45 protein-coding genes and 3 riboswitches (1 of these 48 cut by a window edge) are annotated in these 48,583 nt (G+C 36.7%); of the genes, 11 read left to right on the top strand and 34 right to left on the bottom strand.

Annotated features, from left to right (window positions below; all coding sequences use genetic code 11):
• Nucleotides 1-439: 439 nt before the first annotated feature.
• Nucleotides 440-1,771: an NCS2 family permease gene (locus AN959_RS10690; RefSeq protein WP_053591887.1), complete on the bottom strand. Its 1,332-nt coding sequence runs from the start codon at nucleotides 1,769-1,771 to the stop codon at nucleotides 440-442.
• 90 nt (nucleotides 1,772-1,861) lie between these two features.
• A riboswitch (purine riboswitch) is annotated at nucleotides 1,862-1,963 on the bottom strand.
• 190 nt (nucleotides 1,964-2,153) lie between these two features.
• On the opposite strand from AN959_RS10690, the gene AN959_RS10685 reads away from it, so the two are divergent.
• Nucleotides 2,154-3,077 (top strand): YafY family protein, encoded by a 924-nt coding sequence (locus AN959_RS10685; RefSeq protein WP_056830662.1) that lies wholly within the window; start codon nucleotides 2,154-2,156, stop codon nucleotides 3,075-3,077.
• 31 nt (nucleotides 3,078-3,108) lie between these two features.
• A complete protein-coding gene (locus AN959_RS10680) occupies nucleotides 3,109-3,504 on the top strand; it encodes a GyrI-like domain-containing protein (protein WP_056830660.1) in 396 nt (131 codons plus the stop codon).
• 401 nt (nucleotides 3,505-3,905) lie between these two features.
• Here AN959_RS10680 and AN959_RS21330 read toward each other — a convergent pair whose 3' ends face one another.
• From AN959_RS21330 to AN959_RS10605, 15 genes are all read right to left on the bottom strand, one after another.
• Nucleotides 3,906-4,055 (bottom strand): hypothetical protein, encoded by a 150-nt coding sequence (locus AN959_RS21330; protein WP_056830658.1) that lies wholly within the window; start codon nucleotides 4,053-4,055, stop codon nucleotides 3,906-3,908.
• Between the two features lie 399 nt (nucleotides 4,056-4,454).
• A complete protein-coding gene (gene guaA / locus AN959_RS10670; protein ID WP_056830656.1) occupies nucleotides 4,455-6,008 on the bottom strand; it encodes a glutamine-hydrolyzing GMP synthase in 1,554 nt (517 codons plus the stop codon).
• Nucleotides 6,009-6,163: 155 nt separating this feature from the next.
• A riboswitch (purine riboswitch) is annotated at nucleotides 6,164-6,265 on the bottom strand.
• 34 nt (nucleotides 6,266-6,299) lie between these two features.
• A complete protein-coding gene (locus AN959_RS10665) occupies nucleotides 6,300-8,504 on the bottom strand; it encodes a DUF4129 domain-containing transglutaminase family protein (RefSeq protein WP_056830654.1) in 2,205 nt (734 codons plus the stop codon).
• A complete protein-coding gene (locus AN959_RS10660; protein WP_371256536.1) occupies nucleotides 8,501-9,706 on the bottom strand; it encodes a DUF58 domain-containing protein in 1,206 nt (401 codons plus the stop codon). Before AN959_RS10660 ends, AN959_RS10665 begins: the two co-directional genes overlap by 4 nt.
• Entirely contained in the window at nucleotides 9,703-10,653 is a 951-nt protein-coding gene (locus tag AN959_RS10655; protein ID WP_056830652.1) for a MoxR family ATPase, read from the bottom strand. Before AN959_RS10655 ends, AN959_RS10660 begins: the two co-directional genes overlap by 4 nt.
• A 478-nt stretch (nucleotides 10,654-11,131) precedes the next feature.
• Nucleotides 11,132-11,959: an ammonia-dependent NAD(+) synthetase gene (gene nadE / locus AN959_RS10650; protein ID WP_056830651.1), complete on the bottom strand. Its 828-nt coding sequence runs from the start codon at nucleotides 11,957-11,959 to the stop codon at nucleotides 11,132-11,134.
• Between the two features lie 6 nt (nucleotides 11,960-11,965).
• Nucleotides 11,966-13,444: a nicotinate phosphoribosyltransferase gene (locus AN959_RS10645; protein WP_053591879.1), complete on the bottom strand. Its 1,479-nt coding sequence runs from the start codon at nucleotides 13,442-13,444 to the stop codon at nucleotides 11,966-11,968.
• 555 nt (nucleotides 13,445-13,999) lie between these two features.
• Nucleotides 14,000-16,204: a PQQ-binding-like beta-propeller repeat protein gene (locus AN959_RS10640; RefSeq protein ID WP_056830648.1), complete on the bottom strand. Its 2,205-nt coding sequence runs from the start codon at nucleotides 16,202-16,204 to the stop codon at nucleotides 14,000-14,002.
• A gap of 141 nt (nucleotides 16,205-16,345) precedes the next feature.
• The gene (locus AN959_RS10635; RefSeq protein ID WP_056830646.1) at nucleotides 16,346-17,626 is read right to left on the bottom strand and encodes an aminotransferase class I/II-fold pyridoxal phosphate-dependent enzyme; all 1,281 of its coding nucleotides are present in this window, start codon (nucleotides 17,624-17,626) and stop codon (nucleotides 16,346-16,348) included.
• Between the two features lie 100 nt (nucleotides 17,627-17,726).
• Nucleotides 17,727-18,479, bottom strand: a complete 753-nt coding sequence (locus tag AN959_RS10630) for an exodeoxyribonuclease III (RefSeq protein WP_056830644.1) — start codon at nucleotides 18,477-18,479, stop codon at nucleotides 17,727-17,729.
• 113 nt (nucleotides 18,480-18,592) lie between these two features.
• Complete coding sequence (locus AN959_RS10625; RefSeq protein WP_056830642.1) at nucleotides 18,593-19,117, bottom strand: hypothetical protein; 525 nt, start codon at nucleotides 19,115-19,117, stop codon at nucleotides 18,593-18,595.
• Between the two features lie 227 nt (nucleotides 19,118-19,344).
• On the bottom strand, nucleotides 19,345-20,706 hold the full coding sequence (locus AN959_RS10620) for an FAD-containing oxidoreductase (protein ID WP_056830640.1): 1,362 nt from the start codon (nucleotides 20,704-20,706) through the stop codon (nucleotides 19,345-19,347).
• A 439-nt stretch (nucleotides 20,707-21,145) separates the two neighbouring features.
• The gene (locus AN959_RS10615; protein WP_056830638.1) at nucleotides 21,146-22,084 is read right to left on the bottom strand and encodes a RimK family alpha-L-glutamate ligase; all 939 of its coding nucleotides are present in this window, start codon (nucleotides 22,082-22,084) and stop codon (nucleotides 21,146-21,148) included.
• Nucleotides 22,085-22,249: 165 nt separating this feature from the next.
• Nucleotides 22,250-23,845, bottom strand: a complete 1,596-nt coding sequence (locus tag AN959_RS10610) for a catalase (RefSeq protein WP_056830636.1) — start codon at nucleotides 23,843-23,845, stop codon at nucleotides 22,250-22,252.
• Between the two features lie 81 nt (nucleotides 23,846-23,926).
• Entirely contained in the window at nucleotides 23,927-24,517 is a 591-nt protein-coding gene (locus tag AN959_RS10605) for a hypothetical protein (RefSeq protein WP_056830688.1), read from the bottom strand.
• Between the two features lie 364 nt (nucleotides 24,518-24,881).
• Between AN959_RS10605 and AN959_RS10600 the strand changes: the two genes are divergently transcribed.
• From AN959_RS10600 to AN959_RS10585, 4 genes are all read left to right on the top strand, one after another.
• Nucleotides 24,882-25,139, top strand: a complete 258-nt coding sequence (locus AN959_RS10600) for a hypothetical protein (RefSeq protein WP_056830634.1) — start codon at nucleotides 24,882-24,884, stop codon at nucleotides 25,137-25,139.
• Nucleotides 25,140-25,170: 31 nt separating this feature from the next.
• A complete protein-coding gene (locus AN959_RS10595) occupies nucleotides 25,171-25,920 on the top strand; it encodes a gluconate 2-dehydrogenase subunit 3 family protein (protein WP_056830631.1) in 750 nt (249 codons plus the stop codon).
• Nucleotides 25,921-25,949: 29 nt separating this feature from the next.
• Nucleotides 25,950-27,674: a GMC family oxidoreductase gene (locus AN959_RS10590; RefSeq protein ID WP_056830629.1), complete on the top strand. Its 1,725-nt coding sequence runs from the start codon at nucleotides 25,950-25,952 to the stop codon at nucleotides 27,672-27,674.
• 162 nt (nucleotides 27,675-27,836) lie between these two features.
• A complete protein-coding gene (locus AN959_RS10585) occupies nucleotides 27,837-28,040 on the top strand; it encodes a twin-arginine translocase TatA/TatE family subunit (protein ID WP_053591869.1) in 204 nt (67 codons plus the stop codon).
• Nucleotides 28,041-28,109: 69 nt separating this feature from the next.
• On the opposite strand, the gene AN959_RS10580 is transcribed toward AN959_RS10585, so the two are convergent.
• From AN959_RS10580 to AN959_RS20690, 10 genes are all read right to left on the bottom strand, one after another.
• Complete coding sequence (locus AN959_RS10580; RefSeq protein WP_056830627.1) at nucleotides 28,110-28,628, bottom strand: GNAT family N-acetyltransferase; 519 nt, start codon at nucleotides 28,626-28,628, stop codon at nucleotides 28,110-28,112.
• A 115-nt stretch (nucleotides 28,629-28,743) separates the two neighbouring features.
• Nucleotides 28,744-29,340: a TetR/AcrR family transcriptional regulator gene (locus tag AN959_RS10575; RefSeq protein WP_056830625.1), complete on the bottom strand. Its 597-nt coding sequence runs from the start codon at nucleotides 29,338-29,340 to the stop codon at nucleotides 28,744-28,746.
• Between the two features lie 128 nt (nucleotides 29,341-29,468).
• A complete protein-coding gene (locus AN959_RS10570; RefSeq protein WP_056830623.1) occupies nucleotides 29,469-30,707 on the bottom strand; it encodes a M20 family metallo-hydrolase in 1,239 nt (412 codons plus the stop codon).
• 97 nt (nucleotides 30,708-30,804) lie between these two features.
• The gene (locus AN959_RS10565; protein ID WP_056830621.1) at nucleotides 30,805-31,194 is read right to left on the bottom strand and encodes a nucleoside 2-deoxyribosyltransferase; all 390 of its coding nucleotides are present in this window, start codon (nucleotides 31,192-31,194) and stop codon (nucleotides 30,805-30,807) included.
• Between the two features lie 23 nt (nucleotides 31,195-31,217).
• Nucleotides 31,218-31,415, bottom strand: coding sequence for a hypothetical protein (locus tag AN959_RS10560; RefSeq protein ID WP_056830619.1), 198 nt, complete (start codon nucleotides 31,413-31,415; stop codon nucleotides 31,218-31,220).
• A 49-nt stretch (nucleotides 31,416-31,464) separates the two neighbouring features.
• A complete protein-coding gene (locus AN959_RS10555; RefSeq protein ID WP_056830685.1) occupies nucleotides 31,465-32,190 on the bottom strand; it encodes a class I SAM-dependent methyltransferase in 726 nt (241 codons plus the stop codon).
• A gap of 45 nt (nucleotides 32,191-32,235) precedes the next feature.
• The gene (locus AN959_RS10550; protein WP_056830618.1) at nucleotides 32,236-32,664 is read right to left on the bottom strand and encodes a GNAT family N-acetyltransferase; all 429 of its coding nucleotides are present in this window, start codon (nucleotides 32,662-32,664) and stop codon (nucleotides 32,236-32,238) included.
• 24 nt (nucleotides 32,665-32,688) lie between these two features.
• Nucleotides 32,689-33,138, bottom strand: a complete 450-nt coding sequence (locus tag AN959_RS10545; RefSeq protein WP_056830616.1) for an NUDIX hydrolase — start codon at nucleotides 33,136-33,138, stop codon at nucleotides 32,689-32,691.
• Between the two features lie 16 nt (nucleotides 33,139-33,154).
• Nucleotides 33,155-33,928, bottom strand: a complete 774-nt coding sequence (locus AN959_RS10540) for a class I SAM-dependent methyltransferase (protein WP_056830614.1) — start codon at nucleotides 33,926-33,928, stop codon at nucleotides 33,155-33,157.
• Between the two features lie 335 nt (nucleotides 33,929-34,263).
• Nucleotides 34,264-34,488, bottom strand: coding sequence for a hypothetical protein (locus AN959_RS20690; protein ID WP_216598638.1), 225 nt, complete (start codon nucleotides 34,486-34,488; stop codon nucleotides 34,264-34,266).
• Between the two features lie 174 nt (nucleotides 34,489-34,662).
• On the opposite strand from AN959_RS20690, the gene AN959_RS10530 reads away from it, so the two are divergent.
• Nucleotides 34,663-35,427 carry a DUF817 domain-containing protein gene (locus AN959_RS10530; protein ID WP_056830610.1) on the top strand — a complete coding sequence of 255 codons (765 nt, stop codon included), beginning with the start codon at nucleotides 34,663-34,665 and terminating at the stop codon, nucleotides 35,425-35,427.
• A 380-nt stretch (nucleotides 35,428-35,807) separates the two neighbouring features.
• Complete coding sequence (locus tag AN959_RS10525; RefSeq protein WP_056830608.1) at nucleotides 35,808-36,203, top strand: hypothetical protein; 396 nt, start codon at nucleotides 35,808-35,810, stop codon at nucleotides 36,201-36,203.
• Between the two features lie 363 nt (nucleotides 36,204-36,566).
• Here the strand turns inward: AN959_RS10525 and metH are convergent, their stop codons facing one another.
• The 4 genes from metH to AN959_RS10505 form a co-directional block, all read right to left on the bottom strand.
• Nucleotides 36,567-40,004: a methionine synthase gene (gene metH, locus AN959_RS10520; RefSeq protein WP_056830607.1), complete on the bottom strand. Its 3,438-nt coding sequence runs from the start codon at nucleotides 40,002-40,004 to the stop codon at nucleotides 36,567-36,569.
• Nucleotides 39,985-41,844 carry a bifunctional homocysteine S-methyltransferase/methylenetetrahydrofolate reductase gene (locus AN959_RS10515; RefSeq protein WP_056830605.1) on the bottom strand — a complete coding sequence of 620 codons (1,860 nt, stop codon included), beginning with the start codon at nucleotides 41,842-41,844 and terminating at the stop codon, nucleotides 39,985-39,987. The genes metH and AN959_RS10515 overlap by 20 nt, the downstream gene beginning before the upstream one ends.
• Before the next feature lie 75 nt (nucleotides 41,845-41,919).
• A riboswitch (SAM riboswitch) is annotated at nucleotides 41,920-42,024 on the bottom strand.
• A 239-nt stretch (nucleotides 42,025-42,263) separates the two neighbouring features.
• Nucleotides 42,264-43,217, bottom strand: a complete 954-nt coding sequence (locus AN959_RS10510; RefSeq protein WP_056830603.1) for a nuclease-related domain-containing protein — start codon at nucleotides 43,215-43,217, stop codon at nucleotides 42,264-42,266.
• A 133-nt stretch (nucleotides 43,218-43,350) separates the two neighbouring features.
• A complete protein-coding gene (locus tag AN959_RS10505) occupies nucleotides 43,351-44,736 on the bottom strand; it encodes a protoporphyrinogen oxidase (protein WP_056830601.1) in 1,386 nt (461 codons plus the stop codon).
• A gap of 192 nt (nucleotides 44,737-44,928) precedes the next feature.
• Here AN959_RS10505 and fabZ point away from each other — a divergent pair, with 192 nt between their 5' ends.
• Complete coding sequence (fabZ, locus tag AN959_RS10500) at nucleotides 44,929-45,354, top strand: 3-hydroxyacyl-ACP dehydratase FabZ (RefSeq protein WP_056830598.1); 426 nt, start codon at nucleotides 44,929-44,931, stop codon at nucleotides 45,352-45,354.
• A gap of 22 nt (nucleotides 45,355-45,376) precedes the next feature.
• Nucleotides 45,377-46,114 (top strand): bifunctional 2-polyprenyl-6-hydroxyphenol methylase/3-demethylubiquinol 3-O-methyltransferase UbiG, encoded by a 738-nt coding sequence (locus AN959_RS10495; RefSeq protein ID WP_056830596.1) that lies wholly within the window; start codon nucleotides 45,377-45,379, stop codon nucleotides 46,112-46,114.
• A gap of 14 nt (nucleotides 46,115-46,128) precedes the next feature.
• Here the strand turns inward: AN959_RS10495 and AN959_RS10490 are convergent, their stop codons facing one another.
• A complete protein-coding gene (locus AN959_RS10490) occupies nucleotides 46,129-46,407 on the bottom strand; it encodes a hypothetical protein (RefSeq protein ID WP_056830595.1) in 279 nt (92 codons plus the stop codon).
• 108 nt (nucleotides 46,408-46,515) lie between these two features.
• Between AN959_RS10490 and AN959_RS21045 the strand changes: the two genes are divergently transcribed.
• The gene (locus AN959_RS21045; RefSeq protein WP_156350774.1) at nucleotides 46,516-46,776 is read left to right on the top strand and encodes a hypothetical protein; all 261 of its coding nucleotides are present in this window, start codon (nucleotides 46,516-46,518) and stop codon (nucleotides 46,774-46,776) included.
• Between the two features lie 37 nt (nucleotides 46,777-46,813).
• Here AN959_RS21045 and kynB read toward each other — a convergent pair whose 3' ends face one another.
• The 3 genes in view from kynB to kynU are tightly spaced (at most 14 nt apart) and all read right to left on the bottom strand, a layout consistent with a single transcriptional unit that may run on beyond the window.
• Nucleotides 46,814-47,440, bottom strand: a complete 627-nt coding sequence (kynB, locus tag AN959_RS10480) for an arylformamidase (RefSeq protein WP_056830591.1) — start codon at nucleotides 47,438-47,440, stop codon at nucleotides 46,814-46,816.
• 12 nt (nucleotides 47,441-47,452) lie between these two features.
• Entirely contained in the window at nucleotides 47,453-48,307 is an 855-nt protein-coding gene (gene kynA, locus AN959_RS10475) for a tryptophan 2,3-dioxygenase (protein ID WP_056830589.1), read from the bottom strand.
• A gap of 14 nt (nucleotides 48,308-48,321) precedes the next feature.
• Nucleotides 48,322-48,583 carry the 3' end of a kynureninase gene (gene kynU / locus AN959_RS10470; protein ID WP_056830586.1) on the bottom strand. The gene runs 1,010 nt beyond the window's last position, so only the last 262 of its 1,272 coding nucleotides appear in the window; its start codon lies beyond the right edge, outside the window — the gene reads right to left on this strand; its stop codon occupies nucleotides 48,322-48,324.

Below are 48,583 nucleotides of genomic sequence, written 5' to 3'. Positions count from 1 at the left end.
AGAGAACTTAAAAAGCTCATTTTGTTTTGCTGGCATCATCATTAAATGATGTCAAAATTGTTTGCTATCCGACTAACTGAAGTTAGTCTATCAAGCTATATGTCTTAACGTTTTGCATGTTCAGTTTTCAATGTTCATGTTGTTTATGTTGCCGTTTTGTTTTGGCGACCTTTGTATCTTAACACCCTTTTATATGCCTCGTCAACAGTAAAAAACATAAAAAGATGTAAAAACATAATAACATTTTATTCAGAAATATTCAACTATAATTATAAAAAAGTGTCATATCGCGAAAATCCCTTTATTCACAAAGGTCGAGAGCATTATATTCAACATATTTATTCATTTCCTTCTATTTCTTTTATACTTTTTTACAAGAAAATACTTAATAAAAAAACAAAAAAGAGAGACGCAAGGTCTCTCTCATTTCGATGATTGATTATAAGAATATAAAATAACCGAGGAATACTACCCATAGTCCATACATAATTGGGTGCACTTCTTTTATTCGTCCTGCAATGATCATTGTGATTGGATAAAACAAGAATCCAATTGCTATACCAGTTGCAATAGAGTATGTTAACGGCATTGCAATAATAACGAAGAATGCCGGAACTGCAACTTCAAATTTAGTCCATTCGATATTCCCTAGGGAAGATACCATTAATACCCCTACTACTATTAACGCTGGTGCAGTTACATAAGAAGTAACAACACTTAATAATGGAAAGAAGAATAAAGATAATAATAGAAGAACTCCCGTTACTACTGCTGCAAAACCTGAGCGTGCACCTGCCGCAACACCTGCAGTAGATTCTACATAAGATGTAGTTGTTGAAGTACCAGCTACTGCACCCGCTGTTGTTGCAATTGCATCTGCAAGAAGTGCTTTACCTGCACGTGGTAGCTTTCCTTCTTTCATTAAACCCGCTTGGTTTGCTACAGAAATTAATGTTCCTGCTGTATCAAAAAAGTTAACAAATAAAAATGTTAGAACTACGATTAAAAATTGAGCTGTTAATAGAGACGATGGATCATTGAATATTGGATCAAGCGCTGCTCCAAAAGTTGGGGCCATACTTGGTACATGTCCTATAATTGCTTTTGGAATCGGTACTAAGCTAAAGATCATCCCGACTATAGCAGTGATCAACATACCATAGAAAATTCCGCCTTTAATACCTTTAACCATCATGATAACTGTAATGATTAAACCGAATATTGTTAGAAGGACGTTTGGATCTGTTAAATCTCCTAAACCAACAATTACGTTTGGATTACTTACGATAATTTTTGAGTTTTGTAAACCAACAAATGTAATAAATAAACCAATTCCCGCGCCTACTGCAAATTTCAATTCAGCTGGGATTGCATTAATAATTGTTTCACGAATACCGGATAATGATAAAAGAATAAAAATAACACCTGCTACAAAAACTCCGGTTAACGCTACTTGCCAAGGAATTCCGAATTCTAATACAACTGTATATGCGAAGAATGCATTTAGTCCCATTCCTGGTGCTAGGGCAATTGGATATTTTGCTAATACACCCATCAGGATTGATCCGATTGCAGCCGCAATAGCTGTTGCTGTAAATACCGAACCTTTATCCATATACATAAAATCTGGTAAACCTTCTACAGTCTCAAGTGATAGAGTCATCGGGTTTACTACTAGGATATACGCCATTGCTAGAAATGTTGTTAAACCACCAATAATCTCGTTGCGATAGTTTGTCCCTAGTTCTTCAAATCGAAAATACTTTTTCATGAGATCCTCCATTTTTTTGTCTTGATAACGAAAAAAAGCATATGACCTATTAACGGTCGTATGCTTTAAAGTCCTTAATCAGTGAAAGTTTTACACTTTCAAACTAATCGTAGTCGAATCATTTACGGTGATTCGGTAGAGACTTTTGGGCCTTATTCCCAACGTTATACGACGACATATTCAAATTATGATAGTAATATAACACTATTAAATGTAAAAATCAATACCAAATCCGAACGTTTTTTAAATATCTTCACTTATAGTTCGTTATTCTGAAAATTTTACTTAATACAATAAGTTATCAACTTCCCAGAATCTCATAGTAATATTAAGTTAGATAAAATCCTGATTAGAAGTGAAATAGTATATGGGGGAAATCATCATGAAGACAGAAAGATTATTTTCGATTTTAGTACTTTTATTAAATACAGATAAAATCTCTGCGGAAGAACTGGCCAAAAAATTTGAAGTCAGTAAGCGAACAATTTATCGAGATTTGGAGTCATTATCAATGTCTGGTCTACCCATTATCTCCATTCATGGTAGAAACGGAGGGGTTGGTTTGATGCCTTCCTATAAAATGGACAAACACTTATTCACTGATGTTGAAAAACAAAAACTAATTGATGCATTAAATATTCATCAAAATATGTTGCAAGAAGATAACCAAATTCTCATAGAAAAGTTGGAAAATTTACAGGGCATTGCTGATACGTTTGAAAACTTTTCTTACTACTCACCTACTCTTCACAGAAAAGAAATAGAAGAAGAAATAAAAGATAAAATAAAAGCCATTCGTAAAGCAATCACGCATAAGAAAAAATTGAAAATAAAATATACGTCTATGAGCGGAGAGAATACTAATAGAATCGTTTCCCCGTCTAATTTACAACTAAAAGACGGAAGTTGGTTTATGGAGGCTTATTGTGATAAGAGACAGGATAAAAGATTATTTAAGCTTACTCGAATTAGAGAGTACAAAGAATTAGAAGAAGAATGTATTAAAACAATAGAAAGTGAAACTATCTCAACAAAGTGTTACGAGGAAGTTGAACTGATTTTTTCAAAAAACCAATTAGGCAAGCTCTACGATTTGTTCTTAGAAGATGAAATAAAAGTAAACCACAATGATATTACTGTCACTTTTACATATGATAATAATCAAAATCTATTACCTTTTCTATTGATGTTCAGCTCCTCTGTTGATGTTGTAAAACCCGAGGCTTTAAAAATTTCCTATTACCGCGAACTAAATAAAATTTATAAAAAGATAAATGATGACAATCAGTTGTCATACATTCCATGATACATTTTCAAATGAAAGGTGGAGATGTAAAATGAGAGAAAATATTTCTTCTATAGTGATTCAAGGTAACAAAGTGAGAACGAACAATAATAATAGTGATGTTTTTGCTAATCAATGGGGAGAATTTTTGAAACAACATACAGTGGAAGAGGACATTTTTGCAGTTTATACTAATTACGACAGTGATTACACTGGGAATTTTGATTTTATTATTGGAACGGAAAATTCAACCGAAAAATCAAGTGTCACTATTCCACAAGGAAAATATTTTGTTTGGAAAGTAGAAAAAAACGATCCACATAGCGTTGGCATGGCATGGAAAGAAATTTGGCATAGTGATGTCCCAAGAACATACCAGACTGATTTTGAATGGTATAAGACAGACGGAACAATTAGCATCTATTTATCGGTTTCTTCTCAAGACTAAAAAAAGCCTAAAATCCACTCATTGGATTTTAGGCTTTTCTTTACTATTCCCACTCAATCGTTGCTGGTGGCTTAGAAGTAATATCATACAGTACGCTCGCCAACCACTGATATATAAGGATTTTACGCTTTTTATCAAAACAGAAAAATCTGTTCAAATGATGTAATTCTTGTCCTCAATTGTAGCTGGTGAACCCCCTGTTTACAACGTTATTATTTTGAATAATAGCTATGTCGTTTCAATGTCAAAATCAATTAGTGAGGAATGGATATCTGATGACGAGTTTTTTGTCACCGAATCTGAAATTTAGGAGAATAATAAACTCTATCATCAATTGAAAAAAAGAACTTCGAATAAGAAAAACATAGGGAGATTTTAGTCTTCCTATGTTTTCATTCATATTATTTATCTGTTTGTTTTTGCTTTTTTTTCAAATACTCCGCACGTATTTTTTCAAGTTGCTGCTTTTTATCATATTTGGCAGGCTTGTGTTTTTCATGATACTTTGCCACAGCCACCTGACCTTTGGTATCCAATTGATATTTCCCCACTTTGTTCACCTACTTTTCTCGTCTTTAAAGAGAATCTATTTAACAAATATAATATACCTTATTTTACTGAAGTAAACCTTTTTACTTTATTAGTGTACTGCCTAACCTTGCATATATCAGTAAAAACTTAGTAAAATAATTCATAGCCAAATGGTATTCATTATACTTATCTTTACGACCTTAAATTTGCTGATTCATTTTAAAGTCATCAATCAAGTCGCTAATTTTAACCAAAATAAAAAACCCCCTTCTAGTTACTTGTTATAAATAACTAAAAGAGGATTTAATTTTGACATATAAATAGTTGCACGTTAATCACTAAATCAGTGCTTAACAAAATGCATTAGACATTGGTACGACTGTGTTTATAACTTGTTCAAGCTATAATACTCCGCAGTCCTATTCCCACTCAATCGTTGCTGGTGGCTTGCTCGTAACATCATAAAGTACACGGTTGATATGCGGTACTTCATTAACCAAACGAACACTAATTTTTTCTAATACGTCCCATGGGATACGTGCCCAGTCAGAAGTCATTCCGTCAATAGAAGTTACTGCACGGATACCGATTGCGTAGTCGTACGTACGTGCATCACCCATTACCCCAACACTGCGGATATCAGGTAGCACGGTAAAGTATTGCCAGATGTCACGTTCTAAACCAGCTTTTGCAATTTCCTCACGAAGAATTGCATCAGATTCACGAACGATTTCTAATTTCTCTTCTGTTACTTCTCCAAGTACACGTATTGCTAAACCTGGACCTGGGAATGGTTGACGCCAAACGATTTCATCTGGTAAACCAAGCTCTGTACCAAGTGCACGTACTTCATCTTTAAATAATGTTTTTAAAGGCTCGATCAGTTTGAACTGCATATCTTCAGGAAGCCCACCTACATTGTGGTGAGACTTGATAGTTTGTGCAGTAGCTGTTCCACTTTCGATAATATCTGTATATAACGTTCCTTGCGCAAGGAAATCCATTCCTTTTAACTTAGAAGCTTCATCATCAAATACATAGATAAATTCATTACCGATAATTTTACGTTTCTTCTCAGGATCCGAAACGCCAGCAAGCTTGCTCATGAAACGTTCGCGAGCATCAATTTTAATAACATTCATATGGAAGCCTTCAGAGAAGGTTTTCATAACACCCTCTGCTTCATCTTTACGAAGAAGGTTATGATCCACGAACATACAAGTCAATTGATCACCAATAGCTTTATGGATCAAAACAGCAACTACAGAAGAATCTACTCCACCACTAAGGGCACATAGAACTTTTTTGTCGCCTACTTCTTGACGAATTTTTTCGATTTCCATTTCGATAAAGCTTTCCATCGACCAATCACCTGTTGCGTGACAAACATCAAATACGAATTGACGAAGTAATTCAATACCATAAATAGAATGTCTTACTTCAGGGTGGAACTGAACAGCGTATAATTTTTTCTCTTCATCCGCCATTGCAGCTACTTCACACGCTGGGCTAGTTGCTATTACTTCAAAGCCTTCCGGTGCAACAGTTACGTGGTCACCATGGCTCATCCAAACAACTTGGTTTGCAGGAAGTTGTCCAAATAATGAAGTAGCATTTTTCACATTAATCTCTGCTCTACCGTATTCACGATGAGAAGCTTTTTCTACTTTCCCACCGAAATGTTGAGACATTAATTGCATTCCGTAACAAATACCTAAAATCGGAACCCCAATTTCATAGATCGCTGGGTCAATATGAAATGCATTATCATCATAAACAGAATTGGGACCACCAGAGAAAATGATTCCTGTTGCGTTCATTTTCTTTAAATCTTCTGCAGTAACTGTGTGTGGGTGCAACTCACTATACACTCCAAATTCACGAATACGACGCGTGATTAATTGATTATATTGACTACCGAAATCTAGCACGACAATTTTTTCTTGTTCTTTCAACAATGGAGTTGAAGACATTGGCATCCACCTCTTCTTTTAAGTATTCCAAAATTGCTCTTCGTTTATTCTACACTGTATTGGATAAGATAAAAAAACGCGTAAGAAAGCACTTCCTCTTTCTACGCGTTTATGTTCTCTACATCAAAAAGGTGAATGCACATGTCTCAAAAAGACATGACTGCATTCACCTTCATAGTCAAGTTATTATCGGTAACTTGGTAGAGACATCCGAACCATATTATCGGACATATACGAGGGCAACTTGGTCAATTTAATTTGACTTCAGTTTACAGGTTGTAGAGCCTAAAATCAACCGCTTAACTGATTGATTAAATTTTCCCAACTTTCTCTCATTAAAGTATAATCGATTTCATTACGATTATCCCCATAAAAACCTCTTTCATACGTTTGGGTTAGCCTCTTCATGTGACTACCTCCGAAGTATGTATCGATCTTCTTAGCATAGTCGGTCAGCGTTTGCCCTTGGTCTTTATCGAGTCCATAAGAACTGAGTTGTTTCAATAATTGATGGTACATTTTTTCGAATGTATCCCAATCATTCTTTCGTATACGATAAACAGGTATGAGCACTTTGGAAATCCATTTTCTTCTGTACTGATATGCTAGTAAACTCAAAATTAAAAACCCTAGCAATGACCAGAAAATAAGCGCCTTTCTTTCAGAAATCCATTTCAGTCCATCTTGCATCAATTCCGTAAAGCCTTTGGAAACTTCTTTCTTTTCCTTTTCATTCTCTTCCTGTTCGGGCTTTTGTTCTGAAGGAGGAACTGGTGTGTCTTCTTCACTAGTACTAATATCCAAATCATAATCTATATCAGGACTATTCGAAAAGCCGATAGTCGGTTCAAAAAGCATCCAACCTACCTCTGGAAAATACGCTTCAACCCAGGAATGTGCATTGTTATTTGTTATTTCATACACTGGTACACCATTATTATTACCAATAATTTCACCAGCAGTAAAACCTTTAACCCATCTTGCAGGTATACCAAGTGACCTTAACATTACGACCATCGATGTAGAAAAATTATCACAATACCCTATCTTTGTTTCAAATAAAAACTGATCTACATAATCTGTATCTCCCGTAGGAATTGCTGCTAACATCTGATCGTATCGAAAATCATTTCTACTAAAATATCGTTCAATGGATTTAGCTTTGTCGTATAAGCTGTTATTGTTTTCTGTTATAGAAACAGCCAAATCTCTAACTCTAGAAGGAAGCGTATCTGGTAATTGCAAATATCGATCAAAATCACTTGTTAAGCCATTCAAGCTTTCCTCCGTCTGTCCTCGAAGAGCCTTCAAGCTATAAACAGGTTCACTATATGAAAGGTCATAACGAACAAGAGGAGCTAAATTTCCGTTGCTATAGCTTGTTATCTTTTGGTTGGCTCCATCGAGAGAAAGCGTGACGGGTTCTTCTGCGTTTACATTCGTTAATCCATAGGGTTGCATGATAAATTCAAAATTAAATGTTGGGTTCATTTCAAGTCTAGCGGATGAGTTGTTTTCCTCGACTCCGGGTGGAATGTCCAAAATGATTGGTGTACCTACCTCATAACTAGTAATCTGAGGTTCGCCCTCTGATTGTATCCAACCTTTAGAAGTATACGTATCCTTCGTTTCAATTTTCCAATACTGTTTTCTTGGAACAGTTGCATTAAACACTGGAGTATCATCACTTAGAAAAGCTCCGCCTAACTTTTCATCGTTTTCACCATAACCTACTTTCCGAGTAACACTCCCCCCTTTTCCACTACCCTCTCCTTCTGTCAAAGGATTAGATGAAGTTAAAAATGGTACTGGGTCAGGCCAACTTGGTCCAGCTTTTGGCAAAACATATGCGATGACTCCACTAATTGCCATTAATCCAAAAAGAGAAACTATTATGGAAAAGAGAAATTTACTTGAGGCTTGTACTTTATTTTCAGTCATCACTTTTTGAGCATATAACAAGCCACTAATAATGAATCCACTTATTAATACAACAATAATACCTTTTTCACCGTTATATGGTGTAAACGTATCAAGAATAGTAATAAATAATACCGTTAATACAAAAAATAACAGTATATTTTTCCTTACACGAATCCAATAATTCAATAAATAGGTTGTCATCCACAAAAGGATAAAAAATAATAACGTACGGAAAGAGTCCGTCACTTCCTGCCATTGCTGAAAGATTAAGAACTTCACATTTTCCTGTAAAGTATTAACTAAATAAGACATCGAATCGCTAGAGAAAAAGGATAGGTCCGTATGAATAGCAACAAGTACCCAACTAATAAATAGTATTTTAATCGGAATGGTAAATTTCCAATTTAATTTCACGAAGTAAAATAAAAAAGATATAGCTAAAAATACACTAAACAATTTCAAATGATCCGTATCAGTTAACTCTATTACTGGTTTCAGCCATTCAACTAGTAGTATGAATACAAAAAAGTAAATAACAAAGGATAAAAATGAAGTTTGTGGTCTTTCATTCATGAACGATTCACCTCCAAAAACGCTTGTGCAAATCGATCCTTTGTAATAACTTGAACGGCAATTCCCCTGCTAGCAGCGTATTGATGCAATGAACTCTCTTCTCGTTTTAACTTAAGCTCTTTATCTTTTACTAGAAAGCAAGTACAAACGCGTAAATTACTTGCTGTTTTTTGAATACTATCTATCCATTCATATGTCAGATTGCTCGTTATATATAAAAGAGAAGTTGCTTGTCCAATTGATAAATCATTTAAGATCATTTGCTCTATTGGCTTCTTCAAGTCAGCTTGAACCTTCGTCAGATGATACAGCACCCTATGAAGCTGCTCCTCACCTTGAACGGTAGGAACATGAAATCGAGAGTCTCCAATTGAAAGGAACGCACTAGATGCCTGACTTCGAACAATCGCTTGCATGATAGATGCTGTCAAATCTACAATATCTTCAAATAATACAGAGGGGCTTCGATCCATTAGTACAAACAAATCCTGCGATTGCCGATCCTCAAATTCTTTCGTCTTTAGAGTTTGTGTTCGAGCAAACGATTTCCAATGAATCCATGAAACACGATCTCCAGGCTGATACGATCGCACCCCAGTAGCCATAGAAGTATCTTTCATTGTTTGAATTCTCGATGCTGCCGCTCCTTGATCATATCTCGATTCTATAGGAATATACACCATATCCGTTAAGTTAGGAAAAACTAAAATTGTTTTCTTATTAGGAATAAAAACCTCTTTTTTTTCCCAACCAAATAAATCACTTACCCGAATGATTACTCCTTCAAGTTCATGCTCACCTCTCGGTATTTGTTCTATTTCATACGTCCACTTATATTCTTTTTTCATTCCCCAAAATGTGATTTGCTTCCAAGATGTTGACTGTTGCAAACTGTCACTAACCTTTTCCTCAAACGATGTGTACATTAGTGGAAAACGATTGCTTCTTTTAACCAGAATCGTGGCCGAGAACTTCCCACCACTATATATCTCTCTTGTTTCAATCTTTCTTTCTACTTTTATTTTAGAAATTGGATAAATAAATAAAAGCAAAGAGTAGATAGAAAGAGGTATGACTAGATAAAAAAGGAACCAACTAACAAATCCTCCTTGGAACATAGCGTAAACAAAACTAGCAACTAGAAGGATGAATATACTAATAACACCTTTTAGCTTCTTTAGTTGCCTTAAGCCTCTCATCATTGACTTACTTTCCTCTTAATAGGTACTGGAGTTTTTTTAATAATACGAGAAAGTACCTCTTCTGTAGAAATACCATCATAGCGAGCTTCAGGTCTTAATATGATACGGTGACAAAATACAAATGGAGCTAAATATTGTATATCATCTGGAATAACATAATCTCTCCCTTTAAGCATCGCAAAAGCTTGAGATGCTCTCATTAAAGCAATAGAACCCCTTGGACTGACACCAAGATAAATATATGTATCCTCTCTCGTTCGGCTAGCCAAATCAACAATGTACCCCTTCATCGTGTCATCCACTTTGACGTTTTTCACCTTCTTTTGAAGACCAATCAATTCATCCAAAGAAACAACAGAATTTAGCTCATCAATGGGCATTCTTTTCTCTAATCTATTTAATACTTCTATTTCTTCACTTGGATGTGGATAGCCCATCTTCAACTTCATAAGAAAGCGATCTAACTGTGCTTCTGGAAGTGGATAAGTACCTTCATGCTCAATTGGATTTTGCGTTGCCATTACGAAAAATGGTTTCGGTATCGGCATTGTAATTCCATCAATCGTAACAGAAGCTTCCTCCATTCCTTCAAGAAGTGCAGACTGAGTTTTTGGGGAAGTTCTATTTATTTCATCTGCCAACACGATATTGCCTAATATTGGACCTGGTCTAAATTCGAATTCCATTTCCTTTGGATTATATATAGACACTCCAACAACATCTGAGGGCAAGAGATCCGGTGTAAATTGGATTCGTTTAAATTCAGCACCAATTGATTTTGCAAGTGCTCGCACCATCATCGTTTTCCCTACCCCAGGCACATCTTCCAGTAAGATATGTCCATCTGCCAGTAAAGCAACTACAGCTAATTCTGCAATATTCTTTTTCCCAATCATAACCTTTTCTATATTTATAATAATATCTTGAATCTGCAATTGATCATTCATCTGATTTCCCCCAGAGTCTTCTATTGATAGATTAGTTCGAAAATTAATAAAATATATAATTAGCATACCTAAAATTACAAAATAATACAAATAGAATTGAAAAATGGAAAGGGGCTGTCCTGAATGTCATAAAAAGTGACTTTTAAGGGCCGCCACGTTCTTTGTCGCTTTTATTAAAAAATTCAATGGACTTCCGGACGCTTTCCGCGGGCGAGCGCCGAGCCTCCTCGGGCCAACACGATGTTGGTCATGAAGGCGTTGCCTCAGGAAGAGGCGGCCTTAGCCTTCCTTCCTCTCTAGCGCTGCGTGCGGGGTCTCGGACTGTCTCGCTTTCCCGCAGGAGTCGCCGCCTTTCACTCCAATCAACTACTTCACTCAATCAATATTATTAGATGGAAACACAAAAGCAGATGGAGAAAAACGAGTTTTTTTCTCCATCTGCTTTATTTTGGGACTTATTGGACAGCCCCTTCATTTATTACTTCCAAAAATCATCAAAAACAGTAATTGGCATATATCGTTTATGCATAGAACGCTTATAATAACCTTCAATAACATCTGATGCTTCTTTTGATACTTCTTTACCCTCTAAATAATCATCGATTTCTTCATAAGAAACTCCTAAAGCGACTTCATCAGGAATAGCGGGTCTATTTTCTTCTAAGTCAGCTGTCGGCACTTTTAAATATAAATGTTCAGGACAGCCTAAATGCTTCAGCAGTTGTCTTCCTTGTCTTTTATTCAAACGGAAAATAGGTGTTAAATCTACCCCACCGTCACCATATTTTGTATAAAAACCAGTGACCGCCTCTGCTGCATGGTCTGTACCTAACACAATACCACTGTACATTGCAGCAATTGAATATTGTGCTTTCATTCGTTCTCTTGCTTTTTCATTCCCCTTCGCGAAATCTGAAAGGGTTACTCCCGCTTCTGCAAGCGCACGTGCACTTGCTTCTACGGCGTCTTTAATATTTATTGTGATGCGCTTAGATGGTTGAATAAAGTCTAGTGCATCTTGACGCTCTGCTTCATCAAACTGCACACCAAATGGCAAACTAACCGCGATAAAAGAATATTTATCTTCTCCCGCTTCTTCGTTCAACTCATTGACCGCAAGCTGTGCAAGCTTTCCGACTAGTGTAGAATCTTGTCCTCCTGAAATACCTAATACCATACTTTTTAAAAACGGATGCTTCTTTAAATAATCTTTCATAAAGTCAATACTTGTTCGAATTTCCTCTTCTACATTAATGCTCGGCTTAACCTTTAAAGCTTCAATAATCTCATGTTGCATTTTAGTCATTTTAAATCAACCTCCATTTTGCAAAATAAAATTATGTTCCATTTCTTTAACTTCTTGAATATTACGCATTTTATTATCCCAGCACTTCTGACTTAAATCGACTGGGTATTCCTCAGGGTTTAGAGAACGTTTATACTCATCCCATAGCAAATCCAAATTCTCATGAGCATATTTGCGAACATCATTCAACTCAGGAATGTCATAAATTACTTGGCCATTTTCAATTACTTTTACATGTAAATCCTTTGCTTCAAAGTTTGTTACAAACTTTGATACAAATGTGTGAACCGGGTGGAACATCTTTAATCGTTTCTCATGTGTCGGGTCCTCATCATGCATTGCAATATAATCGCCTTCTGCTTTACCATTTTCTTTATCAATAATTCGATATAGCTTCTTTTGACCTGGAGTTGTTACTTTTTCTGTAGTAGAGGAAATTTTTATCGTATCTTGCATGACTCCATCTTCATCTTCAATAGATACGATTTTATAAACAGCTCCTAACGCAGGCTGATCATATGCTGTGATTAGTTTCGTCCCAATACCCCAGCTATCCACTTTTGCGCCTTGTGCTTTTAAATTTAAAATTGTATATTCATCTAAATCATTAGATACAATAATTTTAGTATCTGTAAATCCAGCTTGATCGAGCATTTTCCTAGCTTCTTTTGAAAGGAAGGAGATATCCCCAGAATCTAGACGAATCCCGATAAAATTAATTTTATCTCCAAGCTCTTTTGCTACTTTTATAGCAGTAGGAACACCGGTTTTCAGTGTATTATAAGTGTCCACTAAGAAAACACAATCTTTATGGCGTTTTGCATATGAATGGAAAGCTTCATATTCACTTTTATAAGCTTGCACGAGTGAATGAGCGTGTGTGCCAGAGACCGGAATACCGAACATTTTTCCCGCACGAACATTACTGGTCGACTCAATTCCGCCTATATAAGCAGCACGAGTTCCCCAAATTGCAGCATCCATTTCTTGTGCTCTTCTAGAACCAAATTCCATTGCGAGTTCATCTTTTACCACTTGTTTGATTCGTGATCCTTTTGTTGCAATTAACGTTTGGTAATTAACAATATTCAACAGGGCAGTTTCCACTAGCTGTGCCTCTGCTAAAGAAGATTCTATGCGCATAATTGGCTCATTCGGAAAAACAAGTTCTCCTTCTACCATTGAATATACATCTCCCGTAAATCGAAGCGTACGTAAATATTCGATAAAATCATCTCTATATCCAAGTTCATCTTTTAAATAAGCTAAATCACTTTCTGTAAAATGAAAGTCACGCAAATAATCAAGACATCTCTCTAATCCAGCAAAAATTGCATACCCATTACCAAATGGTAGCTTCCGAAAGAATAGTTCAAACACCGCTTTCCTTTCATGCATATTATCTGCCCAATAAGATTCGGCCATATTAATTTGATATAAATCAGTATGTAATGCTAAACCGTCGTCTGGATAATTTTTATTCATGAATATCCCCTTCTCCATAACATATGAACTCAGTATACACTATTTACCCTTATTCTTGGATATTTAAGCATTATAAAACCAGTCATCATTTGATGACTCAGGCTGTAGACAAACTCGAGTTTATTTATATAGAATAGATCAGGTTTTCCGAAGCTTACCGCTCTCTTTCCGCGGGCGAGCGCCGAGCCTCCTCAGGCCAACACGATTTTGGTCATGAAGGCGTTGCCTCAGGAAGAGGCGGCCTTAGCCTTCCTTCCTCCCTAGCGTTTCATGCGGGGTCTCGTCTGTCTCGCTTTTCCCGCAGGAGTCGAGCGGACGCTCCTCCAAACCAATAAAATGCTACCTTATTATCTCTATATACTCAGGAAGAATAATCTTGAGGTAATAGAAAATGATGAAACAAAATGAACACAATGAACGAGAAACACTTAGCTAAATGCGTTTTATCTTCAATCTGAGTCATATTTTATGACTGATTTTAAGTAAGTCGAAGAGAAGTTAAAGTAAATAAAAAAGTTCAGGAGAGAAAACTCCTGAACAATTTTATTTTTTACATCAGTTGCCCTGCGGAGATATTACAGATACCACATAATCTGCAACTGCTTCCATCTCTTCCGCAGTCAATGTATCCTTGAATGATGGCATGGATACTCCACCATTCGTTAGTCGTTCTATGACTTGCTCTTTACTTTCGGCAACTTTACTATTTTGTAGATTAGGACCATTGTGGCCATTTGCCCCTTGGTTACCATGACACGCTAAACAGTTGGCATCATAAACAGATATTCCTTTATCAGGATTTGCACTCACTGTTTCACCTTCCGTTGTATCAACTTTTGCCGAATCAGAAATTTTAACGGATGCATCAATTACTTGCCCTTCAGGTAAAGTTCCACCTAATTTAAATGTATAGATTTTATCCCCATGTTTTGAACCTGCAAGGGCGTTTCCTGCGGCATAAATGGTGATATATTGCTCCCCATCAATTTCATACGTAATAGACGGCGCATTTGCACCTGCATCCATCATATATTCCCACACTTGTTCGCCAGTTTTAGCCTCAAAAGCGATTAAACGACCATCATTATGACCTACAAACACAAGATTTCCAGCAGTTGTTAACACACCGCTATAGGCTAGAGCATCCCATTTTTGTTGCCATGCTATTTTATTTGTTTTTACGTCGATTGCAGTAACTGTCCCTCTTGTCGGTGCATTTTGAACAGGTCCAAAAACGCTACCAAAATACGCGTCACCTTCCTTAAACTCACTTAATTCACTTCTTTCGAATGACATGTAGTGATCATTACCTAATACATAAAAATACTCGGTATCAGGATTGTAGGCGGATGGTGGCCAGTTCGCTCCTCCAAATGGTCCAGGTTTAAGTGTAATTGGCACATCCCAAAACGGAGTGAAGATACTTCCAATTTGACCTGTAAATGCTGGGTCTAAATCGTTTTTTACATCTTCTTCCGTTACACCTTGTGGGACAAATGCATCTCCGACTGGAAACGGTTGAGTGGCTGCTGTTTTTTGACGTTCATCTTGTGGAACTGGTTTTTCTTCAATCCCTACTAAAGGTGTTCCATCTTGACGGTCTAATAAATATACCCAACCAGTTTTACCCGCTTGCCCAAGACCTTTACGCATTTCTCCATTCATTTCTACATCAAATAAAATAACTGGGTTAGTAGGATCCATATCCCAAATATCATGATGTACTTCTTGGAAATGCCATATATAATCTCCATTTTCTGCGTTCACTGCTACGATAGAATTTGCGTATAAGTTATCCCCTTCACGGCTACTACCATCTAAGTCAGGCCCTGTATTTCCAGTTGCAAAATAAATATAACCAAGCTCCGGATCTACTGCTGGTGTATTCCATACTGGTCCTCCTCCAGTTAGCCAAGCATCATTATCAGATGGCCACGTATCCCCATCAATATCCCCTGGTCCTGGAATTGTATAAAATCGCCAAACTTCAAATCCTAAATCAGCATCATATGCCATCACACGTCCTCGAATTCCATACTCTCCACCAGAAACGCCTGTGTAGACTTTACCATTATAATAGAGTGGTGCACTTGTAATTGTATAACCCTCTTCCCACTCTGCTACTACTGTTTCCCATAGAAGTTCACCTGTTTTTTGATCGAGAGCGATTAAACGAGCATCTAACAATCCCACGTATACTTTGCCATCACCAACCGCAACACCTCGTGTTGTCCATCCGCAACATACTGTATCCATCTCTTGTGGGATATCTGGTTTATATACCCAGACTTGTTCTCCTGTTTTTGCGTCTATAGCGAAAACGTCATTAGCCCCAGTCGCTATATACATCACTCCATCCACTACTAACGGAGTTGCTTCACCTGAATATTTTCCCTCTGCACCAGATCCACCTAAACTACTTACCCAGGTAGGTTTTAAATCGCCAATATTTTCTGTTGTAATCTGATTCAATGTGGAATAACGTCTATTAAAGTAATCCCCACCATGCGTCGTCCATTCTGTTGAAGCATAATCCACTTTTATATCTGGATTAGATGGACTTGGCGCAACTTTGGTTTCTTTCTCTGGTTCTTCTTTCTCTGGTTCTTCTTTTACTGTTATGCCGACATACGGAGCTTCTTCGTTCTCTTTATCCAAGTTTTCATAAGCTGCTACTAGATATATCATTAATAAAACTACAAAAACAATTAATGAACCTATAAAGATTTGTGCCCATACTGATAACCCTCTGCTTCGCATCTCTTTCCCCCTTAATCTATTAAAATCCTATTCAATAGTTTATGTTTCAAGTTCAAGATAAATGTTATCGCTTTCATACTATAAATAAAAAAACTGCCCATGAGATTGAACTCATGAGCAGTTATATATATATGTCGTTTCTTATTTAGTTAGGTCTTCGCATCCTGCATAGATTAAATCAAATAATTCTTCGATATCTGATTCCTCTACACATGAAAATGCAACACGAATATCGGTTTTATTACTTGCAATGACACCTACTCCATACTGTTCCAACAAATGAAGTCTTAACGTTTCAGCATCAAGATTGTTTAATTTCAAGCACATGAAGTAGCCAGAGTTAAATGGATAGTACGTCCAATAAGGTGCAAACTTTTCGTTCGCAAGTACTTGTTTTGTTTTAACCGCTCTTCCTTGCATGATTTGGAACTTCTCTTCTTTTTCTTTTAAAAATTCTTCTGATTGAAGTGATTCCAAAAGAATCGTTTGAGAAATATGAGAACCACTTGAAACTGTTCCTCGAATGATTCCTTTTGTTTTTTGTTCTAGCGCATCCAATACATCTGGAGTAGCAGCATACGTAATAAATCCTACGCGGAATCCCCAAACATAATTTTCTTTTGTTGCACCATCAATTTTTACTGGTAAAATATTCGAATGAATTCCAGCTAATAAACCAAATAGTGATTCTTTAATCGAATCTTCATAGAACAATCCAAAATATGCATCATCTAATAGAACGACTAATTTTGTCCCTGTTTCAGCAACATCTTTTAATACTTGAACAATTGCTTTTGCATCTTCAATGGAAGGTGTATAGCCAGTTGGATTATTTGGAAAGTTCAATAGCACAATTGCTTTTTCCTTTTGTTTAGCAACCGTCTCACGGAAAGCTTCCACATGGAAACCACCATTCTCATTGAACAATGGAAATGTTTCTACACTGCCACCTCTTCTAATTTGAAAAACGGTATTATAGTTTCCCCAATATTGTTCTGGTGTAATAAGTACATCACCAGCATCCATAAACAAATCAGCTGCAATACTTAGACCATGAGTAAGAGCACTCGTCACAATCGGTGTACCAATAGATTTGTCTTTCATAGATGGATTGTCTACTAATAGCTTTTCTTTCCAAAGTGAACGAAGTGCCTCTTTACCTTGTGGTGGTGCATAAGGATATATATCTTTAGGGTTATAATCTAGCTTCCCTTGTATATGACGAAAATGCATTGGTTCTCCATTTTCCGTAGCTATCCCGATTGTTGCATTAAAGCGATGCGCTTTTTTTCCAGCTTCCGCACTTTGACTTAAAATACCTTTTGGGTAATATAAGTTCTTCCCTAAGTCAGATAACATTTCATAAATTGCAGGATTTTCTTTTTGCATTTTCTCGTTTAATTGTACGGCTAAAGCATTCATCTATAGGAACCTCCAGAATATTTTATTTAAAAATATTGTACTCTATTTAACTAAAGTATTATACCCTTTCTCGTAATATATTGAATATTTCTCATCTAAGCTAGTCAATTTCTAAAAGAACAGGACAGTGATCACTGCCAAGTGTGTGAGCATCGATGGATGCACTCTTTAATCTTGGCTCCAATCCTTTAGAAGCAATAAAATAATCAATCCTCCAGCCAATATTACGCTCTCTTACTTTATTCATGTATGACCACCACGAATAAGCACCTTCTTGATTCGGATAAAAATAACGGAAAGTATCTAAGAAGCCCTCGGCAAGTAAATCCGTCATTTTACCACGTTCTTCTAAAGTGAACCCTGAATTTCCTCTATTAGATTTAGCATTTTTTAAATCTATATCCTCATGCGCTACATTTAAATCCCCGCACATGATGACAGGTTTTAGCGAATCCAGTTGTATCAAATAGGCTCGCATTTCGTCTTCCCACTCTAAACGATAAGCCAGTCTCGTTAAATCGCGCTTCGCATTTGGAGTATAGACATTTACTAAGAAGAAGTCCTCAAACTCTAGTGTAATAATTCTACCTTCATCCTCCGACTCAAAATCCCCCACTCCATATCTTACGGAAAGTGGTTTAATTTTGGTAAATACCGCTGTTCCCGAGTACCCTTTTTTCATTGCATAATTCCAATACTGTTCGTATCCATCTAACTGCAAATCAATTTGTCCTAACTGCAGCTTCGTCTCCTGTATACAAAAAATATCCGCATTCACTTCATAAAAATAATCTAAAAATCCTTTTTGCACACAGGCTCTTATTCCATTCACATTCCAAGAAACTAATTTCATTCCTATTTCCTCCAAAAATAAAAACCCGATCCATTGACCAGGTCACTCTGTCTATATTAAACCATTTTCAATTATACTGTTACCTTAGTAAGTATGTAAAATTGTCGACCCTATTAAGTCGACAGCTCCCCAATTAAATTATAAGAACGTCCTGATTGAATCGACTGGATAACTCCATTCGCTATTTCATTATTCGTTAACCATCTTTTCCTATTATTTTCTCTTTGAAATCCTAATTGAATAAGATGATAACCAATCTTTGTGGATGGTTGATATTGCGTTCGAAATTGTTGTGCATCGCGTTGACTTCCTATTATGTGCCAAATGCTACTTTGGTCATCTAACAATCTATATATAGTTTCAAGTGAAGCTAATCCATCTTCATGCAGCCAAATTACTAACTCTGTATATCGGCCGTATTTGTGGATGTTATTTTTCAATAATTTTTGCAATGTATTGGAATCACAGTAATCTACTAAAATTTCTTTAATATTATCTGGCTTTGAACAAGAAAATTTCATTCGATTTAGTTTTTCTTCATTTCTCGCAACCACGGAAACAATACAGTCGTTTTCCGCATACCACTTTGTAACTTCCGCCAGCATTCCTGTACCACCAATTATGCAAATATGCCTCATTTGGTTTTCTCCTTGTCACTAATTACTAAAGGATGAACCATCGCATAGTGGTTCACCCTTTTTTACTTTTTTGACATTCTTAATAAAACAAAAATTGCAATCGCTAGTACAAACAATCCGAATAAGATAACTAATGAAATAGCACCGAAAGCAAGTAAACTCATCTCAAAACACTCCCTTTATAATTCTATTTTATAGAAGTTAGATAGGGAGTCAATGCATACTCGTTATTCCACTTTCAAAAACAAATCATTAAGCGATTCACTCATAGTTGGGTGTGTAAAAACCGTTTCTCGTAAAAAAGTGTAAGGAAGCTTTGCATCCATTGCTACTTTTACAATATTAATCATTTCACTGGACTCTTCACAAAATAATGTACATCCTAAAATCTCGTTTGTTTCGGGATCGATAAGCGCCTTTAACAATCCATTTGTCTGTTCAACAATACGAGCCCTTGGTATTCCCGCTGCGGGCATACTCACAACTTTATAGTCTATCCCCTTTTCCTTTGCCATGTTTTCATTAAGACCTACATGAGATAATACAGGTTCAATGAAAACAGAATAAGGGATGTTATTTCGTTCTTTTTTCGTATAGGACCCGTCACCAAATAACTCGTTTTTTACAATTCGAAAATCGTCTAACGAAATATATGTAAATTGTGGTCCTCCATTTACATCGCCTAAAGCCCAACTATTATTTGCGGTAGTTTTAAGCGAATCATCCACGACGATTGCTCCACGATCGTTGACTTTAATTGTAGTATTCTCAAGCCCTAATGCTTCTGTATTCGGCTTTCTTCCTGTCGCAAGTAAAATTGCATTTCCAAATACTGAATTGCTTTTGTTACTTTCTTTGTAAGTAACAATTACTCCATCATCCTGATTTTCTACAGATTCTACATTGCTATTGGAGATAATTTTAATATTTTTTTCCTGCATTACTTTCAATGCTTCCTGTGCGATGTCACGGTCTTCCTTCGGTAGAAAATCCTTATTCCCATCGATAACCGTTACCTCAGAACCGAAGTTTGCATACATGACAGCAAATTCTAATCCAATATAGCCCCCGCCAATAATAATTAGTTTTTCTGGAAGCTCCTCACGCTCTTGAAGGGTTGTGGAATCATATATAAAATTTGCATTTTCTAGTCCATCTATTTTTGGGATAATTGGTGTGGCACCAGTATTAATAAAGAACTGCTCAGCTGTTATTTCAAGTTGTTCCTCCGAAGTCTTCACTTGAATTTTTTCATCGTTTAAGAAAATCGCTTCACCTGTTATCACTGTAATATTTTCTTGATCATCTAATAGTTGAAAATTTTTATTTCGTAATAAAGAAGTTAACTCATCTTTTTTAGCAATAGCATTTTTGTAAAACTGTTCTTTCGGTGTTTCAGAATATTTTCTTTTGTCCGCTGAATGAACGAGTGATTTAGTTGGGATACAAGCAATGTTAATGCATGTGCCTCCATACATTTTAGAAGACTTTTCAATAACCGCAACCTTCTTCCCATGCTTTGCAAGCTCAGAAGCAAGTGTTTTTCCACCTTTACCAAATCCAATTATAACTGCATCATAATTTTTCAAATTAAAACCTCCTACCCTATCTGTTTCCTCTTTAAAAGTCCTTTAAACGAAAAAGCTCATTTCAGTAGGCGATTCTTGAGATACTCGCGGGTTTTCTGAGATACTCCCGGGAATTTCTGAGATACTCCGAGATTTTCTGAGATACACCCGAGATTTTCTGAGACACTCCGAGATTTTCTGAGATACTCCCGGGATTTTCTGAGATACTCCCGGGATTTTCTGAGATAATCCCGAGATTTTCTGAGACACTCCAGATTTTCTGAGATTCTCCCGAGATTTTCTGAGATTCTCCCGAGATTTTCTGAGATTCTCCCGAGATTTTCTGAGATTCTCCCGAGATTTCCTGAGATTCTCCCGAGATTTCCTGAGATACTTCGTGTTTTATAAGATCAATTAAAAAAGACTACTTCCAATTTACGAAAGTAGTCCGTATATAACATCAAGCATTAACTTTTGTATTTTCTAACGCTTTCCCTAAAAATTTAGCAAGTTCCAACATTCCATATTTCTGTTTTTTTGCTTCTGCATCTGCATTGTAATTAGTATTGGTGTTCACATCGTACGTATAAACCTCGCCATTTGCATCTTGTATAAACTCTATTCCTGCCACATCAATTTTATTTACTTGGAGAAATGATTCATATCGCTCAATCCAAGAAGCATCTATATCCTCTTTAATCTCAAACTTCATTGCTGGTTCTTCTCCAGGACAGAATGCATCTCCAATTTGGCAAGAATCTGCGGGACATAGTTCAAATCCTTCCGAGGTATCTACTCTCACAGCATATACATATTTTCCGCCAATAAACTCTGCTCTTGTAATATAGGATTCTGGTGATTGGATATACTCTTGAATTAACGTGATTCCATCCACTGGTTCTTCAAACAATGGACCATTCACATACGCTTCTAAAGCTTCAATCGTTTGAAATAGTTGAACACCTAGTCCTTTACCAGCACGATTATGCTTTATGATAAATGGCATTTTCCCAAGTTTTTGTGCAGCTAAAATAATTTGTTCTGCTCCTACTGCAGCAATCGTTTTAGGTGTTTTAATGCCACTTGCTTCAAGAGCAGTGTACTGATTGATTTTACTCAACTCTAAATTTAATGCCTTTGTTCCATTAAATACAGGTCGTCCATGGAACTCTAGCCAAGCAAGCACTCCCCCTGCCAACTCAGGTGCATACCGATGTCCTCTTGTATGAGAAGAAGCACTCATTCTATTGTAAAATACACCTTGTGGAGGTTCCGAAGTTAAATCTACAATTCCTTTATCAAGATGCCAAGATTCATAAGGAAGATTCAATTCTTCTAATCGTTTCGTTAAATGAACAGTCCACTCATCATTTTCATGGATAATATATATTTTTGACATAGTATTAGCTCCTCCTTATTTAGGATAGTACCTCTGAAAAAATTCTCATTAAAATAATACCTATTAAACTTATAGTATTTATACTATTTCATTCCTATAAAGTCAATTTGTAAATTCTTAAAAAAAGCCTCGCTTTCTAATTCTTAGAAAGCGAGGCTGTCTTAATTAATATGGCTCTGCTTCGTTACTCTTCTGAATTGCCTGTTCTGGTGCTTCATCTCCATCAATATTGCCAAGTGGTTTGTTGGTTGACCCACCTTTTGGTGCTTTCTTTAAACCTTCTCTTAGATGATGTCCATAATCTTTATCAGCTTCTTCTGCAAGAGCAATCATTCTTTCTTGTATTCTTTTATCACAGCTAGCAAGATCATTCACGAGATTGGAAATAAGTTCTGCTCTTTCCCATTCCTCGAATCTACGGTAAGTTTCTCCTGCTTGCTTAGTGTTGCTTTGACGATCTATCGATTGACGTACTAAATTTCCTTTAATCATCGGTGTATGTTCTTCACCAATTTGCTCTGCTTCTTGCAATCCATCTAAAATAGATGGCTCATAATTGATATGAGGATTTTGGAATGTACCCATGTCCCGTTTGTAAGACATTTGACCTCCACTTTGATTGGTTGCTACACGTTTTTTTGGTGCATTGATTGGTAATTGTAAATAATTCGCTCCTACACGATGTCTTTGTGTATCGGAATAAGAAAAAGTTCTTCCTTGAAGCATTTTATCATCAGAAAAATCGAGTCCATCTACTAATACACCTGTTCCAAAAGCCGCTTGCTCGACTTCATTAAAATAGTCTTCTGGATTTCTATTCAAGACCATTTTCCCTACAGCCTTCCAAGGAAATTGATCCTCTGGCCAAAGCTTTGTATCATCCAGCGGATCAAAGTCCAATTCAGGATGGTCATCATCACTCATTATTTGCACGAGAAGCTCCCACTCAGGAAAATCCCCTTTTTCAATCGCATCATATAAATCCTGTGTCGCGTGATTAAAGTTTTTTGCTTGAATCTCTTCAGCTTCTTTTTGAGTCAAATTCCGAATTCCTTGCTTTGGCTCCCAATGGTATTTAATAAGGACTGCTTTACCTTCCTTATTCACCCATTTGTAAGTATTTACCCCCGAGCCTTGCATCATACGATAATTTGCAGGAATTCCCCATGGAGAATAAACAAACGTTACCATATGAAATGATTCCGGTGAACTGGCACAAAAATCAAAGAAGCGCTCTGAATCTTGGATATTTGTAACTGGGTCTGGCTTAAAGGCGTGAATCATATCAGGAAACTTCATCGCATCGCGAATAAAGAAAATCTTTAAATTGTTTCCAACCAAATCCCAGTTACCATCTTCTGTGTAGAATTTTACAGCAAATCCACGAGGATCTCGTAATGTTTCTGGAGAATGCCCGCCATGAATCACGGATGAAAATCGAACGAAAACGGGCGTTTGTTTCCCTTTTTCTTGAAATAACTTAGCACGAGTATATGTTGAAATTTCTTCCTCACCAACTTTACCGTAAGCCTCAAAGTAGCCATGGGCTCCAGCTCCCCGAGCATGTACGACACGCTCTGGAATACGCTCTCTATCAAAATGACTAATCTTTTCAATGAAATCATAATTTTCAAGGGTTGCTGGGCCTCTATTACCTACTGTTCTAATGTTTTGGTTGTTGGTAATTGGATGCCCTTGTCTATTCGTTAGCGTATCCTCTTCCTCAATATTCGTTTCCAAGTTAGATTGATCTTTTTCCACACTTCATCCTCCTTAAAGTTATATAGATTTTCATACTTCTATATACTTTCCCGATTTTGAAGTAAATATTCCCATTAAAGATTAATGTTGCATGAAAAACGCATACTTATCCCATGTATTAACTTGTAGTGACTCTTCCATCCCTCTTTTGCTAGATACATACGTTTGTAGTTTTCCTTTATATATAAGTTCTAAGCTGGAAAGTTGTTCAAAATGATGAGGTTGAACTAAGCAAGGAGGAACATGTAATTTTGTAGATTCACACTCACTCAAAATAGTTGCAACAAATTGTGAGCAGAAAAAGGCATGCTCTCGTTCCAATTTTAGTTGCATCGCCACACCAAATAATCCAATTAAATTATATTTATAAAGCTCTTTTTGTCGTTCCATTTGACGGATTTTATTTTGCATTCGATTAAATTCTTGGGTGGTCACCTGGCATTTATAAATCGCACATGTCGCATGCTTAAATAGTCCATTTGTAGCTTCCTCTTTAACAAATCCTCCGTTAAAAGGATTGTTTTTATTTTTCCTACCAAAACTATACATTTCATATAGCTCTTCATCAAAAGCAATAGATGTATGATTCATTTCTTTTCTTGTATATACACCTATAGCCTTTGAAAACAAAGTACCCGTATTACTTAACATAATGTAAATGTTCTTCTTCATTTCCCTCACCCCGTTCACAGGAAACATTTTGCCCCCGAATCTTCTATTCTAATCATCCATCATTCGCAATTTTTTCCAAACGGGCTTGAGAAGGAAAGAAAATACGTCTCGAGACGTATATCTTTTAACATGTCCTAACACGAAACAATAGTATCACACCCTTTTAGGTCTCACGACTAAAAATTATATTTATTTCATATGTAATTCCTATTATCTATTTGAATATTTTAAATTCACATTCTATACAACAGTCCTAACGATAATGTCGAGTGAGTAGTCATTATGTATCATTTTAATGATTGTTGCTTTGTCACAATATTGTTAAACTTTCATTGTTTCGATTTATATGTAAAGGAGAAGTAATGTGACTCAATATAACAGAGAAGAATTATCCCTACTAAATCAAGTGTTCTTCGCTTTATTTTTAGTAGCTGATTTTGCCCTTTTTCTTTATTTCTATCATACCGAGTTTCCTTGGTTTGCATTAATAGGATTCGGGATTGGGCTATTCATCATTGTCCTTTGTTGGACAGGGAAAAAATATACATACTTTCTTGCATCTTTACTAGTGTGTACTGGTTTATTTTCATTAGTTTATAATTGGCACGCAATTATACACTAATAAGCTCAATTTATATTAAGAGGATTAAATTATGTCAGAACAAGAAAAGAAAAGTTCTATTTTAGATAAGCGTTCTTCCAGACGAAAATTCATAAAGAATTCTGGATTAACAGTCGGTGGACTTGTACTAGGGGGGGCTATTGGAAGCCTCGTTGCAGGAAAACCCGAGAATATAACGAAAGCAGTTGATGGAGCTAGTCATGCAACTGTCGATTATAGTGAAACTCGTCAGTTTTTCGTACGTCAAAAGGATTTTGAGGCACTTAGTGCTGCTACCGAAATTATTTACCCCGAAGATGAACATGGTCCAGGTGCCATTTCACTAGGTGCACCTTTCTTTATCGATAAACAATTAGCTAGTCCTTGGGGAAGTAATGCAGACGATTATAGAAAAGGTCCTTTTCAAAAAGGGGAAATCGCTCTAGATAAGAGTGAGATTATGTTACAAGGCGTACGAAAACTAAATGAAGTTGCAAAAAAAGAGCATGACGGTACAGTTTTTAAAGATTTAACAGAAGAACAACAAATTGCTATTTTAACATCCTTTGAAGCAGGAAAAGTAGAAATGGAGCTAGTCAATTCAGCTGCGTTCTTCGGTTTACTTAGAACTCTTACGTTACAAGGTTGTTTTGCAGATCCTCTATATGGAGGTAATAAAAACATGGCTGGTTGGAAAATGAAAGAATTTCCTGGTGCACAAATGTCTTATACAGCTTATTTGGATAAAGATGAATTTGTTTTAATAGATCCTATTAGTTTAGGTGGACATAAGCAACATTAATAATTAGTTATTACTAGGAGGCTATTGTGATGGTTACAAAATTACCTAAAGTTGACGTAGTTACAACAGGTATGGGTTGGACAGGTGGTATCATTGCTGCTGAACTAACAAAAGCTGGCTACAAAGTAGTCGGTTTAGAACGTGGTGTAGAAAGAACAATCGAAGATTATTTACATGGACACGATGAACTAAAATATAATATTCATAAAGAATTAATGCAAAAATTAACGAAAGATACGATTACTTTTCGAAATAAATTAGATGAAGTTGCTAAGCCAGTTCGTGACGAAAATGCATTTGTAGTTGGTACTGGTACTGGCGGTGGTGGTGCACACTGGGGTGGACAAACGTATCGTTATTTCCCGTACGACTTTGAAATACGTAGTAAAACTATAGAGAAATATGGAGAAAGCAAAATTCCTGATGGGGTAACAATCCAAGACTGGGGACTTACATATGACGAAATTGAACCATATTATTCAAAGTTCGAACAGATGGCTGGTATTTCTGGCGAAGTAGATCCACTTGCGGGACCACGTTCAATCGATTACCCTACACCACCATTAAAAAAATTAACTCAAATGAAAATGTTCCATGAAGCAGCAGAAAAGCTTGGCTACCATCCATTTGTTGTACCAACAGCTAACGTTTCAGAAGCATATACAAATCCAGATGGGGAAACATTAAATGCATGTCAATACTGTGCATTCTGCGGTAACTACGGCTGTGAATATGGAGCAAAGGCTGACCCAATCGTAACAGTGATTCCAACTGCGAAAAAAACTGGTAACTTTGAGCTTAGAACAAATGCTTTAGTAACACGTGTTTTATATGACGGAAAAAAAGCAATTGGGGTTTTATACAAAGACACTCGAACTGGTGAAGAATTTGAACAACCAGCAGATGTTGTTGTTTTAACAAGCTATATTTTTAATAATGTACGATTATTATTGTTGTCTGGCATCGGAAAACCTTATAACCCAAAAACAGGTGAGGGTATAATCGGTAAAAACTATACCGATCACCATACAATTACTGGGGCAATTGGTTATTTTGAAGAGAAGAAATTCAATAGTTACATCGGTACTGGTTCACTTGGATCTGCATACAACGACTTCAATGCAGACAATTTTGACCATAACAATGTAGACTTCATCCATGGCGGACAAATTGAAATGCACTTAATGGGCAACGAACCTATTGCAAATAATCCAGTTCCAATGGGTACGCCAATGTGGGGGAAGGAGTTCAAAAAGAATTCCTTACACTATTATTACCGAAATTTAATGGTCGTTTCTCAAAGAGCAATCTTGCCTCATAAAAATCATTATCTCGATTTGGATCCAACCTACAAAGATGACAATGGGGATCCATTAATTCGTGTAACTTTCGATTACACAGAGCACGATCATAAAAGAAATGAATTTTTAGTGGAAAAATGCGCTGAAGTAGTGAAAGAAATGGGTGCTGACATTATCGATACAATTCCAATGGCCGAGCACTTCGGAGGACGATTTACTTTCCAACATGATGCTGGAGGTGTCATTATGGGTGACAGTCCTGAAAACTCTGCAGTCAATAACTACTTACAAATGTGGGATGTAGATAACTTGTTCGTTTGTGGAGCTTCCGCTTTTCCTCACTTTGGACCTACAAACCCAACACCAACAGTAGCAGCGCTTACTTATCGTGCTTCTGAAGGAATTATTCAGTTCTTGAAAAACGGTGGAGGTGAATTAAATACTGCAAAATAAATACAATTCTCTATCAGAATTAGTCAACGTTTTTCTGAATAGATTTTGTTGCAAATAGAAGTTACATCCTTTACCATAATGGTTGGAGAGACTCTCTTTCTCATTTTTCTTACTAAGTATGTTATATTAAAAGGGATTCCATTTATAGAAGGAGGAAATTCCATGCCAAATATAGGGATACCGGGTTTAATACTCGTTTTGATTATAGCTCTTGTCATCTTTGGTCCGTCGAAGTTACCTCAATTAGGTAGAGCTGTTGGACAAACATTAAAAGAATTTAAAACTTCTACTCGAGATATTATAAATGATGAAGAAAAAGATGATAACAAGTTAGAAGCGAAAGAAACTCAAATAGAGAAAAAATGATTATACTAAAACCAGCTATTTTTATGAATAGCTGGTTTTGTATTTTAGAAAATAACAAAGGGAACAAGCTTAGTCTTCTTGATGATTGGATACAGAGTAAACAAATACATCTTTATCCCATTTATGAACAGTCTTTTCTACTTTCATACCGATTCGTTCAGCAACTTTAATTGATGGAAGATTATTTACATCAATTAATGAAACCATCTTCCGTAATCCCATTTGTTCGAATCCATAATTTTTGCAAGCTAATGCAGCTTCGGTGGCATATCCAGTTCCCCAGAAACGTCTAACAAACAGATAACCAATCTCCATTTCAACTATTCCATCTATTTCTTGAGGAACAATTCCACATTGTCCAAGAAACTCCCCAGATACTCTATCCTCTACTACCCAGAGTCCTACTCCGTGCTTTGCATAATTATTTATTGTCCATTCAATCCAATCAATCGTCTGCTTTTCGTTTTTCGTGGATGGATAATATTTCATTGCTTCATGGTCTGCGAATATTTTCAATAGACTCTCCATATCATCTCTATTCATTTTCCTCAATACTAATCTTTCAGTACTCAGTATGAAATTATCCATTTATCCCCCTCCTCAGCACGTATTAAAAGCTTCATCAGAAAACACATATTTATTAGTTCAATAAAAAAATGCATAATCCCTCCTTGGATACATGCAACATGTACTTTTTATATATTTATTTAAACTTAAACAAAACTTCTTTTGTCTTAAATATTTCTAAAAGATTATCCGCTATTTCTTCTGGTGATTTTACGCAACCACCCTCAATCCATTCTAATATAACGCCATAAGATCCGTACATCTTATACGTATTAAAATGATCCAATTTTATTTCTTTGTTTTCATTGTTTATATAGGTAATTGCATGAAATATTTCTTTAAATTTGTTTAAAAATTTCTCTTGAAGCCCTGGGATTGTATCCTCCATTTTTAAAAGACCATAGAAATATTTTTGCTCATATATATGTTGAAAAAAAGCATTCGATGTAGGCAAAATAAGTTTATAATCCACAATCATTGTATCTTCAAAGGGACGTCGAAATGCTTTATTTAATTCATCTAATATTTCTGTTACTAATTCTTCAGCCAAATCCTCTTTATCTTTAAAATACAAGTAAAATGTACTTCTATTATAATCTGCACGTTCCACTATATCTGTTACTGTTACATTTTTATACCCTTTTTCTCTCACTAAACGGATAAAATGCGTCTTAAAGATACTTTTCGTTCTTCTAATTCTTCTATCCCCGGTTTTATGGTTTTCCGAATTCATAGAACCCCCCCTATCGAACCAATTCATACTATAGGATAAATTATCTATCATAATTATTCAATAAAACTGGAGTAAGATGCGACTAATGGAATAAAAAATACCAAGGAAAATCTAATTTCCTTTGGCATTTATTTTTCACTTTTGGAATAATGAAGAATCACTTCTTCCAACAAATCGATGCCGATCATAATATCATCTATGGGTGTGTACTCATTTGGATGATGACTAAGTCCATCTAAAGATGGGATAAAGATTAGGCCTGTCGGACATAACTTCGCCATGTTCATTGCATCATGCCCAGCACCACTTTGCATTATTTGGTTGGAGAAATTCTTCTCTTCACAAATATTACGCAGGACATCATTTATTTCCTCTGATAGAAGCACAGGGTCTTCTGAACTAATCTCAATGCTTTCAATATCCAACTGTCTATTTTGTTTTACTGTTTTAATCGTCTCCTCTAAATGAGTAAGCACTCTCTGTCTTGAATCTACGGAAGTAGACCGTATGTCAATTTTAATTTCCACATCCCCGGGCACTACATTCATAGCGCCGTTATGAACATTCATTACTCCGATCGTTGCAACAGTACCATATGTCTCTTCGCTTTTTGCGGCTTTTTCAAGGGCTAACGAAATTTCAGATGCCCCAAGAAGGGCATCTTTTCTCATACTCATAGGTGTAGTTCCTGAATGCGAAGCAGTTCCCTTTATTTTCACATGAAGTCGCACAGGTGCTGCTATCCCTGTAACAATACCAATTTTCTTACCAGTATTTATTAGCACTGGTCCTTGCTCAATATGCAACTCAAAAAATGCTTTAAACTGTTCGTTTTTCCTGCTTGCTTGATCAACTGCATTAAAATCTAGCGCACATAGTGCAAATGCCTTTTCCATCGTAATGCCATCTTTGTCCTTTATATTTCGATATCTATCTTTATCAAATTGGCCAGCGATTGCTTTACTGCCTACTGTCGAAACACCAAAACGAGCAGATTCTTCACAAGCAAAAGAAATTATCTCAATTGGATGATCGGTAATAATTTCTTTTTCATTTAACCGTCTAATTACTTCAAGTGCAGCTGTGACTCCAACTACCCCATCATATTTTCCACCTTGATACACAGTATCCAAATGAGAACCCATGACGACAGGTGGAAGTCCGTCTATTTTACCTTGCCTTCTTGCAATAACATTTCCACATGGATCCATTCTAATATCTAACTGCTCCGCCATACACATACGCATAAATGCGTGTGTACAAGTTTGCTCTTCATTCGTATAAGCAATTCTTGTGATACCCGTATCCCCGGTGTTATATTGGTTAATATTGTTAAATAGTAGCTCGTATCTCATTTTACTATCCATACAACAATCCCCTTTCGTTATTAACCAACAGTTACTGCTAGTAGTTAGATAAAAGATGTCACACCACTAAAGAATATGACTATATCTAGTAGATTAACTAGACGTTACTCGAAAAGATAACATCAATTAATTCGTCTATAGTTCCAATCACTATTTCTACGTCCGGCAAATGATAAAATGTGCTCGTTGTTTCTAAGTCTCTAACATCATGGTTTGGTGAGTATAGAAAAACCTTTTTACCCTGTCCTAGCGCTATTCCAAATTCTATGTGACTCCCTTTTCCTGCAGGTAATAAGACCACAAGAATGTCGGCATTCATGACACCATTTTTCTCCTCTTGTCCTATTGCTTGAAGTTTTTCTATAGATAAAGCTCTTTCATTTTTAGTCCAATCATATGTATGAATATAACCTTTGTTTTTTAGAACTTCACTTACATATTTAACAGATTCAATATTTTGAAAACTGGATGCAATATAAAACTTCATTCTCACTCAACCTTTAACAATTACTATTTTTTATTTTCTTTTCGTTTTTGAGTTTCAATTTGAAAGGTAAGATATGTAACTCCTAAAATTCCAACTATGCCAAAAACCGTTGCTATAATAGCTTGTACTGAATATGTAAATTTTGTTAAACTAATAATCAAACCAATCACTACAAGGCTATAAAATAACCAATGTTTATACCTAGACCAAACACTATTCATATCTATCACCTTCCTCAGTCCCAATCTTCAATAAACTCAAGACCTTTAATTACTTTTTGTATGCTTTTATTATAAACGTTGCAGGCACTAATTGTGCTTTTTGCGTTGAGTACCATTTGGAGGGATTATCAGAAATATTGTTATCAGGGAATATAACATCATCTATTACCTTATCGATGGTGAAACCACATTCAATGAGTGTATTTATATATGTACTTAATTTACGATGATGTATAATTACCTCGTTATGCCATGCTTCATTGTATTCTGGACCTTCTACAATGTAAGATTTATTGAAGTTAAACGACGACTGTTCATAGGACAAACGATCATGTAAAGGGTGCTCCCAACTAAAGATAAATAATCCACCCGGCTTTAAGTAGTGATGAATATTTTTCAATGTCTGCTGTAAATCAACTGTCCAACCTAATGCATAAATAGAGTATGCAATATCGAAGTAATCACAAGGAAGTCCTGGATTTTTCTCCATAGGAGACTCGAATAATGTTACTTTAACCTGTTGATTACTTAATAATTTATTTGCTGTTTCTATTTGCTTTGTAGAAAGATCTAATCCCCATAGTTCCTTAGCTCCTCGGTTACCCATATACTGTAATGAATGACCACTACCACACCCAATATCCAATACCTTTTGATTTGAAATGTCTCCAAATAGTCCGTGCTGTTCCTCATTTATCGAAAAAGGCCCATATTCGGGAAGAGCTGTTCTTCCGAAAAATCGTTCCGCAGATTTCTCCCAACTATCCTTATTCATGTCCAAAATTTTAGTTTTTGCTTCGATCGTTACTACTTCCTTTCGTTACAAAGATTTTCTAAATGAATAACACCATTTTTCATAGTCTAATTTTTCCTCATAAAAACGATGTGCATTATTTCGTTGAATGCCTGATTCTAATGCAACATATTCTGCTCCGTTTTCCTTAGCCCAGTTATGTATATAATATAATAATTTCTCTCCGTACCCGAATGAACGATGCTCGTAATCTGTTACGAGATCATAAATGAAAATGTGGCGTTTATTATAAAAGTTTGTTCTCCAACTAAAACCAGCTAAGGATACAATCTTATTATTCTCATATAGAGCATACAAAGTATAACCGTCTTTTTTCATTTCTTGAAGTAACTCTAGATAGGTATCCTCTGTCAACTCTGTTCTTAACTGTTTCATAACTTGAAAGGCTTCTAACCACTGCTCTTTGTAAGTAAGTTCTTGTATATTTTCTGACATTAAATCTCCATTCCATTCTGTATTTTAAAGAGATAAAGAATGTTGCTTTATAAGATTTTTAATGAGCGGATTGAGCCCTTCCGGTAGTTCCGTTACTTTAAAAAACTGAACTTCCACAGTTTCTTCACCGTCTGCCTTTAAACTCCCACCCTTTAATTCGTTTGTCATATAAGCAATTGTCACTGGATAGAATTCATCCCCATTTGATAATTGAACAAAATACTGTTTTCCAGAGAAAACACCTACTAAATCAAGTTTACCTACTTCTAATCCCGTTTCTTCCAAAACTTCTCTTCTTCCAGCTTCCTCAGTTGATTCCCCTAGTTCGATAAAACCTCCTGGAACACCCCATAATCCATCTTGTCTTTTTTGCAATAAGAATTCCCCTTGTTCATTAATCACTGCAACTGCAACTCCAACTAATATGAGGGGTTGATTTCCAACTGTCTTACGTAATTCCTCGATATAACCCATATTAACCTCCATTGTACTATTTTATTTTTTGGCAAACATAAATCATTTGTTCGCTATCATCATCTGTCAAAGGTGTTTCATTCCAATCCTTGTACACATGAAGAATTTCAAATCCATTTGAAAATAATAGTCGCTCCATTTCCTTTGGAAACACATACCTTAAACTAATATTTGTTTTTACCTCTTTCACTATTTCTCCAATTTGATCTTTATATCTTCTTATCGTTGTGTAATGTTGCACTTGGTTTAAGGACTCATATCTACTAATCGTGTATACATCTACTTTATGGTGAGTTTCCTTATCCGTATAAGTTTTCCAATATTCTTCTGTGTTTGGTTGTAACAATTCCTCTGCAGTTGGAAATCTTGTTCCAAAAATGAAGATTCCTTTGGTTTCTAGATGCTTATTTATAGAGGTCAACAATCCATCTTGATCGTCATTTGTAAGGAAATGTTGAAAAGAGTTTCCAACAGAGAATATCAAATTACTTTTTACATTCAATTCTAATTCGGAACAATCTTGTTCGATCCAATCAACTTGTAAATTTAGATCCGATGCTTTCTTTTTTGCCTCGTTTAACATACCACTATGTAGGTCTACTCCAATTAGTTTATATCCTTCCTTGGCCAATGGAATAGTTGCTCTACCCGTTCCACAAGCCAAATCTATTATTATTCCTTCTGTTTTAGCAGCCCATTTCGTTAAGAATTTCACATCATCTGAATAGGCGTTATTTTCAAGATCATACAAAATAGGATTATCATATTCTTCAAAATTGTCTAATGTCATTATGTTAAATTTCCCCCACTAACAATTTAGGAACTATAAAAATTAATACTAAACCTGTGAACATATAAGTTATATATTTTTTTCGATCAGCACCTACTCTGATTTCCCAAAGTGCTAATGTAATACAATACAAACCAATCATTACGATAATTATTGGTATCATTAAAAATAAAATAAAAATTCCTCCTAATAATTAATTCCTATAAACCTTCGACGTCCTTCCTAAAATACCTGCTTTTATATTATTTTCTAGGTTGTCCATTCTTATTAAGCTATTAAAAAGAAAGGGGAATTTCCCCTCTCTTAACTGGAAATCAGATTCACGAAAAAATTTCTCAATAACCGTATCTTCCTTGATATCCTGGATAGCCATATCCCGGATAATAAGGATAATATGGAAAGTACGGATAATAAGGATAGTATGGATAATACGGATATCTTGGATATCTTGGATAAGGATACTGCGGATATCTAGGATATCTTGGGTATCTTGGGTAATCTCGGTCTCGGTCTCGGTCCCGACCTCCGTCTCGATATCCATCTCCAAATGGCAAAAACATTCCACTTCACTCCTAATGATTTAATAAAATCTCTATAAATTATGCAAGTCGGGATAAAGTGTCTAGGTAAGAATAAGCGATTTGTCTATATACGGTTGAACAAGAAACCTGAGCATATGCTTTTCGTCCATATGGTAAGCAATACAAACTTTTGAAGAAAGCCGAGGTTGGCTTATGAAAAACTTTTTACGATTTGTTTATTTACAAGCAATTTCTTGTATTTTTCCGGTAATCATATTTGCAGCTCTGGCCTTTTCGAAATATGTAGATACTCCATTTTTACCAAGATATGATTTAATTTTAATAATTTGTATTGCTGCTCAAGTATTCATGCTTGTCTCTAAATTAGAAACAATCGATGAGTTCAAAGTCATATGTTTATTTCATGTAATTGGTCTAGCCCTGGAATTATATAAAGTCCATATGGGTTCTTGGAGTTATCCAGAGGAAGCATATAGTAAGGTTTTTGGTGTCCCACTGTATAGTGGTTTCATGTATGCGAGCGTCGCGAGTTACATTTGTCAAAGTTGGCGTCATTTAGATTTACATATTTATCATTGGCCAAAGTCCTTTTGGGCAGTCAGTATTAGCATTCTTATTTATCTTAATTTCTTTGCTCATCACTTTACCTATGACATTCGTTGGTGGTTGAAGGGATTACTCTTTATTATTTTCTTCCGAACAATCGTCACCTTCCAGATCAACGATAAAATCTATAAAATGCCGATGATTCTCTCCTTCATTTTAATTGGTTTCTTTATTTGGATTGCTGAAAATATCACCACATTCTTTGGTGCATGGCAATATCCAAACCAAGAAGCTGCATGGTCCCTTGTCCACATCGGTAAAATCAGCTCCTGGTTTTTACTTGTCATTATAAGCGTCATTATCGTGGCACAATTGAAGAGAGTAAAAAGTGACAAGGAGCTTGTTCAATAAAAGCAAGTAATTAGGAGATTGATCGATTCACAACAATCAATGAGTGTTTTTGTTCAAAGATTGAGCGATTCGCTAGAAAGATTGAGCTATCTTGCGCAAAGATTGAGCAATTCACATTTTTCCTCAAAAAAATACCGCCAAACCTGTTGGCGGTGTGATACTTTAGACAAACTCGAATTTATCTTTATAAAGGATAGATGGTTTTCCGAAAGCTTTCCGCGGACGAGCGCCGCGCCACTTGGATCCACGGGATGTGGGTCATGCAATCGTAGCCGTAGGACGTCGCGAACTTAGATTGCTATCCATTTGACATGAGCCAATAGCCTTACTTCCTTAGGCTGAGTCCACTGAAAAACTTTTCAAGGTATCTCTTAGCATGTATGGGAACTGCATTCGTTCCCATGTTCGCTTTTTATCAGGGTCCCGTTGATTTCCGTTCCAGGCGGACGCTTTCCGCCGGCATGGTTTCAGCCGCTTCCCTTGCTCCTGCGCAAAGCTCGTCGCAAAAAACAATGCTCCTGCGCAAGCTCGTCGCAAAAATTAATTTCGCTACGCTCAGTCCAGGGTCTTCATCTCATGCACCTGACGCTTCGCTATCGGTGCAGAAAACATTTGCTATTCCGGCTGGAGTCGCCACCTTCCACTCCAATCAACTATTATCCGCTTTTCAATTAGAAAACCATCATGCTATTAATAGAGTAAATTTATATCACTTAAATTTTTCAAATAGTATTTATAGAAAATCGTTGAAAAAGGCGACACTCCTGCGGGGATAGCGTTAGCCGATGACCCCGCAGTGCAGCGAGGAGGCTAAGGCAACGTCCGCGGAAAGGGAGCCGTTTCAACGATTTTCTTATTTATCGGATGACATTATTAAGTAAATTCAAATTCTATAGACTTTTTCAGCGCACTCGCTACGCTCCTGCAGGTTCTTGTCTGTCTCGCTTTTCCCGCAGGAGTCGATCTCGATCGGACGCTTCTCCAAACCAATAAAATGCTACCTGATTATTTTCTATATACTTAGGAATCCTGAGTTAATAGGAAATTTAGACAGAATCTCAAGTTAATGAAACAAGAACAATTAGCCAAATTCCTTTTCTGCAGTCTGACACTGCCATCATTTGGCGGTGTTTCATTTTTTAGTCGACTACAAAATATCTCGCATCTGGATGTGCGAATACGATGGCAGAGACTGATGCTTCCGGCTCCATCATGAACTCTTCGGTTAATTGCACACCGATGTCCTCTGGTTTAAGAAGTCCAAACAATTTTGCTTGATCTTCTAAATTTGGACAAGCAGGGTAGCCAAAAGAGAAGCGTTGTCCTTGGTATTTTGCTGCGAACCGGTCACGCATTGTAAAATCAGTTGCATCTGGGAAGCCCCATTGATCTCGGATTTCCTGGTGAATACGTTCCGCAAATCCTTCTGCCAGTTCCAGTGCAGTTGCCTGCAATGCATGACTTTCTAAAAACTTCCCTTGTTCTTTTAGTTTATTAGCCGCTTCCCGAACACCATGTCCTGCAGTAACGAGCATGAATGCGACATAATCCATTTCACCACTTTCGACGGATTTCAAGTAGTCCGCTAAGCAAAGGTATGGTTCTACAGATTGACGAGGGAACCTATATCGTTCAATTTCTGTTTTGGCATCCGCTGGATCATAGATTACTACATCATCGCCATCTGATTGTGCAGGGAAAAATTGATACATACCAGATGGTTTTAAAATGCTAGCTCCTAGAAATTCGGTTACTAGTTCATGTAACTCCACCGCACGCTCGTCGCCTTGTTCTAATAATTTATCACTATACCCCTTTAAGCCTAAGTGATGCCCGATCAGCGTTCGCATATTAACGTATGGATATAAGTGTGACACTGAATAATCTTTTAAAACGTGTCGACGTAAGTCTTTAGGGTTAAATACTTGGACATCTTCACGCACTGTTTTGACTGGTTTCGTTAAAACAGCTACAGCTTGTTTGGAAGCCCGTGCAGCTTCTGCTACTTTCCGTTTTTCTTGTTGCGTTATTAATTCCTCCAGTAAAACGGATTTATCTTCATCATTTTGTAGACGATTTGCTAGCTCTAATCCTTGCATCGCATCTTTTGCATATAGGACAGGTCCGTCGTACTCAGCCGAAATTTTCGTTTCTGTAAAACGACGAGATAGAGCAGCTCCTCCTACAAGCATAGGTACTTCAATACCTGCTTCTTTAAAGTCTTGTGCGGTAATAACCATTTGTTGAGCAGACTTTACGAGAAGCCCTGATAGACCTACGATATCTGGCTTTTCTTTTCGAATAACTTCTATTAAAGTGGCAGGGGTTACTTTTATTCCAACGTCGATTACTTTATATCCGTTATTGCTTAATATGATATCGACCAAGTTTTTTCCAATGTCGTGTACATCCCCTTTTACAGTCGCAAGAACGATTTTCCCTTTACCAGAGTCATCTTCTTTCTTTTCCATAAACTGTTCCAAATAAGCAACCGAAGCCTTCATCACACCAGCACTTTGTAGCACTTCTGCCACTATCAATTGATTGTCATTAAAAAGACGCCCTACTTCAGACATACCTTCCATCAATGGACCATTTATAACTTCTAATGGGGTATCATACATTTTAAGTGCTGCTTCCAGATCTGGAATAAGCCCTTCCTTCGTACCTTCCACAATATAATAAGCAAGACGTTCGGGTACCGTTTTTGGGATATCCGCTTCTGTCTTTTCTTTCTTTTTGTCTCGATAAAAGTCAGTAAAATCAGCTAATGTTTTATCTGTTGTTGTAAATAACAGTTCATTTGCCATCGCAATTTCATGTTCAGGAATAGATGCATATCGTTCTAGTTTTTCTGTGTTTACAATTGCATAATCAAGCCCTGCTTGTGTGCAATGATACAAATAAACAGCATTGAGCACTTCTCGCCCAACTGGTGGTAGACCGAATGAAACATTACTTACTCCTAAAATAGTTAGTGAGCGAGGCATCTTATCTTTGATTAAACGAATTCCTTCTATTGTTTCCACAGCTGATCCAATATATTGTTGATCTCCTGTACCTACTGGGAAAACTAGTGGATCAAAAATGATATCTTCTGGTGCAAGTCCCCATTTATTTACGAGCAAATCATAGGAACGTTCTGCAATCTCCAACTTACGTTCACGTGTAACCGCCATTCCCACTTCATCAATTGTTCCAACTACTACAGCTGCTCCATATTTTTTTACAAGTGGCATTACAGCGTCAAAACGCTCTTCGCCATCCTCTAGATTGATCGAGTTAATAATTGTTTTACCTTGTGAATATTTCAATGCCTCTTCAATTACATTTTCATCAGTGGAATCAATGACAAGTGGCACTTTCACTTTTTTCACAACTTCCTTCATGAAATTAGTCATGTCAGATAATTCATCTCTGTCAGGGTTAGCAAGACAAATATCGATGACGTGAGCACCACCTTTTACTTGTGCACGAGCAATTTCGGAAGCTTCTTCAAACTTTTCTTCTACTATAAGTCGTTTAAATTTTCTCGAACCAATCACATTTGTTCTTTCCCCTATTAAGAGTGGACGCATTGTTTCGTCATATAATAACGGTTCAATACCTGAAACTACATGACCATGGCCTGTTTCAGCTGGCTTACGAGGTGCAATATCTTTCACTGCTTCGCGAACTGCTTGAATATGGGCTGGAGTAGTTCCGCAACATCCACCTACAACATTTAACCATCCTTTTTCTGCAAAGCCTTTTAACTTCTTCGAAAGCGATTCAGGTGATTCATGGTAATGTCCTTCTTCATCCGGTAATCCTGCATTTGGATAACAGCTTACATATCCATCTGATAACTCAGAAAGGGAGCGAATATGATCCGTCATAAATTCTGGTCCTGTTGCACAGTTGAGTCCCACAGAGAGTGGTTTAATATGTTCAATTGAAATGTAGAATGCTTCAATACTTTGACCCGCAAGTGTCGTTCCCATTGGCTCGATTGTTCCAGATATCATGATAGGAAGCTCTTTCCCCGTTTCTGTAAATGCTTGTTGTATACCAATGGTTGCGGCCTTCACGTTTAGCATATCCTGACTTGTTTCCAATAGGATAACATCGGAGCCACCTTCGACTAATGCCTTTGCTTGTATGTAAAAGTCATTTGTTAACTCATCGAAGGTTATTCCACCAGTTACAGACAATGTTTTTGTTGTCGGTCCAATTGCACCAGCCACAAATCTCGGCCAGTCGGGAGTAGATAATTCAATTGCAACCTTCTTCGCAAGCTGCACTGCACGAAGGTTGATTTCATGCGCTTGGTCACCTAGATCATATTCATTTAACACGACTGGTGTTCCCCCAAACGTATTGGTACAAATTATATCTGCACCTGCCTCTAAATATTCCCGATGAATTTGTTCAATGACAGTTGGAGTGATAACGTTTAAATACTCATTACATCCCTCGTATTCTTCTCCACCGAAATCCTTTTGAGTTAGATTCGCGTTTTGGATCATCGTTCCCATTGCGCCATCAATAATAAGAATTCTTTTTTGAAGTTCCTGTTCAATTAGATGTTTGGACATAACTGTTTTCTCTCGCTTTCTTTCCGTCAATCTCTTTAATATGGCGAATCAATTCAAGTGACATATCCACACGGAAAAATGGCGTAATGATGTAAATACCATTAAATAACTCCGCTGCAGTGTCAATAAGCTCTTTTGCAATCTGTATACCTTCCTCAGTAGAACGCTCTTTATCTTCTCCACAAGCACGCATGCGTTCTAACACTTCATCTGATAATTTAATACCTGGTACTTCATTGTGCAGGAACTCAGAATTACGACTATTTGTAAGTGGCATAATCCCAAGGAAAATAGGAGAGGACAAGTGTTTCGTCGCTTCATAGATTTCCTCCATTTTTTCTTTCGAATAAACGGGCTGGGTAATGAAATAATCAGCTCCACACTCTATTTTCTTCTCTAGTCTTTTAACAGCACGATCCAGTACGCGAACGTTGGGATTAAAGGCAGCTGCCACAGAGAAGTTGGCTTTTTTTCGAAGTGATTTTCCTGAGAATGAAACACCTTCATTTAGCTGTTTTATTAATTGGAGTAACTCTAAACTTGATACGTCATATACACTGGTTGCTCCAGGAAAATCTCCTATTTTGGTAGGATCACCTGTAACAGCCAATATATCATGAATTCCAAGTGCATCCAGACCCATTAAATGTGATTGTAAGCCAATCAAATTGCGGTCACGACATGTAATATGAGCTAGAGGACGAATATTATTTTGCAATTTTAACATCGAGCCCATAGCCATATTGCTAATACGAGGAGATGCAAGTGAGTTATCTGCCATCGTTACTGCATCAATTCCAGCTGCATTCAGCTTCTCTGCACCTTCCATAAAAGTAGTAGTGTCTAAATGGCGTGGCGTATCTAGTTCCACGATGATTGTTCTTTCGGTTTTTGCTTTTTCATGTAGTGGTTGATTGACAGTTGGTTCTGCTTCCTGAATGATTATTGGCTTTCTAGGCGTTACGATTTTATTTGTAATTGGTGGTAGAGTTCCAATTCTTTTTTTCACGGCTTCAATATGTTTTGGTGTTGTCCCACAGCAACCGCCTATTAAACGAACTCCTGCTTCGCGAAGGTATAACGCTGCTTTTCCAAAATAATCTGCCTCAGATTCGTAAACAATACGGCCATCCTCTACATCAAGTAAACTTGCATTTGGATAAGCTGATAGAAATGCTTTTTCTGTTAGAGTCACCCCTTCGAACGCTTGAATTGTATGATGAGGACCAAGTCGACAATTGACTCCTACAATACTTGCTCCTAATGCCTCTAGTTGATGTAATGCATCATTTAGCGATAAACCGTTTTGCAAGATACCTGGCTCATGCATCGATACTTGTGCAATGATCGGTGTATCTGTCAGCTTTCTTAGATGCGTAACCGTTGCGGAAAGCTCTTCAAAATCATAGTACGTTTCTAGTAATAATCCATCTGGATTTCCTGATAGTAGTTGGGTAGCTTGTTGATTAACCGTTGCGATAATTTCATCAATAGTCGCATCACTCTTCCGAATACCGCGTATACCACCAATCGTACCAAGCACAAATTGACCACCAGGGGCAGCTGCTCTTTTTGCGATTTGGATCGCCGCTTCATTGATTTCTTTCATTTGATTTTCTAGTCCGTACCGCGCCAGTTTAATCGCATTTGCACCATACGTATTCGTCTGAATGATATCCGCGCCTGCAACTATATAGTCCTGGTGAATTTTCTCAATAATCTCAGGCTTCTGGATGTTTAATTCTTCGTTACAATAATCAATTCCATATGAATAAAGCAGCGTCCCCATCGCTCCGTCAGCAGTCAAAACATTCGTTTGCAGCTTCTCTAATAAACCCATTCACATTCATCCTCTCTAAAATAAAAAAAAGCCTTCCATGAAAAGAAGGCTTTACGAGTATGTAAAATTCGTCCCTTCTCATCTATCAGACACATAAGCATCTGCTGGAATTAGCACCTGACCAAACGGCTGGTTGCTGAAGCTTCACAGGGCCAGTCCCTCAGCTTCTCTTGATAAGAATTCAATATTCAATTTTTTATTAGACTTATCGTACCTTTATTCAACTAAAGCGTCAAGACGTAGATTGAATTTTCTTGCATCTTAAGATTGTTTTTATTATCCGATATTTGGCGGTTATTATCCGATTATCATGTGTTATTATCCGATTATCTCGACTTATTATCCGATTTTCACTTGTTATTATCCGATTATCTCGACTTATTATCCGATTTTCACTCTTTATCATCCGATTCATCAATTTAAGACCAATTCCACTTATAAATTGTGTTACGTTTAGATGGACCCTCTCTCGATAGCCCCATAGAATTTAATATGCGAGATGCGGCCTGATAAGAATCCAATTTAAGAAAATATCTACATTGCCGATTATTAATACTATCCCCGATTAGCATAAACCAATCACGCATCGCCTTTTCATGCGCCAAGCGATCTACGTGACCACACCTTAAACAGTTCCAGCCGTTTTTCTTTTTCGTCATCCCATGCGTCTCACACTTTTCACAATAGACCCCGGTCAGCAAATCATTTGGATTAATGCTCCATCGACTGCACAGTGGAAATGGAAAGTACACTTGATGACAAGCAACCATTTTCTTTGCTAATTCATGCATTGCTGGCACTTTCAGGCATACTTTCTCTCGAGTCATATTCCGCAAAAATACGGGAATCGTCGAATAAAGTATCGTTGGATAATTGATAGATGGCTCTACCACCTTCACCCTTGAATTCGTCAACACGATGACACCATGAACAGGAATACTCACACCTTGCAATCTTAACCAATCTTCCAGTAAATAAATATTCCGTTCAATCTGTACTTCTGGACTCTCAAATACATCGACTTTACCCTCTTCATTCTCTCGCTCAAGCTGGGAAGGATTTTGCTTAAACCGCAAACTTCCACTTATATTTTTACTCTCTAATACCACCGCAAAGTACTGCGTCAAAAATACCGTATCTATTTGAAACTTGCCGTACGATTCCAAGCTCACATCTTGAAACACCAAGTATTGGAACGGAAAAGAATACTTCTGAAAAACCCCATCCATTCTTTCTTCCCCGTATATTCCAGCCTTCGCCATGTGCATTTTAGAGTGAATCAACTCTTTCATGTCGTGTATTTTCGGTAAACGTCTATCTAATGACTTCAAAGCAATATAGCTAAATTCATGCGCTCGAGTTTTTACAATCATTTAATTTAAACACCCCCAATCGCATCGTATCATATATACAAAATTTGTAAATTACTCTAAAACACCATCAATTTCATTCCTACAATAAAAAAAGGACCAAAATTAAATTTTGGTCCGGGAATTACTCCTTAAATTAAATTCTCGCTGCAATCATTTCCGCCGTTTCCTTACCATTTTTAATGCAAGCGCCAATACCTACTCCATAATACGAGCATCCAGCAAGTACTACATTTGGAAGCATAGATGATAATTTCTGATTCAATGATTTTATCGCTTCTCCATGTTCCATATGATAGTTTGGCATTAAATCGTTCCATTTAGTTACTTCCACAACTTGAGGCTTGCCGTTTAGTTTCAGGCTCTTGTCAATATCTTGTAAAGCTACTTCCACTAGCTCTTCTTCACTCATATGCTTCATGCTTTCAAAAACTGGATTGGAGCTTTTGTAAAACATTCGTACAAGTAAATTACCGTTTGCAGATGTATGCTTCCATTTTCGGCTAGTCCAAGTACAAGCATTACATTTCACGTCACTGTTTTCCGAAACGATAAACCCAGTTCCATCAGCTGGTAGCTGTTCATCTGGAATATCAAAACCAAGATAAATACTAATTAATGAGGAATTCTTCAATTTATTGAAATCCACATCTAAATCTTGTTCTTGCAAAATTCGCTGAGTCACATCATGCGGAGTAGTCAAAACAACAAAATCCGCTTCTATTGTTTTTCCATTTTCTAATAAAACCTCGTAGCCCGCTTCTGATTTAGTTACTTTCTCCGTATGTACTCCCTTTAAAATCGTACATTCGCTCAATTCTTCCTCCAAGCGATCGATTAAAGTAGAAAGTCCACCTTTAAACGAGATGAATTTTTTATTTGCAGCTGCTGCGAACTGTTCTTTATGCGCTTCTAATCCTTTAATGATGCTGCCATATTCGTTTTTATAGTCAATCAAATAAGGTAATGTGGAAGAAATAGTGAGATCATCTAATCTCCCCGAATACACTCCGGACAACACGGGAGCAATTTGTTTCTCCACTAATTCTTTCCCTAAGAAATGCTCTAAAAATGAGCCGACAGAACTCTCTTTCGTAAAGTTTTCGTTAGGGGAATCAAGATCTTTCAATGCTTCTTCCTTACCTTCATCTGAAACCAACGTACTACTTTCTAAAGATTCTTCACTTGTTGGAATTCCAAATACCGTATCTGCAGGGATTGCATGTAATTCATTGTTCGTATATATATAGGAAATACCTGTTTCATTATAAACGAGCTCTTCTTGCAGTTTTAGCTCTTCTACTAGAGGTAAGACCCCTTCGTTACGTGCAACGATTGAATCCGCACCAGTTTCCATTATAAAGCTATCTGCACTTACCGAATGAATTTTACCACCCAAATAATCATGTGCTTCCACTAAAACCAAATCTACATCTAATGCTTTTTCTATCTTAAGTCTTTGTAAATAATGCATCGTAGAAAGTCCTGTAATTCCTCCACCAACCACAACTACTTTTTTCAAGATACTCACTCCTAGTTCGAAATTACTCGTACTCCTAGTATAATCGCTTTTAAAAATACTTGGTATGACTTACCTCACTATTCTTCCCCTATTCCAATAAAAGTTTACCGTTTCGTCAAAATTGCAGGAGAAAATTATAGTATCAACTACTAACACCAAGTGATAAAATTTAATTAGATTGGAGGTTTTTTTATGTTAGACACACAAAAAATCATGGATGTAATAAGACACCGCTATCCCTTTCTATTAGTGGATAAGATATTGGAATTGGATGAAGGAAAACGAGCAGTTGGCATTAAAAACGTGACAGCAAATGAAGAATTTTTCAATGGACACTTTCCAAGTTACCCTGTCATGCCAGGAGTATTAATTGTAGAAGCTTTAGCTCAAGTAAGTGCAGTAGTAATGCTAACGAAAGAGGGGAATGAAGGAAGATTAGGGCTTTTAGCAGGCATTGATAATTGCCGTTTTAAAAAGCAGGTCAAACCAGGAGATCAGCTACGATTGGAAGTTGAAATTACTCGCCTAAAAGGACCTATTGGCAAAGGAAAAGGAATTGCTACGGTCGATGGTGAATTAGTATGTGAATCAGAGTTAATTTTTGCATTCGGGAATTAGCAATATATAAAGGGGAAATTAAATGAACGACTATTACGGAGAGCTGTGTACACAAATTTACGAAAGTGATAAGTCATTTGCAGACGGGAAAGAACTCGAGTTTTATCTATCTTTTGTGAAGGATAAGAACATGAAAGTATTAGAACCAATGTGTGGTAATGGAAGAATGCTACTTCCTTTTCTGCGAAGAGGAATCGATATTGAAGGATTTGATATTTCAGAAGAAATGCTAAAAGTTTGTAAGGAAAAAGGTAAAAAGGTAAATCTGAAACCATCAGTAACTCTTGGAAAAATAGAGGAATTTCAAAGTCCTAACAAATATGATTTAATCATTATTCCTTTTGGTTCGTTTTCCCTTTTGCCTGATCATTTAGTAGCTGATAGTCTTGCAAATATGAAATCTATGTTAACAGAAGACGGTAAGTTACTTTTAACGATTATGACAAACAGAGGGAAATTTAATGATCTCCCCGAATGGAGGGAAACAAATCGAAAGCAGTATGACATCGGAGACATTGTGGAATATAAGCAGGAGCATTATGATTCAGAAAGCAAGATGCTAAAAATTAAGTTGAAGTACCAATTAGTAAAAGATGAACAATTAGAAAAAACAGAACTAATGGATTTCCCTATCCGTCTTTACGAACTAGGAGAATTTGAAAATATTCTTAAGTCAAACGGATTTAATCAAATTATTCTACACGAAGTAAAAGACGGTTATGGAATTGGTAGCATGTTTGATGTATATGAGTGTGTTTGAAATAACAACACACTCTAGTTCTTATAAATATCGTTTGAAGATAGCCATTCTAAAAATTGATGATAGGGAAAATACGTAGTTCCGTTTAACTCTATTTTTGGTGCATTTGGATATTTTCTGAGCAATTCCTGTATTTCTTCTTTACTCAACCCAAAATATATCGGCAAATCCTTTTCATTTATGAGAGTAGGGTATCCGGATCCTTTCGGGTTTTTAAAGTTCTTTAATCCATCCCCTATAAAGTAGCCTAGTGCTGCAAGCCCTACACCTATCCAGAAAAAACTTAAAGCCATTTCTATTGCCTCCTCTAAAATCTATATATCATATACGGAGGGATAAGAAAAAAGTTTCATTAGTATACTAGAACAATAGATATTGGAGAGGAGTCATACGGGTATACAATGGTTAAATTTTATTTTAAGCAATTCCTAAACGAGCCTATGTGGTTTAAGCTATTAATCTCTATAACATTGCTAAGTACGATTATTTTTAGCAGTTCATTTTTTTCATCTAATTATTATTACGAAAGCTTATCCAAATTAGCTGCTGCTATCTTTTTTGGTGCATACGGTTTTAAATTGAGAAGAAGTAAGTTCAATTCTTCTATTCTATTTATTTTAGCAATTATATGCGTCTTTCTATCGGTATTCGCAATTTTGTAAAATAGAAAAGGATAGAGTATCTCTATCCTTCTTTCCATTATATCTGTCTCAGCACGGCTCGGACTGGACTGCCATCGGCTCCTTGAATCTTTAGAGGCAAGGCAATCAGTTCATAATCTCCTGGAGTGACATCTTGTAAAAATAAATTTTCTAGAATATGAACACCATGACGATAAAGTGCATGGTGCACACGTAATTCTTTATCGTCTAATGCATCAACAGAAGGACAATCGACGCCAATTAAAATAATTCCTTTCTCCTGCAAGAATGCACCAATATCCTCTTTTAATACCATAATACTAGTTGGAAATTGCTCCACATTAACATGTTTGGTAGTTTTTAATAGTAAGCGTTCTACCCCTTCTAACTCAAATGACTGCAATTCATCTCGACCAATTGATTCCAACCCTGTGACGTCAACTACTTTGGCACGACCAATATAAATATGGATGTCTAACTGCTCAATCGTAGGTGCGTCATTGTCAAAGTGATAGGGTGCATCCGCATGTGTCCCAGTATGCATACTTGTTGTGAAACGACCAATATTAACTGAACCTGTCTGTTCCTTCGAGAAAGCTAGCTCAAACTGAAAAGGTGTATCTCCTGGCCAAGTACCAATATTATTTGAAAACGACTGTGAGATGTCTATCCAGCGTTTCTCCATTGCCATCACCCCTTATAAACTTGTTCTTAAATCCCAGAGCTCTGGGAAAAAACGATGATCTAACACTTTACGTAAATAATTTACTCCCGAGGATCCACCGGTTCCAGTTTTAAAACCAATAATACGTTCTACCGTTTTCATATGTCGGAAGCGCCATTGCTGTAACCAATCTTCTATATCCACTAGTTTTTCTGCTAATTGGTACAAATCCCAATACTGGTCCACGTTTTGATATACTTCTTTCCATGCCTCTGCTACTGTCTCGTCTCCTCCATATGTAACGGAATAATCTCGATTTACAGCAGCTGGGTTCAAATTGAACCCAGCTTTTTCTAATGCTTGAATTGCCACATCATAAATGCTAGGTGAATGATATGCTTTTTCGAGCTCATTGTATAACTTTGAATCCTTCTCATAAATTTTTAGAATAAACTTTGTTTTATAACCGAGTGCAAATTCAATTTGTCGGTACTGAAAGGATTGAAAACCTGATGCTTTACCGAGTTTATCGCGAAACTCTAAATACTCAGCTGGTGTTAATGTCGAGAGCACATCCCAAGCTTGAATAATCTGTGTTTGAATCTTTGTTACTCGAGCCAGCATTTTAAAGGCGGCTTGCATCTTATCTTCTTGTATCGCTTGAATGGCACTAGTCAATTCATGTAAGATCAACTTCATCCAAAGCTCACTTACTTGATGAATAATAATAAATAACATTTCATCATGATGACCGGACAATCGTTTTTGACTGGATAAAATCGTATCGAGCTGCAAATAATCTCCATAGGTCATATCATCCCGAAAGTCCGTATGAATACCTTTTTCACCATCCAGCTTTTCATGCAGCTTCGAAATATCCTTTGGCATATAAGTCCTCCTTTTTATGCAACAACATCTCGCTTGTTTTCGTACTTTTTATACGTTTCTTCTGTCATGATCTTCTTCAAAATCTGTACAGTGTTCCACACATCTTCAAAAGAGTTATACAATGCAACTGGTGCTAGACGGATGCCATTTGGCGAGCGGAAATCAGGAATAACCCGATGATCTTTTAATGCCTTACAAATGCGAGCTGCCTCTTTATGAACAAGATAAATATGTCCCCCTCTACGCTCATGGTCGACTGGATTGGCAATGTTAAAT

The organism is Psychrobacillus sp. FJAT-21963 (assembly GCF_001420585.1).
Classification (GTDB): domain Bacteria; phylum Bacillota; class Bacilli; order Bacillales_A; family Planococcaceae; genus Psychrobacillus.
The sequence above is the reverse complement of the archived record's forward strand: the minus strand, read 5'-3'. Positions and strand labels throughout refer to the sequence as shown.

What these genes read in the sequence shown, in the direction of transcription:
- AN959_RS10690 (WP_053591887.1), bottom strand. Translation starts at nt 1,771, where the DNA reads ATGAAAAAGTATTTTCGATTTGAAGAACTAGGGACAAACTATCGCAAC.
- AN959_RS10685 (WP_056830662.1), top strand. Translation starts at nt 2,154, where the DNA reads ATGAAGACAGAAAGATTATTTTCGATTTTAGTACTTTTATTAAATACA.
- AN959_RS10680 (WP_056830660.1), top strand. Translation starts at nt 3,109, where the DNA reads ATGAGAGAAAATATTTCTTCTATAGTGATTCAAGGTAACAAAGTGAGA.
- guaA (WP_056830656.1), bottom strand. Translation starts at nt 6,008, where the DNA reads ATGTCTTCAACTCCATTGTTGAAAGAACAAGAAAAAATTGTCGTGCTA.
- AN959_RS10665 (WP_056830654.1), bottom strand. Translation starts at nt 8,504, where the DNA reads ATGAATGAAAGACCACAAACTTCATTTTTATCCTTTGTTATTTACTTT.
- AN959_RS10660 (WP_371256536.1), bottom strand. Translation starts at nt 9,706, where the DNA reads ATGATGAGAGGCTTAAGGCAACTAAAGAAGCTAAAAGGTGTTATTAGT.
- AN959_RS10655 (WP_056830652.1), bottom strand. Translation starts at nt 10,653, where the DNA reads ATGAATGATCAATTGCAGATTCAAGATATTATTATAAATATAGAAAAG.
- nadE (WP_056830651.1), bottom strand. Translation starts at nt 11,959, where the DNA reads ATGACTAAAATGCAACATGAGATTATTGAAGCTTTAAAGGTTAAGCCG.
- AN959_RS10645 (WP_053591879.1), bottom strand. Translation starts at nt 13,444, where the DNA reads ATGAATAAAAATTATCCAGACGACGGTTTAGCATTACATACTGATTTA.
- AN959_RS10640 (WP_056830648.1), bottom strand. Translation starts at nt 16,204, where the DNA reads ATGCGAAGCAGAGGGTTATCAGTATGGGCACAAATCTTTATAGGTTCA.
- AN959_RS10635 (WP_056830646.1), bottom strand. Translation starts at nt 17,626, where the DNA reads ATGAATGCTTTAGCCGTACAATTAAACGAGAAAATGCAAAAAGAAAAT.
- AN959_RS10630 (WP_056830644.1), bottom strand. Translation starts at nt 18,479, where the DNA reads ATGAAATTAGTTTCTTGGAATGTGAATGGAATAAGAGCCTGTGTGCAA.
- AN959_RS10625 (WP_056830642.1), bottom strand. Translation starts at nt 19,117, where the DNA reads ATGAGGCATATTTGCATAATTGGTGGTACAGGAATGCTGGCGGAAGTT.
- AN959_RS10615 (WP_056830638.1), bottom strand. Translation starts at nt 22,084, where the DNA reads ATGTCAAAAATATATATTATCCATGAAAATGATGAGTGGACTGTTCAT.
- AN959_RS10605 (WP_056830688.1), bottom strand. Translation starts at nt 24,517, where the DNA reads ATGAAGAAGAACATTTACATTATGTTAAGTAATACGGGTACTTTGTTT.
- AN959_RS10595 (WP_056830631.1), top strand. Translation starts at nt 25,171, where the DNA reads ATGTCAGAACAAGAAAAGAAAAGTTCTATTTTAGATAAGCGTTCTTCC.
- AN959_RS10590 (WP_056830629.1), top strand. Translation starts at nt 25,950, where the DNA reads ATGGTTACAAAATTACCTAAAGTTGACGTAGTTACAACAGGTATGGGT.
- AN959_RS10585 (WP_053591869.1), top strand. Translation starts at nt 27,837, where the DNA reads ATGCCAAATATAGGGATACCGGGTTTAATACTCGTTTTGATTATAGCT.
- AN959_RS10580 (WP_056830627.1), bottom strand. Translation starts at nt 28,628, where the DNA reads ATGGATAATTTCATACTGAGTACTGAAAGATTAGTATTGAGGAAAATG.
- AN959_RS10575 (WP_056830625.1), bottom strand. Translation starts at nt 29,340, where the DNA reads ATGAATTCGGAAAACCATAAAACCGGGGATAGAAGAATTAGAAGAACG.
- AN959_RS10570 (WP_056830623.1), bottom strand. Translation starts at nt 30,707, where the DNA reads ATGGATAGTAAAATGAGATACGAGCTACTATTTAACAATATTAACCAA.
- AN959_RS10565 (WP_056830621.1), bottom strand. Translation starts at nt 31,194, where the DNA reads ATGAAGTTTTATATTGCATCCAGTTTTCAAAATATTGAATCTGTTAAA.
- AN959_RS10560 (WP_056830619.1), bottom strand. Translation starts at nt 31,415, where the DNA reads ATGAATAGTGTTTGGTCTAGGTATAAACATTGGTTATTTTATAGCCTT.
- AN959_RS10555 (WP_056830685.1), bottom strand. Translation starts at nt 32,190, where the DNA reads ATGAATAAGGATAGTTGGGAGAAATCTGCGGAACGATTTTTCGGAAGA.
- AN959_RS10550 (WP_056830618.1), bottom strand. Translation starts at nt 32,664, where the DNA reads ATGTCAGAAAATATACAAGAACTTACTTACAAAGAGCAGTGGTTAGAA.
- AN959_RS10545 (WP_056830616.1), bottom strand. Translation starts at nt 33,138, where the DNA reads ATGGGTTATATCGAGGAATTACGTAAGACAGTTGGAAATCAACCCCTC.
- AN959_RS10540 (WP_056830614.1), bottom strand. Translation starts at nt 33,928, where the DNA reads ATGACATTAGACAATTTTGAAGAATATGATAATCCTATTTTGTATGAT.
- AN959_RS20690 (WP_216598638.1), bottom strand. Translation starts at nt 34,488, where the DNA reads ATGTTTTTGCCATTTGGAGATGGATATCGAGACGGAGGTCGGGACCGA.
- AN959_RS10530 (WP_056830610.1), top strand. Translation starts at nt 34,663, where the DNA reads ATGAAAAACTTTTTACGATTTGTTTATTTACAAGCAATTTCTTGTATT.
- AN959_RS10525 (WP_056830608.1), top strand. Translation starts at nt 35,808, where the DNA reads ATGGGAACTGCATTCGTTCCCATGTTCGCTTTTTATCAGGGTCCCGTT.
- metH (WP_056830607.1), bottom strand. Translation starts at nt 40,004, where the DNA reads ATGTCCAAACATCTAATTGAACAGGAACTTCAAAAAAGAATTCTTATT.
- AN959_RS10515 (WP_056830605.1), bottom strand. Translation starts at nt 41,844, where the DNA reads ATGGGTTTATTAGAGAAGCTGCAAACGAATGTTTTGACTGCTGACGGA.
- AN959_RS10510 (WP_056830603.1), bottom strand. Translation starts at nt 43,217, where the DNA reads ATGATTGTAAAAACTCGAGCGCATGAATTTAGCTATATTGCTTTGAAG.
- fabZ (WP_056830598.1), top strand. Translation starts at nt 44,929, where the DNA reads ATGTTAGACACACAAAAAATCATGGATGTAATAAGACACCGCTATCCC.
- AN959_RS10495 (WP_056830596.1), top strand. Translation starts at nt 45,377, where the DNA reads ATGAACGACTATTACGGAGAGCTGTGTACACAAATTTACGAAAGTGAT.
- AN959_RS10490 (WP_056830595.1), bottom strand. Translation starts at nt 46,407, where the DNA reads ATGGCTTTAAGTTTTTTCTGGATAGGTGTAGGGCTTGCAGCACTAGGC.
- AN959_RS21045 (WP_156350774.1), top strand. Translation starts at nt 46,516, where the DNA reads ATGGTTAAATTTTATTTTAAGCAATTCCTAAACGAGCCTATGTGGTTT.
- kynB (WP_056830591.1), bottom strand. Translation starts at nt 47,440, where the DNA reads ATGGAGAAACGCTGGATAGACATCTCACAGTCGTTTTCAAATAATATT.
- kynA (WP_056830589.1), bottom strand. Translation starts at nt 48,307, where the DNA reads ATGCCAAAGGATATTTCGAAGCTGCATGAAAAGCTGGATGGTGAAAAA.